The organism is Sphingomonas sp. ATCC 31555 (assembly GCF_000282895.1).
In the GTDB taxonomy this organism is placed as follows: Bacteria; Pseudomonadota; Alphaproteobacteria; order Sphingomonadales; family Sphingomonadaceae; genus Sphingomonas.
On sequence record NZ_ALBQ01000021.1, the window covers coordinates 1 to 56214 of the forward strand.

A 56214-nucleotide genomic window follows, 5' to 3' on the forward strand; every position below is an offset into this window, starting at 1 on the left:
CGCGCCGCGAGGCGCGGAACTCGTTCGAAGGGCAGGATCCCGCCGCGTGCCGCGGCGGCCCCTCCACCATGTGCTGCGCACATGGTCCCCCTCCCCGTACCGGGGAGGAATGAAGGTAGCAGTATGACCGCCCCCATCCTCCCCACCGCCGTCAACCCCGACAGCGACCAATTCCGCGCCCAGGCCGCGCACCACCGCGCGCTGGCCGAGAAGCTCCGCGCCGACGTGGCGCTTGCCGCGCTCGGCGGCAGCGAGTCCGCCCGCGCCAAGCATGTCGCGCGCGGCAAGCTGCTCCCGCGCGAGCGCGTGGAACGGCTGCTCGATCCGGGCAGCCCCTTCCTCGAGATCGGCCAGCTCGCGGCCTGCGACCTCTATGACGGCGAAGTCCCCGGCGCGGGGGTGATCGCCGGCATCGGCCGCGTCTCCGGCCGCATGGTCATGATCGTCTGCAACGACGCCACCGTTAAGGGCGGCACCTATTATCCGATGACGGTGAAGAAGCATCTCCGCGCGCAGGAGATCGCCGAGGCCAACCGCCTGCCCTGCATCTATCTGGTCGACAGCGGCGGCGCCAACCTGCCGCACCAGGCCGAGGTGTTCCCCGACAAGGACCATTTCGGCCGCATCTTCTTCAACCAGGCCAACATGTCCGCGCAGGGCATCCCGCAGATCGCCTGCGTGATGGGCAGTTGCACCGCGGGCGGCGCGTACGTGCCCGCCATGTCCGACGAGAGCGTGATCGTCCGCAACCAGGGCACGATCTTCCTCGCCGGCCCGCCGCTGGTGAAGGCGGCGACCGGCGAGGAAATCAGCGCCGAGGATCTGGGCGGCGGCGACCTCCATGCCCGCCGCTCGGGCGTGGTCGATCACCTGGCCGAGAATGACGAGCATGCGCTGACCATCGTCCGCGACATCGTCAGCCACCTCCCCGCCGACCGCATTCCCGATGTCGCGCTCAAGGATCCGCGCCCGCCGAAATATGCGGCCGAGGAGCTGTACGGCATCCTCCCCGCCGACGTCCGCGCACCGTACGATGTGCACGAGGTCATCGCCCGGCTGGTCGACGGCTCGGAATTCCACGAATTCAAGGCGCTGTACGGCAGCTCGCTGGTGTGCGGCTTTGCCCATATCTGGGGCATGCCGGTGGCGATCCTCGCCAATAACGGCGTGCTGTTCTCGGAGAGCGCGCAGAAGGGCGCGCATTTCATCGAACTCGCCTGCCAGCGCCGCATTCCCCTGCTCTTCCTCCAGAACATCTCCGGCTTCATGGTCGGCGGCAAGTACGAGGCGGAGGGCATCGCGAAGCACGGCGCCAAGCTGGTGACGGCGGTGGCGACGGCAAGCGTGCCGAAGCTCACCATCCTGATCGGCGGCAGCTTCGGCGCGGGCAATTACGGCATGTGCGGCCGCGCCTATTCGCCGCGCTTCCTGTTCAGCTGGCCGAACAGCCGGATCAGCGTGATGGGCGGCGAGCAGGCGGCGAGCGTGCTGGCGACGGTCCACCGCGATGCCGCGAGCTGGTCCCCGGAGGAAGCCGAGGCGTTCAAGGCGCCGATCCGCCAGAAATACGAGGATGAGGGCAATCCCTGGCACGCCACCGCGCGGCTGTGGGACGACGGCATCATCGATCCGGCGCAGACCCGCGACGTGCTCGGCCTGGCGCTGGCGGCAACGCTCAACGCGCCGATCCCTGAGCGGCCGCAGTTCGGCGTGTTCCGGATGTGAGCGAAGGTTCGCTTCCCTTCGTTGCACTGGTGCCTCGCGCCCGGCGTTCGCGCTTCGCGCGCCCCTCCACCATGCTGCGCATGGTCCCCCTCCCCCAGCAAGCTGGGGGAGGAATGCACTTCACCGAGATCCTCCCCCAGCCCTGCTGGGGGAGGGGGACCGCCGGCCGCAGGCCGGTGGTGGCGGGGCCGGCGCCGCAGGCGACGGAAAGCGCTCCGCCCGCCCTACGCGCCGTTTATCTTCCTGCGCCGCTCGGCCACGGCTTCGCCGATACCGACCAGAACACCCTCAAGGTTGTTCAACACCTCTGCTGCGGGCACGCGCAGCGTCACCACGCCCTGCGCCAAGAGCCAAGCATCCCGTCGCGCATCCGCTACGGGCGCATTGCCACGCGCATGCATTTCGCCATCGACTTCGACACACAGCCGTGCCGCATCGCAGTAGAAGTCGAGCACGTACGGCCCGGCAGGATGCTGCTTGCGCCACCGCTCGCAGGCCTGACCGCGCAGTTGCTGCCAAAGCAGCACCTCGGGCAACGACATTTCCCGCCGCAGGCGCCTCGCTCGACGATACGATCTGCCGTTGCCCTTGAGCATCGCTGTCCCCGTTCGCGCTTCGCGCGCCCCTCCACCATGCTACGCATGGTCCCCCTCCCCCAGCAAGCTGGGGGAGGATCTTATCGCTGAAGGCTGAATCATGCTCCTCACCCTCCTCGCCCTCACCCTGACCCCGCAGACCGCCGGCCTGCCGCCGCCTGCCGCCAACCCCACGCACAGCACGCCCTCTCCGACCAAGCTGCCGCCCGCCAACCCGCTCGCTCCGCCCGACGGCAGCGACGAGCGCGCCGTGCTCGCGACGGTCGACAGGCTGCTGGGCGGGATCAACACGCGCGACGCCGCGGCGATCGGCGCCGTCCTCCACCCGAGCGCAAGTGCAACGATCGTCACCGAAGCCGTCGGTGGACCCAGCACCGTCCGCACGCTGACGAACGCCGAGCTGCTCGCCCGCTTCCAGCCCGGCCCCGAGACGTTCGACGAGCGCATCTCCGGTCCCGCGGTCGAGATCGACGGCGATCTCGCGATGGTCTGGGCGCCCTATGTGTTCCGGCTGAACGGCAAGGTGCATCACTGCGGCACCGATCACTTCAGCCTGGTGCGCGAGAACGGCGCCTGGAAGATCGCCAGCCTAGCCTGGACCTCGCGCACCACGGGGTGCCCGGCATGAACCGCGACACGCTGTTCGTCCTCGACACCGACTGGGCCGACCCGGCCTATGGCGGCGCGCGCCGCTTCTACTGCAAGGACTGCATCACGGTGGAGGGGCTGCTCGCCGCCTTCCCCGAGCGCGCCGCGAACATCGAGGTCGTCCGCGTCGCCTGGCCCCGCCCGCGCGCGGCGGTGGTGGCGCGGCTCGGCGCGGACAACCAGAACCTCCCCGCGCTCGCCTTTGCCGAGGGCGGCTTCGCCAACGACATTGAGGGCGTGCTCGCCGCGCTCCACACCCGCCACGGCTTTCCGGAGCGCCACCCGTGATCCAGTCCCTGCTCATCGCCAATCGCGGCGAAATCGCCTGCCGCATCATCCGCACCGCCCGCGCGATGGGTTTGCGCACGATCGCGGTCTATTCGGACGCCGACTCGAACGCGCTGCACGTCCGCCAGGCCGATGAGGCCGTGCATATCGGCCCCTCCCCTGCGCGCGAAAGCTATCTGGTGGCTGAGAAGATCATCGCCGCGGCCAAGGCAACCGGCGCCGAGGCGATCCACCCCGGCTATGGCTTCCTCTCCGAGAATGCCGAGTTCGCCGAGGCGGTGCTCGCCGCCGGGCTGGTCTGGGTCGGGCCGAAGCCGGACAGCATCCGCGCGATGGGCCTCAAGGACGCCGCGAAGGCGCGGATGATCGCGGCGGGCGTGCCGGTCACCCCCGGCTATCTCGGCGAGGACCAGAGTCCCGAGCGGCTCCAGGCCGAGGCCGATGCGATCGGCTATCCGGTGCTGATCAAGGCGGTGGCGGGCGGCGGCGGCAAGGGCATGCGGCGGGTGGAAAGCGCCGCCCAGTTCGCCGATGCGCTCGCCAGCTGCAAGCGCGAGGCCGCCTCCTCGTTCGGCGACGACCGCGTGCTGCTGGAGAAGTACATCCTCTCGCCCCGCCACATCGAAGTGCAGGTGTTCGGCGACACGCATGGCAATGTCGTCCACCTGTTCGAGCGCGACTGCTCGCTCCAGCGGCGCCACCAGAAGGTGATCGAGGAAGCCCCGGCCCCCGGCATGGACGCTGAGACCCGCGAAGCGATCTGCGCAGCGGCCGTACGCGCGGCTAGGGCGGTCGACTATGTCGGCGCAGGCACCATCGAGTTCATCGCCGATGCGAGCGAAGGTCTGCGCGCAGACCGGATCTGGTTCATGGAAATGAACACCAGGCTCCAGGTGGAGCATCCGGTGACCGAGGAAATCACCGGGCAGGATCTGGTCGAATGGCAGCTGCGGGTGGCGAGCGGCGAGCCCCTGCCCAAGCGGCAGGACGAGTTGGCGATCAACGGCTGGGCGATGGAAGCACGGCTCTATGCGGAGGATCCGGCCAAGGGGTTCCTGCCGAGCGTGGGGCGGCTGGAGATTTTCCGCCCGTCGTCGGACGTCCGCTATGAAACGGGCGTGCACGAAGGTGCCGAGATCACCGGTTTTTACGATCCGATGATCGCCAAGATCGTGGTGCATGCCGACAGCCGCGTCGAAGCCTGCGAGGCGCTCGCCCAAGCCTGCGCCGCGACCGACATCTTCCCCGTCAAGACCAACGCGCCGTTCCTTTGGCGGGCGCTGGATGACGCGGATTTCCGAGCAGCGCGCATCAACACCGGCTTCATCGCCGAGAAAGGCGACGTCCTGCTGCCCCCGGCCGAGCCGACCGACGACATGATCACGCAGGCTGCCGCCGCGCTGGTCGTCCAGGAATATCGGGGCGAACCCACCATGCTGCACGGCTGGGACGACGATCTGCTGGAAGCGCCGCAGCCGAATCCGTGGCGCGGTGCCCTGGGATTCCGCTTGAATGCCGCACCGAACCGCCGTGTCGCGGTGGCTGTCGACGGAAAGGTCCATATTACCGAACTGCCGGCCAACTGGCGGACGGCCACGGTCATCGCCGAGCCGGTGACCGACGGGATCGCGGTGAACGATGACGGCCTATCGTTCCTCGCATCGCTGGCACGCGTCGGTCCGACGAGCGGAACCGCCCCCGCCGACGGCGCCCTGCTCGCCCCCATGCCGGGCCGTATCACGGCAGTGGATGTCGCTCCCGGCGCACAGGTCACCAAGGGTCAGCGGCTGGTCACGCTGGAGGCGATGAAGATGGAACATGCGCTCACCGCGCCCTTCGACGGCACCGTTGCCGAGCTTCCGGTCGAAGTCGGTGCGCAGGTGCAGGTGGATGCGCTTGTGGTGCGGATCGAGCCACGCGAATAAGCCGGATCGCCGTATGATCAAGGCCGTCACCGTTTGGGTGTGCCGCCATGCGGGCTTATGATGCAGGATTTTACCCCCCTAGGGGGGAAGTGGTGCCCAGAAGAGGACTCGAACCTCCACGACCTTGCGATCGCCAGCACCTGAAGCTGGTGCGTCTACCAATTCCGCCATCTGGGCACGGGGTAGGCCGGCGCCTCTAGGGGAGGTTTGCAGGGGCTGTCAACGACCTTTTGTGAAAAATGTTGGACTTCGTGCGGCGCTTGCCGTTTAGCCCTTCACACGGCATTGGGGCCGCAGGTTCGCGCATGCAGTGAGGCGATAGATGAAGGACAGGCTGGTAACCCTGATCGGCGGTGGGGGCTTTCTGGGCCGCTACGTGGCGCAGGAGCTGCTGAGCGCCGGCGCGCGCGTCCGTCTGGTCGAGCGCAAGCCACGCGACGCGTGGTTCCTCAGGACGCAGGGCGGGCTCGGCCAGACCCAGTTCGTCGTGGGTGACGTCACCAAGCCCGAAACGCTCGCCCGTGCGCTGCAGGGTAGCGATGCGGTGGTGAACTTCGTCGGCATTCTGTCGGGCGATTTCGACAAGGTCCACGTCCAGGGCGCGCGCAACGTGGCCGAAGCCGCAAAGGCAGCAGGGGCCAGCGCGCTGGTCCACATCTCGGCGCTCGGTGCCGATACCGGTTCGCCTTCCGCTTACGGGCGCAGCAAGGCCGCCGGCGAGCAGTCCGTGCTCGCCGCCTTCCCGGGTGCTACCATCCTGCGTCCCTCGATTGTGTTCGGCCGCGAGGACGCGTTCGTGAACCGCTTTGCCGGCATGATCGCGGGTGCGCCGCTGGGCGTGGTGCCCGTGGTGCGGGGTGAGACGCGGTTCCAGCCGGTCTTCGTAGCCGATGTCGCACAGGCCGTTGCCGCCGCCCTGGCGGATCCGGCCGCGCACGGCGGCAAGACCTATGCGCTGGGCGGCCCCGATGTGCTAAGCATGACCGCGCTGATGCGCTGGATCGCTGGTGCGATCGGGCGCAAGCCGCACTTCATCGAACTGCCGGATTCGCTCTCCGGGCTGATCGCGTCGCTGCCCGGCACCCCGATCACGCGCGATCAGTTCGCGATGCTGCAGGCGGATAATGTTGTGCCGGCGGGCGCCGAGGGCCTTGCGGCGCTGGGCATCACGCCCACGCCGATGGCGACGGTGGCGCCCACCTGGCTGGTGCGTTTCCGCCAGGCGGGTCGCTTCAGCCGCTTCCGCACCGCCGCCTGACCCCGCACTCCGGCCGGGCGGCGCCCTTCCCGGGGGCCGCGTGGCGCGAAACCCCCGAAGGAGCCTCCCCATGACCACGCTGCTGGTGGCGATCCTGCTCGGCATCGTCGAAGGCGTCACCGAATTCCTGCCCGTCTCCTCCACCGGGCATCTGATCCTCGCCAGCGAACTGATGGGCTATGATTCGGCACGGTGGGCGATGTTCAACGTCGTCATCCAGCTCGGCGCGATCCTGGCGGTGGTGGTGCTCTACTGGCGCACCTTCTGGGCGGTGATGGAGGGTCTTCTGAAGCTCAATCCGGTGTCGATCCGGTTCGTGCGCAATCTGCTGATCGCGTTCATTCCCGCGGCGGTGATCGGACTGGTGCTGCACCGGCATATCGAGGCGCTGCTGGGTGCGCCCAAGGTGGTGGCCTGGGCGCTGATCGTCGGCGGCGTGGCGATCCTCATCATCGAGCGGCTCGTCAAGTCCGCCACGATCCACGGCATTGCAGAGATCCCGCTGCTGCGGGTGATCGGGATCGGCTTTGTCCAGTGCCTGGCCATGGTACCGGGCGTCAGCCGCTCGGGTGCCACGATCATGGGTGCGCTGTCGCTGGGCGTCGAGCGGCGCACCGCAGCCGAGTTCAGCTTCTTCCTGGCCATCCCGACGATGCTGGGCGCTACTGCGCTTGAGCTGCTGAAGAATCATGAGATGCTGGTGACGAGCGGCGTAGGTTGGGGAGAGATCGGAATCGGCTTCGTGGTTTCGTTCGTCGTCGCGCTTGCCGTGATCAAGTGGTTCGTTGGCATCGTAAGCAAACATGGCTTCACGCCGTTCGCGTGGTATAGGATTGTTGCTGGCGCGACCGCGCTGATTTGGCTTTCCGTTCGATAGGACCGTTCCGGGCCTATTTGGCTGAAAATCTTTAGCCTGATTGAGCCTTTTTGATGTTCTAACGTCATATAGGTCAGCACTGCTGTCTTTATCGTTGCGCCGCTCTCCTGTACGGGGGCGGCATGGCTGACGATCCCATGCTCAAATTCGTCGGACGCCCCCAGGCGTATCCGGCCAAGCGCCCCGCCCAGCTGCGTGCGGAAGACTTTCGCGAGATCGCGGAGCGCTATGCGGTGCCGGATGCGGAGGCGCAGGCCGGCCGCTGCAGTCAGTGCGGCGTGCCCTATTGTTCGGTGCACTGCCCGCTGCACAATCATATCCCGGATTGGCTGCGCCTGACTGCAGAGGGGCGGTTGCGCGAGGCCTATCAGCTTTCCAACAGCACCTCGACCATGCCGGAGATTTGCGGTCGCATCTGCCCGCAGGATCGGCTGTGCGAAGGCAATTGCGTGATCGAATTCTCCGGCCACGGCTCGGTGACGATCGGCTCGGTCGAGAAGTTCATCACCGACACCGCTTGGGCCGAAGGCTGGGTGGAACCGGTGCAGGTCGGGCGTGATCGCGGCCAGTCGGTCGGCATCATCGGTGCGGGGCCCGCGGGTCTTGCTGCCGCCGAGTATCTGCGTGGCTATGGCTATGAGGTCCATGTCTACGATCGCTACGATCGCTCGGGCGGGCTGCTCACCTATGGCATTCCCGGCTTCAAGCTGGAGAAGGACGTGGTGATGCGCCGCGTCGCGCGGCTGGAGGAAGGCGGCATTGTCTTCCACCGCAATTTCGAAGTCGGCCGCGACGCGAGTCTCGGCGAGCTCCGCCAGCGCCACGATTCGATCCTGGTCGCCACCGGCGTGTACAAGGCGCGTGCGATCAAGGCGCCGGGCGTCGGCGCCAAGGGCGTGGTCGACGCGCTCGACTATCTGACCGCGTCCAACCGCAAGAATTTCGGCGACGCCGTGCAGGCCTATGACGATGGCAGCCTCAACGCGCTCGGCAAGCATGTCGTGGTCGTCGGTGGTGGCGACACCGCGATGGACTGCGTCCGCACCGCGATCCGCCAGGGTGCGGCCTCGGTGAAGTGCCTTTATCGCCGCGACCGGGCGAACATGCCGGGTTCGCAGCGCGAAGTAGCCAATGCCGAGGAAGAAGGCGTCGAGTTCGTCTGGCTCTCCGCGCCGGAAGCGTTCGAAGGCACCGAGCAGGTGACCGGCGTCCGCGCCTCCAAGATGCGCCTCGGCGCGCCGGATGCATCCGGCCGCCGCGCGCCGGAAGTCGATCCGGGCGGGGCGCTGCAGATGCCGGCCGATCTCGTCATCAAGGCGCTGGGTTTCGAGCCCGAGGACCTGCCCAAGCTGTTCGGCGCCGAGGAACTGGGCGTCACCCGCTGGGGCACGCTGCGCACCGACGGCAAGACGATGATGACCAGCATGGATGGCGTGTTCGCCGCCGGCGACATCGTCCGCGGCGCGAGCCTCGTCGTCTGGGCGATCCGTGACGGCCGCGACGTGGCGGCGCATATGCACGCGTGGATGAAGGCACGCGCCATGGCCCCTGCCGCCAAGGCAGCCATTCGCGAGGAGAGCCTGGCATGAAGATCCTCGTCAACGCACTGCTGCTCGCCGTCGCCAGCCCCGCACTGGCGCAGACCCAGTCTGCGCCGCCGGCACCCGCCGCCGCGCCAGATCCTGCCCGCCTCGCTGTCGCGCGGGAACTTGCCGACAAGCTGGTGCCGCAGGGCATGTACCAGCGGATGATGGGCGAAAATTTCAGCCGGATGATGGAATCGATGGTCGGTTCAGCCGGCGACATCCCCGTTCGCGACTTCGCGCAGATCGGCGGCCTTTCCGAGCAGGATGTGTCGCGGCTTGGCAAGACGACGCTGGGCGAAGTGATGGCGATTTACGATCCGCATTGGCAGGAGCGCCAGCAGCGGATGATGCGGGCCATGATGGGCGAGATGGGCAAGTTAATGTCCACGCTGGAGCCGAAGGTACGCGTGGCGCTCGCGCGTGCCTATGCGCGCGAATATAGCCTGCCCGAGCTGCAGGATCTGCAGCGCTTCTTCGCCACGCCGGCCGGCAGCCATTATGCGCGCAGTTCGATGGAACTGATGATGGGGCCGGACATGGCGCAGACGATGGGTGAAGCAATGCCGGAGATCATGAAGCAGATGCCGGCGCTTATCCAGACGGCGCAGACCAGCACCAAGGATCTGCCGCCGCCGCGTAAACCGGCCGACCTGACTCCGGACGAACGTGAGAAGATTGTGAAGCTGCTGGGCGCCAAGTCCGGCCAGCCCGCCAAGAAGTAAGCATCGCCGCCCGTTAGGGCCGCGCGCACGAAGATCGAGGAAGACCATGGACGACATCAAGCTGGCTGCCGAGCGCGAGCGCCTCGCCCGCGAGGGCATGTACCGCCCCGAATATGAAGGCGATGCCTGTGGCGTGGGCATGGTCGCGGCGACCGACGGCCAGTCGTCGCGCCGCGTTGTCCAGTCGGCGATCGATGCGCTGAAGGCGGTGTGGCACCGCGGCGCCGTGGATGCGGACGGCAAGACCGGCGACGGCGCCGGCATCCATGTCGATCTCCCCTTACGCTTTTTCGACGAGCAGATCGTCGGCAGCGGCCACCGCGTGCTGCCGAACCGACTCGCCGTCGGCATGATCTTCCTGCCGCGCACCGACTTGGGCGCGCAGGAGACCTGCCGCACCATCGTCGAGAGCGAGATCATCGAGGCGGGCTACACCATCTATGGCTGGCGCCAGGTGCCGGTCGACGTCTCGGTCATCGGCATGAAGGCGCAGGCGACGCGCCCCGAGATCGAGCAGATCATGATCGCCGGGCCGCAGCCCGACGCGATGGACGCGGCCGAGTTCGAGCGTCAGCTCTATCTGATCCGCCGCCGTATCGAAAAGCGGGTGATCGCGGCGCAGGTCGGCGGCTTCTACATCTGCTCGCTGTCGTGCCGCTCGATCATCTACAAGGGGCTGTTCCTCGCGGAGTCGCTGTCCGATTTCTATCCGGACCTCAAGGATACGCGCTTCGAGAGCCGCGTCGCGATCTTCCACCAGCGCTATTCCACCAACACTTTTCCGCAATGGTGGCTGGCGCAGCCGTTCCGCTGCCTGGCGCATAACGGCGAGATCAACACGATCCGCGGCAACCAGAACTGGATGCGCAGCCACGAGATCAAGATGGCGAGCATCGCGTTCGGCGAGCAGAGCGAGGACATCAAGCCGGTGATCCCGGCCGGCGCGTCGGACACCGCCGCGCTCGACGCCGTGTTCGAGGCGATCTGCCGCTCGGGCCGCGACGCGCCTACCGCCAAGCTGATGCTGGTGCCGGAGGCCTGGCAGCAGGACGAGGATACGCCGCCGGCGCACGCCGCGATGTACCAGTATCTCGCCTCGGTGATGGAGCCGTGGGACGGCCCCGCCGCGTTGGCGATGACCGATGGCCGATGGGCGGTGGCGGGCATGGACCGCAATGCGCTGCGTCCGCTGCGCTATACCCAGACCTCGGACGGGCTGCTGATCGTCGGCTCCGAAACCGGCATGGTGCCGGTGCCGGAGGCGAACGTCGTCGCCAAGGGCCGGCTGGGGCCGGGCGAGATGATCGCGGTAGACCTGGACGAGGGCAAGCTGCTCCACGACCGTGCGATCAAGGATCAGATCGCCGGCGAGGCAGACTATGCCTCGATGGTGAAGGGGTTCCTGTCGGTCGACGATCTGCCGGCCGCGCCTGCCGAGGCCTATTATGAGCGCGCCGAGCTGTCGCGTCGTCAGGTCGCCGCCGGGCAGACGCTGGAGGACATGGAACTGATCCTGGCGCCGATGGTCGAAAGCTCCAAGGAAGCGATCGGCTCGATGGGCGATGACACGCCGCTGGCGGTGATCTCGTTCAAGTCGCGGCTGATCAGCCAGTTCTTCCGGCAGAATTTCAGTCAGGTGACCAACCCACCGATCGACCCGTTGCGCGAGCGCTACGTGATGTCGCTCAAGACGCGGTTCGGCAACCTCGCCAACATCCTTGATACCGAGGGCGCGGGCAGTCCCGTACTGGTGCTGGAGAGCCCGGTGCTCACCAATGCCGATTGGCACCGCTTGCGCGCGCATTTCGGGGCGAACGCGGCGGAGATCGACTGCACCTTCGCGGCGGACGGCGATCCGGAATCGCTCAAGGCAGCGATCAAGCGTATCCGCCACGAGGCCGAGCAGGCGGTCCGCGCCGGCTGCACCGAATTGTTCCTCACCGACGAGCATAGCGGGCCCGACAAGGTCGCGATTGCCGGCGTCCTGGCCGCGGCGGCTGTGCACACGCACCTCGTCCGGCGCGGCCTGCGCTCCTATGCGAGCGTCAACGTTCGCACGGCGGAGTGCCTCGACACGCATTATTATGCGGTGCTGATCGGCGTCGGCGCGACCACGGTAAACGCCTATCTTGCCGAAGCTGCGATTGCAGATCGCCATGCGCGCGGCCTGTTCGGCGACCTCAGCCTGTCCGACTGCCTGAAGCGCCACCGCAAGGCGATCGACGAGGGGCTGCTCAAGATTCTGTCGAAGATGGGCATCGCGGTGATCAGTTCCTATCGCGGCGGCTACAATTTCGAAGCCGTGGGCCTCAGCCGCGCGCTGGTGAACGATCTGTTCCCCGGTATGCCCGCCAAGATCTCGGGCGAAGGCTATGCCTCGCTCCACCTCTCGGCGATGATGCGCCACGAGGCGGCCTATGATGCGGGCGTCGCGACGCTGCCGGTCGGCGGCTTCTACCGCCAGCGCGCGGGCGGCGAGGCGCATGCCTATTCGGCGCAGCTGATGCACCAGCTGCAGACCGCGGTGTCGAACGACAGCTATTCGAGCTACCTCGCCTTCTCGCGCGGGGTGCGCGATCTGCCGCCGGTCTATCTACGCGATCTGCTCGAGTTCAACTTCCCCGAAACGGGCGTGCCGATCGACCAAGTCGAGGCGATCACCGAGATCCGCAAGCGCTTCGTCACGCCCGGCATGTCACTCGGCGCGCTCAGCCCCGAGGCGCACGAGACGCTCGCCATCGCGATGAACCGGATCGGCGCCCGCGCCGTCTCGGGCGAGGGCGGCGAGGATTCGGCGCGCTACACGCCCTATGAGAATGGCGACAACGCCAACTCCTCGATCAAGCAGGTCGCCTCGGGTCGGTTCGGCGTGACGGCGGAATATCTCAACGCCTGCGACGAGATTGAGATCAAGGTCGCCCAGGGGGCGAAGCCCGGCGAGGGCGGGCAGCTGCCCGGCTTCAAGGTCACCGAGTTCATCGCCAAGCTGCGCCATGCAACGCCGGGCGTGACGCTGATCTCGCCGCCGCCGCACCACGACATCTATTCGATCGAGGATCTGGCGCAGCTGATCTACGATCTCAAGCAGATCAATCCGCGCGCGCGGGTGTGCGTGAAGCTGGTGAGTTCCGCCGGCATCGGCACGGTCGCGGCTGGCGTCGCGAAGGCGCATGCAGACGTGATCCTCGTCGCTGGTCACACCGGGGGTACTGGCGCGTCGCCGTTCACTTCGATCAAATATGCCGGCACCCCTTGGGAGATGGGCCTGTCGGAAGTGAACCAGACGCTGACGCTCAATGGTCTGCGCGGTCGCATCAAGCTGCGCACCGATGGCGGGCTCAAGACCGGGCGGGACATCGTCATCGCCGCGATCCTCGGCGCTGAGGAATTCGGCATCGGCACGCTGAGCCTGGTCGCGATGGGCTGCATCATGGTGCGCCAGTGCCATTCGAACACCTGCCCGGTGGGCGTCTGCACCCAGGACGAGAAGCTGCGCGCCAAGTTCGTCGGCACGCCGGAAAAGGTCATCAACCTGATGACCTTCATCGCCGAGGAAGTGCGCGAGATCCTCGCCAAGCTCGGCTTCAAGAGCCTGGACGAAGTGATCGGGCGTACCGAGTTGCTCCGCCAAGTCAGCCGCGGCGCCGAGCATCTCGACGATCTCGACCTCAACCCGATCCTCGCCAAGGTGGATGCGGACGATGCCGAGCGGCGCTTCAGCCTCAGCACCTTCCGCAACGCCGTGCCGGACAGCCTCGACGCACAGATGATCAAGGATGCCGCACCCGTGTTCGCACGCGGCGAGAAGATGCAGCTCACCTATTCGGTGCGTAATACGCACCGCGCGGTGGGCACGCGGCTCTCGTCCGAGGTGACCAACAAGTTCGGCATGTCGACGCTGCAGGATGGGCACGTCCATGTCCGGCTGCGCGGCTCGGCTGGCCAGTCGCTCGGGGCATTCCTGTGCAAGGGCATCACGCTCGAAGTTTTCGGCGACGCCAACGACTATGTGGGCAAGGGCCTCTCGGGCGGCGTGATCGTGGTGCGACCGATGGTCAGCTCGCCGATCGAATCGTGGAACAACACGATTATCGGCAACACCGTGCTCTACGGCGCGACCTCGGGCCGACTGTTCGCGGCCGGCCAGGCGGGCGAGCGCTTTGCGGTGCGCAACTCGGGCGCTGACGTGGTGGTCGAGGGCTGCGGCGCGAACGGGTGCGAATACATGACCGGCGGCACCGCCGTGGTGCTGGGCCGCGTCGGCATGAACTTCGGCGCGGGCATGACCGGCGGCATGGCGTTCGTCTATGATGTCGACGGCAGTTTCGAGCGCCACGCCAATCCGGAGAACATCACCTGGAACCGGCTGGCCTCCAGCCATTGGGAAACCAAGCTCCGGGCGCTGGTCGAGGCGCATGCCGAGGAGACCGACAGCAAATGGTCGAAGGGCCTGCTGGAGGACTGGGACCGCGAAGTCGGCAAGTTCTGGCAGGTGGTGCCGAAGGAAATGCTGACCCGGCTGCCGCATCCGCTCAACGATACCGTCGAGGCGGTGGCGGCAGAGTGATGGGATGGAGGTGGGGACCGTTCCCCACCTTCGTCATCCCGGCTTTCACCGCGATGATAGACGTAAGCAGGCTGCGCTAATCAAGGGCAGAGTCGATGTCGGTTTGGCGGAAGTCATTGCCTTTGAAGAGTAAAGGGCACTCAGCCAAGGCAGCCACGGCATAGGCCATGCAGTCGCCATAGTTCAGGCGCGCTGGCCGCCCGCTGAAGCGGCCCAGCGCGTTGGCGGCGAGAACGGCATGCGCCTGCGTCCATGGCACGACTTCAATTGTTGGCAGGTGCAGCAAGCGCCATGCGCTCGGCAGAAAATCCTCACCTTTCTGACGTGAGACTACCAGTTCGAACTCAAAAACAGTTGGAGCTCCGATTAGAACTCGATCGGGGCTTGCCATCGCGCGAAGAAACGCCTCGGCTTCGGCCTCCTCCTGCAGGATTGCCATCAGCGCGGAGGTATCGACCGCTATCACTTCGGCAGGCCGTTCTTATCGTAGAGGATCGCATCTGGGTCACGCATATCGAGCGTAGGCAGCGCAGCGTAAGCCTGGCGCACCTCGTTAACAACGGAACGATATACCGTCAGCCGCTGCTCCGCGTCCGGATCGGTGACCGGCTCGCCGCTGCGCCGAAGTGCCTCCGTAACCGCCATCCGGATCGCCGTGGTATAGCTCACCCCCTTGGCGCGCGCGTAGCGGCGGACCAGCCGGTCGGTCTCTTCGTCTTTGATGCTGAGCGCCATGGTGCGGCTCCGTTCTAGAATGCCGATCAAAATATAGAATTGCGACCCGCGCTACAACGAGTCTTCCCCGGCCCATTTCCGCTGCTTATGGCTTTGCCCATGTGGCAGCTCCTTCAATTCCCGCTCTGTCCCTTCTCGCGCAAGGTCCGGCTCCTGCTGGGCGAGAAGGGCATTGCCTATGAACCGGTACGCGAATCGCCCTGGCTGCGTCGCGACGAGTTTCTCGACCTCAATCCCACCGGCCAGACCCCGGTGATGATCGATGCCGAGCGCCATGTGACGCTGATCGACTCGACCGTGATCTGCGAATTCTTCGAAGAGACCGTCAGCAAGAACGCACTGCTCAACGGGTCTGCAGTCGACCGCGCCGAGATACGCCGGCTGGTCGTGTGGTTCGATAACAACTTCTACAGTGACATCACGGCGCCGCTTCTCCACGAGCGAATGATCAAGCGCATCGTCTATCGCCAGCCACCCGATGCGAAGGCCTTGCGCGATGCGATGAAGGCAGCGGTCGGCCATCTGGATTATATCGATTATCTGCTCGACCACCGCACCTGGCTGGCCGGGGCGACGATGAGCCTGGCCGACATTACCGCCGCAGCGCAGATTTCTGTCGCCGATTATCTGGGCGGGATCGATTGGAAGAGCCACGAACTCGCCAAGCGCTGGTATATCGGAATGAAGAGCCGCCCCAGCTTCCGTGTACTGCTCGCCGAACGCATGGAAGGGATCACGCCCCCCGCGGATTACGAAAAGCTTGACCTGTAACGCGGGATAATCGCGGGCGGCGGCGCGTTTGACGGACAAACGGGAGAGACCGCGATGCTCGAACATGTACCGCATTGGCTGGGAAGCGCACTGAAGGGGCTGCGCGCGGGGGCCGGCAAGCTGGCGATCGTCCAGCCCGAACTCGGCAGCTTTGACGTGCTGCATCTCGCCAGTCCTGCCTTTGCCAATGGCGCCCGCTTGCCGGAGCGATTCACTGCGGACGGCGAGGGCGTCTCGCCGCCTCTGTTTTGGAGCGATGTGCCCGAAGGCACCGCATGCCTCGCGCTGATCGTCGAGGATCCCGATGCGCCGGCGCCGCAGCCGCTGGTCCATGCCGTGGTCTGGGGCCTTCCGGTCGATGGAGACCTGAAGGAAGGCGCAATCCGGGCCGATGGCGCCGGCGACGCCGAGGGCAAGGATGTCGGCCGGAACAGCTATCTCGGCGAAGGCTGGCTGCCGCCCGATCCGCCGACCGGCCATGGCCCGCACAACTATGCCTTCCAGCTGTTTGCATTGGGGGCCGGCTGCGAGATCGGCGACAATCCCGGCCGCAGCGCGCTGCTGCGCGCCATGGCCGGGCATGTGATCGCCGCCGGGCTGCTGACCGGCGTTTATTCACGCGGGGAGCCAGCCCCGACCGGCCTGGTCGGGGAGATCGCGCCGGTCTGATCCAGACCGGCGCGGCGCATTCAGCCGTTCACGATGGTCCCGCCATTGGGATGGAGTACCTGACCGGACATGTAGCTCGAGTCCTCGCATGCGAGGAAAAGGAAGGCGGGCGCGACTTCGTTCGGCTGACCTGGGCGTCCCATAGGCACGCTTTCGCCGAAATGTTCGAGCTTCTCGGGCGAGGCGCCGCCGCTGGGATTCAGCGGTGTCCAAATCGGTCCAGGCGCGACGGCGTTCACGCGAATGCCCTTCTCGATGAGGTTCATCGAGAGGCTGCGCGTGAAGGCGGTAATCGCACCCTTTGTCGAGCTATAGTCGAGCAGTTCGGGTTCGCCCTGGTACATGGTGACCGACGTGCAGTTCACGATGGCAGCGCCCTGCTTCAGATGCGGTGCCGCGGCCTGCACCAGGAAGAACATGCCAAAAATATTCGTCTGGAAGGTGCGGCGAAGCTGCTCCTCGGTGATGTCGGTGATATCCTTGTCCGGATGCTGCTCGCCGGCATTGTTCACTAGGATGTCGATACGGCCGAACTCCTCGATCACCTGGCGCACGGCCTGGTCACAGAAGCTCTTGTCCCCGACATCGCCTGCGATCGTCAGCGCGCGGCGGCCTTCGGCGCGGACGATTTCGGCCGTGTCCTCCGCGTCGGCATGCTCGTTCAGGTAGACGATCGCGACATCGGCACCTTCCCGGGCGTATAGCGCGGCGACGGCACGGCCAATGCCGCTATCGGCGCCGGTGACGATGGCGACCTTGTCCTTCAGCCGGTTCGACCCCGGATAACGCGGCTGCCATTCGGGCTTGGGATCCAGCGTGCGCTCCTCGCCGGGCAGCGCATCTTCGTGGATTCGTTCTATGGTAAGATCGTCGGGCATCGGCACGGCTCCTGCAGCTTTATGGAGGGTGCCGGAAAAACCGGTGGGGCAGGGCAAGGGTTCCTGCGATGGGGCCGCCGGAGCGGCCACCGGGTTCAGCCGATGAGGCTGGAACCCTGGAGGCCGCTGCCCAGGATCAAAACGGCGGTGATCGCGAACGATATCATGCCGATCATGATGTCGCGTACCATGCGGAGCGTCTCCTGCTGTGCGAGCATCATGCGATCGGAAGGATCGGCGTGGATACCGCAAGCAGAACCGCGGTGAAAAGCAGCGCGCCCGTGGTGGCGAGGGTGCGGTGAAAGGCTTCGATACGAAACGTCATGGTAGTTACTCCCTGAAGGCGGCGTCCGGACCATCCAGTGCCAATGCCGCTATCTTTGCAGGGACCGTGCCAATTATCTAAGATATTGATTTGAATGCGATATCGCTTCGAGGCGATTTCTCAAATGGTATAATTCACTAGGCTTCTGCGTGAAAATTACCAACTATCGTGATTTTTCACGCATGTCCGCGCCGCCTACCTGCACCATATTCCTCCCAGCGCTTTTGGCGGCGTAGAGCAGGCGATCCGCACGATGAAAAGCGGTCTGGTGCATCTCGCCCGGCGTCACCAGCGTAAGTCCGGCCGAGAAGGTGATCTCCCCCAAGGGGGCGTCCGTATCGCGCAGCTTGTAGCGCTTCGCCTGCACCGTGCCGCGGGCGTGGTCCAGCGTCTGCCGGGCTCGATCCAGCGAGATGTTGGTGAACAGCACGGCGAATTCTTCGCCGCCATAGCGTGTCACCAGATGGCCGCGGCAGCTGTGGCGCAGCGCATCGGCAATGGCCTTGAGCACTCGATCGCCCACCGCATGGCCAAACCGATCGTTCACCGACTTGAAGTGATCGATGTCGCAAACCGCCAGACACATCCGGCCGCCTGCACCTTCCTGCGCGGCGAAGGCTTCTTCGAAGGCGCGGCGGTTGGGCAGCTGGGTCAGCGGATCGCGCCGCGCGTTTTCGCGCGCTTCTTCCAGCTTCTCGCGGAGATCCTTGGCCTCACGTGTCGTAGTTTCCAGCTTCTCTTCCGCAATCCGGATGCGCTCCAGCATCGCGGCGGTAATGCGGACGACGTCGTCGTTCTGCGAAGGCTCGCCCGCCGCTGCAGACATCGCTTCGGCGCTGGCCGCCAGATCCCGTCCGAAATCGGCGGTTTCGGCGCGCATCGCCGTGACCATGTCGGCAAAGCCTTCGACCTGCATCTGCGTTCGTGCGACTAGACCCTCGGCCCGTTCCTTCACGTCGACGGGTGCCTCGGCCGGTTGTGCTGTGTCTGCCGGCTGGAAGTCCGCATTCAGGGTCAGGATATCGCGTGGAGTAAGCCGCACGCCGCCTTCGGTGATCATCTCCACTGCACGGGCGAGCGGCCCTTCGGGATCCGTGAACAGGCGATGGACGAAGGCATAATGGGTCGGGCTCGGCGGCAGCCGCTGATCCATCAAGAACTCGCCGATGCGTTCGAACAGCCTCCGGCCGTCTTCCTGCTCTGCCTCCGAATGAACGGCACGCGCGATGCGCATACGCTCCAAATCCCCCGTGCGAAGTCACGGCATGTATGGCCGCTATATGGCCCGTGGTAAGTAGAGGAAGAGTGCTAAAATCTGGTTGTTGCGGGGATGCCTTGTTTCGGCGTCAGCGCCAGACGGCGCCGATCTGCTGAAACAAAGCCCCTGTTTTTCAACGCGCTGCTCGGCCAGCGCCTCCTCCCGCCGCATCCAATAATAATTGCGGCGGGAGTGGACAGGATCACCGGCCAAGCGCTGCGGCGATCAGTGGCGATGCGACTCGTGATATTTTTGGACCGCGGCGAGCGTCTGGCGGATGTGATCGGCGGGGTTCGGATCCGAATGGACGAACAGAACCTTCCCGTCGGGCGCGATCACATAGCTGGTGCGCTTCGTGTACTTGGCGTTCTGCATCAGCACGTCATAGCCCTTGGCGACTTCCGGCGTGGCGGCTGCGACGGCGAACTTGCCCGCACAATATTGGCTCGAGAATTTTTCCAGCTGATCGACGTTGCCGGCCGTCATCCCGATCACGGTGGCGCCTGCCTTGGTGAAATCGTCGAGCGATTCGGCAAAGGCATGGGCTTCGGCGTTGCAGCCCGAAGTGAAGGCGGCGGGGAAGAAGTACAGCACCACCGGGCCCTTCTTCAGCGCAGCCTTCAGGTCGACGGTGATCGGCTTGCCGGCAACCGCGCCCTTGGCGGTGAACATGGGTGCCTTGGCGGCGGGTGCCAGCTCGGCGCCGGCCGGCATGGCCAGCGGCAGGGCGAGGGCGGCGAGGGCGAGCTTCAGGCGCATGACATTCCTCCCATAAGTCGGTGTGGGTCGATCTCTACGCCGCCCTGCGCTGCACCGCTAGCGGGTGAAGGCGATCCCCAGCCGGGCATGCGTGGTGCGGACGTTATAGCGGTCTAGCGCCTCGCCATAACCGGTGAATGCCTGTCCGAAGAGGTAGATGCCAAGCCCCCCGCCGATGCGGGTGAGCGGATAGGAGACGAACAGCTCGCCCGCCCCGCGACCCGTACGAACATTGCCGCGCCCGGTCACGGCGATCTTGATCCCGTCCTTCTGCTGGATCGCGGCGGTGAGCGCGGTATAGCCGAAATAATCCTTCATGTCCTGGAAGGTGCCGCTGCTGCCGACATAGACCCAGGCCTGCGGCGCCAAGTCGATTCGCCAGTCCTCGCCCAGATCGAACCGCTTTTCGGCGCGCAGGAAGATGCGGTTGATGTCCACTGAGTCGGTTTCGCCACGCCCGTTCGAATCATGCCGCCAGCCGAGCGCCACGCGCGTCGTTTCGTCATAGGGGATGTCGGCATAAAGTTCGGGGCTGTAATTGGTCGAACGGAACGGACCGGAAGGCTCGCTGAGCGCCCAGAACATAGTCTGGGTATAGGCGAAGCGCAGATGGCCGAGCTGCAGCGGTGCATCTTCCGCGAAGGGGCGCACCGCAAAACTCACCTGCAGCTTGCCGCCGGCATCCTTCAGCCCGAAGGCGCCATAGACCGGCTCATGCGGTTCAAACCGCTCGAGAAAGCCCGCGGAGCTGCCCGTCGAACTTTGCACCACGGTTTCCTGTGGCGGAACCTCTGCGGCCTGGTGGCGGACAGCAGGGGGTAACGCAAGCCCGGCAATGCCTACCGGCACATAGCGGGCCTTTGCGAAGCCTCGCGCCGCAATCGTCGGCACCGGTCCGGGCGTTCGTTCCAGCACGAGCCGCGTACCGTCCGTCGCCGTCACTTCGATCTGGCGCGGCCCGGCATCGGCGATCGGCGCGTCGGTTTCGTTGACGAGGAACACGTCCACGCCGCGCAACGCCGCCTGTTCGGAAGCGGGCTGGGCCGGCACCGCCCGAATCTGCGCACGGGCAGCGGGAACGGCAATCAGGAATCCAAGCAGGGGAAGCGCGGCCATCAAACGCATGTCGTGCGAAGTGGCAGGCGTTTGTGACCTTGGCGAGTCAATTTCGGCCTTGTAGGGCACGGACATGCCCGTTTCCCAGCACGATATCGCCCTCGCTGCGCGCCTCGCCGATGCCGCCGGCGCCGCCATCCGCCCCTATTTCCGTGCCGAGCATGGCGTGGAGGCAAAGGAAGACCAGTCTCCCGTCACGCTGGCCGATCGCGCTGGCGAAGAGGCGATGCGCAAGCTGCTCATCGCAGAGCGTCCGATGGACGGGATCATTGGCGAGGAATTCGGCATCCGCGAAGGCACGAGCGGCCGGCAATGGGTACTCGATCCGATCGACGGCACCCGCGCTTTCATCGCCGGTCGGCCGGTGTTCGGCACGCTGATTGCCTTGGTGGAGGATGGCTGGCCGGTGTTGGGCATCATCGATCAGCCGATCATCGGCGAACGCTGGCTCGGCGTGACCGGGCGGCAGACGCTGTTCAACGGCAAGCCCGCCAGCACGCGCATCTGCCGCGAACTGAACCAGGCGATCCTCGGCACCACCTCGCCGGCGCTGTTCGACGATTCGCAACTCCACGCCTTCGAGCATCTCGATGCCAAGGTAATGAGCACGGTGCTCGGCGGCGATTGCTACAATTATGGCTGCGTCGCGAGCGGCTGGCTCGACATCGTCGTCGAAGCTGGGCTGAAGCTGCACGATTTCGCCGCGCTGGTACCGGTGATCGAAGGCGCGGGCGGGCGGATGTGCGATTGGCAGGGCGATCCGCTCCACGCCGGCAGCAAGGGCGAAGTGATCGCCGCCGGCGATCCGGCGCGGATCGACGACATTTTGGAGGCAATGGCCTGCGAGGGCCATTGAGCCGCGCTGCTGAAAGGCAGCGGGGAGGGCAGCGCTTCGCTGCTAGCGCCCCGCCCAGAATTCCGGATGCGCATCAATCTCGTGGATCAGCCAGGCGGCGATGCGGCGATGCTCCTCCAGCCCATAATGGCCGTGGCACGCCGTTGCCCGGAACGCGCCGGCCGGAAAAGGCAGGAACAGTACATCCCGTGCGCCGGCCGTTCGCGCGGCATCGCTGATACGGGCTTCGGCGGCGCGTAGCCGGGCCTGCTCCTCGGGCGGTGCGCTGCGGCCGTCGAACCACCACAGGAGGAACACTGCACCCGGGTAGCGGGCGTGGAGGCGGGCCAGGAAGCGCCCATATCGGGTCGCATAGTCGCCAAGCAGCGCGTCCATGCTGGGCCAGCGCGTGTCGGGGCGGAAGCCGATGAAATCCGCCTGCAGCTTCAGCATCACGATCTGCGGCTGCCATGTCGGGTCCGCATAGGGTTCGGGCTCGGCGGGCATCGACCTCGGCCAGATCCGTTCCATTCCGTCGCGCTGGTCTCCGGCGCCCAAGCCCCGCATGAGCCCCAGGCCGGACACCGCATTGACCTGATAATCCGCCCCGTAATGGCGTGCGGCCAGCGCAGCGAACGCATTGGGCGTATCGGTGGTGGCACGTACCTGTTCGGGCGAACAGGCGCGTCCGGGCGAGCGCGCGCCATAGCCGGTCATCGACGAGTCGCCGATGAACTCGATCTGGCGGCGGCGTGGCGGAGGTGCAGGTAGCACGCGGCCCGGCGCGACGAAGAAGCCGCCGAACCATGCCGGCTGCGCGCTTTCGGTTACCTTGTCCAGGCGGATCCGGTGTGCACCGCCGCCCAGACCGGCGAACGTAACACCGCGCGTGCCCGGGCGGTCGATCGTCTGTGGTGGGCTCCCGTCGATGGACGCGCGATAGGCATTGGTGGCGTCATCGAAGCGCAACGACACGCGGTCTCCGCGGAATGCGGCTTCGAAATAAACGCCAGGCCATTGGTGGCGAAAGCCGCCCAGCTTGCGCTCCACTCGGCCCCCCGCCTGCACCGGCAAGGCCGACATCCCGGCGAATGCAGCGGCATCGGCGACGGTGCGCTGCACCGGGCGGCTGTCGCTCGTCGCGGCAAGCGCAAGGGCAAGGACGGTCAGGCGCAGCATCGGCGCAAACTGTGCGCCGCGCTCTCGCACGGAGGCAAGGGCGGTCAGAAGATGCCGAGGAACTTCTTGCGCTGCCGCTTCACTTCGCCCGGATTGGCCTTGCCGCTTTCCGATTTGGCGGTGGTCCCGCCGCCGACATCGTCTCGTGGCCGGCCCTTGGCGTCGCGCTGACTCGCTGCGCTGGCGCCCGCCAATACCGGCCCGCAATCCGTCGCCTTGGCGTCGCCGAAGTCGACAAAGGTCAGCACTCCCGCGATCGGCGACGCCACCAGTGCCAGGCCAAGGCCGCCACCGGCACGCGCGAGCAGTTCGGGGCTGATGACGCTGATCGACGGTTTGGCGAAGCTGCCGCCGATGCCGACGGGGGACTGGCCGGAGAACAGGCTGAACCGCTTCGAATCGGCGCGGAAGGCGAGGTCGATCGTCTCGTTCTTGAAGCTGAAGCCGCCGCGGCCGAGCATTACATTCTTCTGCGTATCGATCAGGATCGGATCCGCCGCCGCGACCCCGTCGCGGACCGTGAAGCCGATCAGTCCGCAGTTGATCTGCACCGGCTCCTTCAACCGACGCTCGAACATCTTCTGGACAAAGGTGCCGAGGTCGAATTCGGCCAGTTCGGTGTTGCGCGTCCAGAATTCGCCCTTGGGCATGATCACGGCGATACGGCCATTGGCACTGGCCAGCGACTGGCGCACGCTGTCGCCGGTACCTTCCATCTGTACCCGCGCCTTCAGCATGCCCGTGGTGCCGGACTGATCGGCGCCGAAGCCGGCGAGCAGCACCCCCATGGGCGTAGGGGAAAGCCGAATATCATAGCGCGTGAACACCGGTGAACGGCGAGCGTCGATCCGGATGTCCGACGTGACCGTGCCGCGGGCGAGGCTGAAGTTCAGCGGGCTGAGCGTGAGCAGGCGATCTTCGAGTTCCAGGCCCAGTTCGATGTTCGACACCGGTAGGTTCGGAGCGCGCACCGCCCGCACCTGCCACTTCACCCGGGCATCGAAATTCTTCAGCGCCTCGGTCCGCAACGGCGCGTCGGGTAGGAGGCGCGGGGGGCCGGCCGTCTGCGTTACCGCTGCCTGCGCACCCTGGGTTGCGAGGGCATTCGGATTATAGCCGATGAACGGGCCCGCATCGATGATGTCGAGGATCTGGGTAGCAAGGTCTGCCGTCACCAGCATGCGCGGTTCGCGCAACTGCACCGTGAACTTGCCGGCAAGGTCGCTGTCGCCGAAACGGCCCTTCACGCCGGTGAAGCGCCATTCGTCACCCTGCTTGGCAACCACCGAGGTCAGCCGATACCCGCGCGTGTCCGGCACGGCGATGCCGGCGAGCATGAAGATATCGGCCAGATTCTGTCCACGCAGGTTCATGTGGAGCTTCGCACCGTCCAACACCGTTGCGCCGGGCAGCGTGCCGGCGATGTCGACCCGGCTGCGCACCCCCTCGGCATGCAGGCGCAGCCGGTTCTCGCCGCCCGCCAGCGTCTTGTTGGAGGAGAGCAGCGCCCCCGCCAGCGTGAAGCGGGCGCCGCGCGCGGTGCCGTTGCCGTCGAATCGGATCGTGTCGGCGAAGCGATTGTCCTCGGCTGCCACGGTGTCCACGCGAATCGCCGCATCGAGCCGGTGACGGGGGTCGAGATAGCGGAGCTGCGTGCCCGCGATCCGCGCGCGCTGGATCAGCGGCATCTCCAGCGGCTTGCCGCCGCCGCTGCCGAAAGTCCATGTATTCTGCTTGCCGTCGCGATCCCATTGCAGGTCGATTCGCCCGTCGGTGAGGCCCAGCCACTGGAACCGCTTCTGATGGGCGAGCAGCGAGAAGGTGGCGATTCGCGCATCGATGCGCGCGGCGCTGAAGAACGGGCTGGTGCCCGCCCAGTCGGGGTTCTCGACGCTGAGCCCTTCGGCGACGAACTTCAGGTTGAAGGGCGCGAAATAGAGCTGGAAATCGCCCGCCACCCGTACCCTGCGCTGGGCGCTGCTGCTCGCGATCGATTCGAACGTGCCTTTGAGGAACCGCCCCTTGGTGACGAACAGCACCGCCCAGGCCAGCACCACCAGCCCGATCAGGCTGGTGACGACGGCGATCGTGGCGGCGAGCGGCGTGCCCATCGAGCGGACGGGCCGGGGCGGCGGTGCCTGGTCGGCGGCGAGCAGCGGTGCGTCCAGGTGAGCCATGACTGTCAAAATCCCGGCCTCGCGCGGGGTTCCCGGGTGGTTGCAAAGCCGTGATCCATCGGCTAATGGGCCGCCTTTCCGCGATCGAGGGACCGTCCGGCCAATAGGGCTGCCGCGGCTGTCCGCAATCGTCGAACCAAAAGGAGACGAAAATGCCCAAGCTCAAGACCAAGAGCGGTGTGAAGAAGCGCTTCAAGTTCACCGCGACCGGCAAGATCAAGCACGGCGTCGCTGGCAAGCGTCACCGCCTGATCAGCCACAATGCAAAGTATATCCGCCAGAACCGCGGCACCTCTGTGCTCGCCGACGCCGACGTCGCACGCGTTGTCGCGTGGGCGCCGTACGGCCTGAAGTAAGGAGGGCCTGACACATGGCACGAGTAAAGCGTGGTACGACCACCAAGGCGAAGCATAAGCGGATTTTGGATCAGGCGAAGGGCTATTATGGCCGTCGCAAGAACACCATCCGCATCGCGCGCCAGGCCGTCGAAAAGGCCGGCCAGTACGCCTATCGCGACCGCAAGGTAAAGAAGCGCAGCTTCCGCGCCCTGTGGATCCAGCGCATCAACGCCGGTGTGCGCGCCGAAGGCCTGACCTATTCGCAGTTCATGCACGGCCTGAAGCTGGCGGGTATCGAACTCGACCGGAAGGTCCTGGCCGACATCGCGATGCACGAGGGTGAAGCCTTTACGGCCATCATCGCGCAGGCGAAGGCGGCTCTGCCCCAGGCCGCCTGAGCGGACCTGCGCGCAAGCTGAACAAGGGGCGTCGAGGCTGCGGCTTCGGCGCCCTTTTTCATTCCAACCGGGGGAGACGATCCCGTGGCGATGAAGACCTGGTGGCTCTATGTCACCGCCGTGTTTTTCGTGTCGATGACGCCGGGGCCGAACATGCTCCACGTGATGGTGCAGAGCATCCGCGAGGGCGCACGCAGCGTGCTGCCGACCACCGCCGGGCTGATGAGCGCGAACATGTTCTGCCTGGGCGCCTCGGCGGCGGGGCTTGGGGCGTTGCTCAAGGCATCGCCGGGACTGTACGACGCGCTGCGCTATGCGGGGGTCGCCTATCTCGTATGGCTGGGCATCAAGGCCTGGCGTGCGCCGGTGGCGGGGGCGCATGCCGATGCGCCGGTGCCGGCGCGGCAGTCGGTTCGCGCGCGCTATCTCACCGGGCTCGGCACGGGGCTGTCCAACCCCAAGCTGATCGTCTTCGCCGCCGCGCTGTTCCCGCAGTTCCTGGACGTCGGCCACCCGTTCCTGCCGCAGCTGGCGATCCTCATTGCCACCTTTGCGGTGATCGAGGCCTTCTGGTTCTCGGTCTATGCGCTGGGCGGCCGCTCGCTCGCGGCATGGCTGGCGCCTGCGCGCCGGCAGCGGATGTTCAACCGGGTGACGGGCGGCGTGTTCGTGGCGTTCGGCGCGGCGCTGTTCGGCAGCCGGGTGTAGCGTGCCCGCAAATACCTTGACCTGCGAGCCCGTCTGGGGTTCCAGCCACCTCGCACAGTGAACGGAAAACGATGACCACCGATCTCGATACCCTGCGCGGCGAGCTGCTTGCCGCGATCGATGCTGCCACCGCGCTCGATGCGCTGGAGGCGGTGCGCGTCCAGGCGCTCGGCAAGCAGGGCGCGATCACCGGCCTGCTCAAGACGCTCGGCAAGCTGAGCCCCGAGGAGCGGCAGGAACAGGGGCCGCGCATCCACGGCCTGCGCGAAGCCGTGACGGAGGCGCTCGCCACCGCCAAGGCGGCGATGGAACAGGCCGCGCTCGACGCGCGCCTCGCCAGCGAAACGGTGGACATGACGCTGCCGGTCGACGGCGTCGCGCCGGGCTCGGTCCACCCGGTAAGCCAGGTGATGGACGAGCTGGCCGAGATCTTCGCCGATCTGGGCTTCGCGGTCGCCACCGGCCCCGAGGTCGAGGACGACTGGCACAATTTCACCGCGCTCAACATCCCGGAGACGCATCCGGCACGTGCGATGCACGACACCTTCTATATCGCCGGCGAACATGAGCGGCCGATGGTGCTGCGCACGCACACAAGCCCCGTGCAGATCCGCACCATGACCAGCCAGAAGCCGCCGATCCGCATCATAGCGCCCGGCCGCGTCTATCGTTCGGATTCGGATGCGACGCATACGCCGATGTTCCACCAGATCGAAGGCCTGGTGATCGACAAGGGCATCACGCTCGGCCACCTCAAATGGACGCTGGAGACCTTCCTCAAGGCCTTCTTCGAGCGCGACGACATCGTGCTGCGCCTGCGCCCCAGCTATTTCCCCTTCACCGAGCCTTCGGCCGAAGTCGATGTCGGCTTCACCTGGAAGGACGGCAAGCGCGTGATCGGCGGCAGCGGCGACGCGCCCGGCGGCGGCTGGATGGAAGTGCTGGGCAGCGGCATGGTGCACCGGCGGGTGATCGAGGCCTGCGGGCTCGATCCCGATGAATGGCAGGGCTTCGCCTTCGGCACCGGCGTCGACCGGCTGGCGATGCTCAAATACGGGATGGACGATTTGCGCCCCTTCTTCGACGGCGATCTGCGCTGGCTCAAGCATTACGGCTTCTCGGCGCTCGACGTGCCCACGCTGAGCGGAGGAGTCGGCGCATGAAGTTCACCCTGAGCTGGCTCAAGGAGCATCTGGAGACCGAAGCCTCGCTGACCGAGATCCTCGAGGCGCTGACCCGTATCGGCCTTGAGGTTGAGGGCGTCGAGAACCCCGCCGAGCGGCTGACCGGCTTCCGTGTCGCCCGCGTGCTGACCGCCGAGCGGCACCCGCAGGCGGACAAGCTGCAGGTGCTGAGCGTCGATTTCGGCGAAGGCCCATTGCAGGTCGTCTGCGGTGCGCCGAACGCGCGTGCCGGGCTGGTCGGTGTGCTGGGGCTTCCCGGCGCGGTGGTGCCGGCCAACGGCATGACGCTCAAGGTCGCGGCGGTGCGCGGCATCGAATCGAACGGCATGATGTGCTCGACCCGCGAGCTGGAGCTCGGCGAGGACCATGACGGCATCATCGAGCTGCCGGAAGATGCGCCGGTCGGCACCGCCTTCGCCGACTATGCGGGGCTCGACGATCCGGTGATCGACGTGTCGATCACGCCGAACCGCCAGGATTGCATGGGCGTGCGCGGCATCGCCCGCGATCTCGCCGCGGCAGGCCTCGGCACGCTCAAGCCGCTCGACGCGGTGGTGGCAGACCTGCCGGCGATCGTACCGCAAGGTGCGGGCCCCGACGTGCGGACCGACGATGCGGCGGGTTGCCCGGCTTTCTATGGCCAGATCGTTCGCGGGGTGAAGAACGGGCCGTCGCCGGACTGGCTGCAGCAGCGACTGAAGGCGGTGGGACAGAAACCGATCTCGGCGCTGGTCGACATCACCAACTTCGTGATGTTCGGGCTGGGCCGTCCGCTCCATGTCTATGACATGGCGAAGCTCTCGGGCGGGCTGGTCGCGCGCAAGGCGAAGGACGGGGAGACCGTGCTGGCGCTGAACGGCAAGACCTACACGCTCACCGACTCGATGACCGTGATCGCCGACGATGCGGCGGTGCACGACATTGGCGGCATCATGGGCGGCGAGCATTCGGGCTGTGCGGACGACACCAAAGACGTGCTGATCGAATGCGCCTATTTCGATCCCGAGCACATTGCCCGCACCGGCCAGAAGCTGCTGCTGACCAGCGATGCGCGCACCCGCTTCGAGCGCGGCGTCGATCCCGAATTCCTCGACGAGGGGCTGGCGATCGCTACCCGGCTGGTACTGGCGCTGTGCGGCGGCACCCCGAGCGAGGTCACCCGTAGCGGCACGCCGCCCAAGGTAGGCGCGGTCGTCGGCTATGATCCGGCGCTGGCCGAGACACTGGGCGGCCTCGCCATTCCCGCAGAACAGCAGGTCGAAATCCTCGAAAGTCTCGGCTTCATCGTCCAGCCGCTCGACGGCAATGGGGATCCGGTCGAGTTCGGCGACGGCTTCGAGGCCCTCCGCGTCACCGCGCCGAGCTGGCGCCGCGACGTGGACGGCCCGGCCGACATCGTCGAGGAAGTGATCCGCATCGCCGGCATCGATAACGTGCCGTCCACGCCGCTGCCCCGCAACCCCGGCGTCGCGACGCCCACCGCCACGCCCGAGCAGAAGCTCGAGCGCCGGATGCGCCGCACGGCCGCTGCGCGCGGTCTCAACGAAGCGATCACCTGGAGCTTCCTCCCCGAAGCCCAGGCGGACGTCTTCGGCGGCGGCGCCTGGACGCTCGCAAACCCGATCAGCGAAGACATGAAGGTCATGCGCCCCTCGCTGCTGCCCGGCCTGCTCGCGGCGGCGGAGCGTAACCTCAAGCGCGGCGCGACCAGCGTCCGCCTGTTCGAGGTCGGCCGCCGCTATCTGGCGGACAAGGAGCGCCTCACGCTGGGCGTCGTGCTGGCCGGATCCAAGGCCGCGCGCGGATGGCAGGGCGGCAAGGCCCAGCCCTTCACCGCCTTCGATGCCAAGGCCGAGGCGCTGGCGCTGCTGGAGGCCGCCGGTGCGCCGGTCGCCAACCTCCAGGTGATGGGCGAGGCGGGCGCCGCCTACCATCCCGGTCAGTCGGCGACGCTGCGGCTGGGGCCGAAGAACGTGCTCGCCAGCTTCGGCATGGTGCACCCGAGCGTGCTCAAGGCATTCGACCTCGACGGCGCGGTCGCGGCAGTGGAGATCCATCTCGACGCACTGCCCGCAAAGAAGGCCGTAGGCTTCACCCGCCCGGCCTTCACGCCCCCGGCGCTGCAGGCGGTCACGCGCGATTTCGCCTTCCTGGTGCCGACCACCCTCGCGGCGGGCGATCTCGTCCGCGCCGTGAAGGGGGCTGACAAGGGCACGATCGTCGACGCGCGGCTGTTCGATCTGTTCACCGGCCAGGGCGTGCCGGAAGGGCAGAAGTCGTTGGCGGTCGAGGTCACGCTGCAACCGGGCGAGAAAAGCTTTACGGACGCAGACCTGAAAGCGGTAGCGGACAAGATCGTCGCGGCGGCGGCGAAGCTGGGCGCGATACTGCGCGGCTGACGCGCAGCAAAGGGGCATGGCGGACGTTTCGGCCGTGCCCCTTTGCGCCGGTCGGGAAAACGGCGCCCGTTTACCATCTACTGTGTCGAATCGACGCAGCAACGTGCTTTGCGAATCTAGTAAATCTAAATAAAACAGGAACTTGAGCGCGTTAGGCATGCCGCTTTACCGTATTGGTAACGGCTGTGATTCTCCCACGCCGCAACTATGCCGATGGGGCACCGGCGCGCTGGACAGAGCGCGCGGACGGCACGGTATCGGCGACGGCGTAACACGGGAGATGTATATGAAGCGTTTGAAGGTTCTGCTGGCGGGCGCGGCAGCGATGGCGGGCTCCATGGCTCTCGCGGGGAGCGCACAGGCGGCGACCTATGTCTGCACCACCGGCCCGGTCTGCTCGTTCGACGGCACCACCGGCGGCTTCACCGTCCGTCGCGCCGCACAGACGACTGCTGGCGACCTCTTCGAAATCGTCTTCGCGACGGCCGGCACGCTCAAGGTTACGCTCACCAGCGCGCAGGCGAACTTCACCCACCTCGCGTTTCTGGGGCAGAGCTTCACGCCGAGCAAGGGTACGCCCTACGCGTTCAACATTGCCAGCAGCGGCACCTATCTGCTCTCGCTCACCACGCAGAACGGCACGGCACGTCCGGCGGCGTTCAGCGGGACGTTCGATTTCGCGGCGGTTCCGGAGCCGGCTGCCTGGGGCATGATGATCGCTGGCGTGGCGATGGCCGGTGCGGCGCTGCGCCGCCGCCGGGCACCGCGTGTCGCGATCGCCTGAACCGAGCGCGTCCGGCGCTTCGCCGCGCTTAATCTGGGGGTGCGGTGCATGCATCGGCCCCATCTTACAAGAATGATGCAGAACCCCCTTGCGTCGCCGATCCGCTTGCGGTAGGCGCCGCCCCTCCAATGCGCCCGTAGCTCAGCTGGATAGAGCATCAGACTACGAATCTGAGGGTCGGACGTTCGAATCGTTCCGGGCGCGCCATTTTCTCCTTTATTGATCGGCATGGCGGCGGATGCTCCCGCTTCCCGCCTTCACGCTCCGGCGCTACAACCCCCTTGGCCATCGGCCAGGAGGAGGACGCCATGTGTGACGAAACGACCGCAGCGGACAACGATCGGCATCTGGCGGGGTTCAGCCGGCGCGACTTCGGCGTCGCTGCTGCTGCAGCGGGCGCGATGGCGCTGCTGCCCATCCCGGCCAATGCTGCAGCGGTGACGGGCCGTGACGTCACGATCCGGACGCCGGACGGCATTGCGGATGCCTACTTCGTCGCACCCACCCATGGCCGCCATCCTGCCGTGCTGGTGTGGCCGGACATCATGGGATTGCGCCCCGCCTTTCGGCAGATGGCGGATCGGCTGGCGCAATCCGGCTTCGCCGTCCTGACCGTCAACCAGTTCTACCGCTCCACCAAGGCGCCGTTCCTGAAACCCGGCCAGTCGTTTGACCAGCCGGAAGTTCGGGCGATGATCATGCCGTGGCGCGAGCCGCTGACGCCGGCGGCCATCACGGCCGATGCCAAGGCGTTCGGCACCTTTCTCGACGCCCAGCCAGAGGTAGATGCCAAGCGCGGCATGGGCAGTACCGGCTATTGTATGGGCGGTCCCTTCGTTTTCCGCACCGCCACTGCCTTGCCGGGGCGGGTGCGCGCCGGCGGCAGCTTCCACGGTGCTGCACTGGTCACCGATGCGGCGGACAGCCCCCACCGGCTGGTGCCTCAGATGCAAGGCCGCTACCTGATCGCCATCGCCGAAAATGATGATGCTCGCGCGCCCACCGATAAGGATGCGCTGCGCACGGCCTTCGCCGCCGCCAAGGTGCCGGCGGAGATCGAGGTCTATGCGGGCGCGATGCACGGCTGGTGCCCGCCGGACAGCCGTGTGTACAACGCGGCGCAGGCCCAGCGTGCATGGGATCGATTGCTCGCCACGCTCGCCATTCTGTAGCGGATTGACCGCAGTCCTGCTTCATGTTCTCTTATTGTTCCCACGCCGATGCGTCGTGGGTAAACAGGGGCTTCGAATCATGGCAGACGAACTGGTTCTCTATACCAACCCGCAGTCGCGCGGCCGCATCGCCCGGTGGATGCTCGAAGAGATTGGCGCGCCCTACCGCGCCGAGGTGCTCGAGTATGCAACGACGATGAAAGCGGCGGAATATCGCGCGATCAACCCGATGGCTAAGGTGCCGGCGCTTGTTCATAACGGCAAGGTCGTTACCGAGTGTGCGGCGATCTGCGTCTATTTGGCAGAAGCGTTTCCGCAAGCTGGCCTGGCGCCCCTGCCGGAAGAGCGGGCGGATTATTATCGCTGGCTCTTCTTTGGGGCGGGGCCCGTGGAGCAGGCGATGACGAACCACTATGCCGCCTTTCATGCCACTGAAGAGCAGGGCCAGATGTTCGGTTATGGCAGCTATGATCGGGTCGTCGACGTTTTGGACGAACTGTTGCTTTCGCGGGCCTATATCGCGGGCGATCGCTTCACCGCCGCCGACGTCTATGTCGGCGCGCAGCTCAGCTGGGGAACGATGTTCGGGCTGTTGCCGAAGCGGGATTCGTTCCTCGCCTATGTCGCGCGTATCGAAGCGCGGGAGGCGCACCAGCGGGCATCGGCGCTCGACGATGCGCTGATGGCGGAGCGGCAGACGGCGACGGAGTCGGCGTGATACCCGGAAGCTCGCCCGCGACACGCAGGCGATGAACTCTGGAGGCAGGAAGGCCGGTGCACGATGCGCCGGCCTTTCAGCAGGCGGGGCGCACCAGGATCGGCGCGCCTGCGCCGATCCTCACGACTCGATGACGTAGTTCAGGAAGTCGGGGATCGGGCCGTTCCAACCATCGTCGGGCCCGTCATCCTGATCGCGGCGGCGGCGGCGATCGTCGCGCGGCGGAAGAGCGGCGCGCGCTTCGGCCTGCACCTTGGCGGGCACTTCCTTGCGGCGACGCGGCGACGCTTCCTTCTGCGGCTCGGGTGCGGCTTCTGCGGCAATCGCATCCTCGCGGCGGGGCTCGCGCTTTTTCGTGTCGCGCTTGCGGCTGCGTTCGCGGGCCGGCGCGGCTTCCGTCGTGTCGGTCTCGACCGGGCTCGGCACCCGTTCGATCTTGTGGCCGGTCAGCTTTTCGATTTCGGCGATGTTCTCCGCGTCATCGGGCGCGACCAGCGTATAAGCAATGCCGGTGGCGCCGCCGCGGCCGGTGCGGCCGATGCGGTGGACATAATCGTCCGGGTGCCAGGGCGCATCGAAGTTGAAGACGTGGCTCACGCCCTTCACGTCCAGGCCGCGCGCCGCGACGTCGGACGCGACCAGAATGTTCACATCGCCATTCTTGAACCGGTCCAGCTCGGCGATCCGCGCCGGCTGATCCATGTCGCCATGGATTTCCGCCGAGCGGAAGCCGTGCTTCTTCAAGCTCTTGTTGAGATCGCGCACCGTCGTCTTGCGGTTGCAGAAGATGATCGCGGTGGACACCTCGTCCTGCCGCAGCAGTCCGCGCAGCACCTGGCGCTTCACATGCGCAGTGGCCGGCACTTCGACGATGCGCTGGGCGATATTGATGTTGGTGGTCGCCGGGCGAGCCACTTCGATCGTCTTGGGATCGGTCAGGAAGCGGTCGGCCAGCTTCTTGATCGGCGGTGGCATCGTTGCCGAAAACAGCAGCGTCTGGCGGTTCTTCGGCAGCTTGGTGCAGATTTCCTCGATGTCGGGGATGAACCCCATGTCGAGCATCCGATCCGCCTCGTCGATGACCAGCAGGCTGCAGCCGGTCAGGAGGATCTTGCCCCGGCCATAGAGGTCCATCAGCCGGCCCGGCGTCGCGATCAACACGTCGACGCCCTTTTCCAGCGCCTTCACCTGATCACCCATCTGCACGCCGCCGATCAGCAGCGCCATCGAGAGCTTGTGGTTGAGTCCGTATTTCTCGAAATTCTCGGCGACCTGCGCCGCCAGTTCGCGCGTCGGCTCCAGGATCAGCGATCGCGGCATCAGCGCGCGGGTGCGCCCTTCGCCGAGCACATCGATCATCGGTAGTACGAAGGCTGCCGTCTTGCCCGTACCCGTCTGGGCAATGCCGATCAGGTCCTTGCCCATCAGCACCGACGGGATCGCCTGGCGCTGGATCGGAGTCGGCTCGGTATAGCCGGCATCGGTGACCGCGCGGAGAAGTTCGTCGGATAGGCCGAGATCGGCAAAGCTCATGCAAATGTCCGGAAAACGGGCGCGTTCACTGCGCCTCAGAAGAGGCTAACGCGCTTGCGGATTCAAGCGCAAAAGTCAAGTCTTAGCGCGCGCGCACCAAGTTGCGGAATGCCTGGACCGGACAGGAGCGCCCGGAGCGGGAGCGTAGCGAATCACGGCCGGCGCACACTTTGTTGTCCTTGCTGGGTCGGAGATAGGCGCCGGAGTAGAAGCCGAGTGCGGGGCATTCCGATCCCAGCTTCGCGCGGAGCAGCGACCCGTCATCCAGGATCAGATCGACACTGTCGGCAGCGTTGACGGTGAAGCCTTCGATCCGGTCGACCTTCACGCAATCATTGGCGCGGCGCTCCACCAGCCGAGAGTCGGCTTCGCGGCGAACGATAATCGTCGTGGAGGTCACGGTCATGCGCGGCACGTGAATCGATACATGCTGCTGCACCGAGGCGTCGGCGGGATCGGCGCGCACCGCAGGCGTTGCCGCAGGTACGGCAAGCATCAGCAACAGACCGGTGGCGGCGATCGGCAGATTCGACATAACGGCTTCAAAGGCTATGCGCATGGGCTTGAACAGTGGATGAACTGCCCCAGCCCATGCTATCGCGCAATGGTGATGACACCCGAGCAGCAGCGCATCGTCCACTTCGCCGCCGAACGTTTCGGCCCGAAGACGGTCACCACCGATCCTTCCGATATCGAACCCTGGCTCACGGACTGGCGGCGTCGCTATCATGGCGTCTCCCCCGCGATCCTGTCGCCGGCGTCGACCGCAGAGGCGAGCGCGCTGGTTGCGCTCGCGAATACGTGCGGGGTGCCCTTGGTGCCGCAGGGCGGCAATAGCGGCATGGTCGGCGGCGCGGTTCCACCCCAGGATGGTTCGGCGCTGCTGCTTTCCACGCGGCGCATGAACCGCATCCGATCGATCAATCCGGAGGCGAATCTCGCGATTGCCGAGGCTGGCGTGATCCTGGCCACGTTCCGCGATGCGGCCGAAGCTGCGGGACGGCGCTTTCCGCTGGACCTGGGTGCGCGGGGCAGTGCGACGATCGGCGGCCTGGTCTCCACCAATGCGGGCGGCGTGCAGGTGCTGCGGTTCGGCACGATGCGGGCGCTGGTCGCGGGCGTGGAGGCCGTGCTGCCGGATGGATCGGTGCATGACGGGCTGTCGGCATTGAAGAAGGACAATCGCGGCTACGACCTCACGCAGTTGCTGATCGGCGCGGAAGGCACGCTGGGCATCGTCACTGCCGCAACGCTGCGGCTGGTGCCGGCGGCGGCGGCGCGCGCGGTGGCCTGGGTCGGCCTGGACAGCCCGGCCAAGGCGCTCACCCTGTTGCGCCGGCTGCAGGCTGCCACGGACATCGTCGAGAGTTTCGAGATCATGCCCGACGATACAGTGGCGCTGGTGCTGGAGCATGTGCCCGGCACGCGGATGCCGCTGCCCGGTCGGCATGGTTGGCACGTATTGGTGGAAGCCGTGTCAAGCGATGCGAACGGCGAGGCGCCCGGCGTCGTTCTCGAGCGGCTGCTTGCCGATGCCTTTGCCGCCGATCTTGCCGAAGATGCTGTCCTTGCCGCCAGCGAATCGCAGGCGGAGGCGTTCTGGCGCATCCGCCATTCGATCTCGGAAGCGGAGCGGGCGGCCGGCCCGGCGGTGCAGCACGATATCTCCGTGCCGGTGGAAGATATGCCCCGCTTCATGGTGGAAGGCGGGGCGGAAGCGGAGGCGCGCTTTCCTGGCACCCATGCGATCGCCTATGGCCATCTCGGCGACGGCAACGTCCATTTCCACGTGCGCGCGCCGCAGGGCGTGGATCGCGATCGCTGGTATGCCGAAGACGGGCCGCGCATCACCCGGCTGGTGCACGACATGGTGGTGGCTGCCGGCGGGTCGATATCCGCCGAGCACGGTATCGGCCAGATGAAGCGCGACGAACTCGCCCGGCTCTCGGCTCCTGCCCGGATCGCGGCGTTGCGCGCGATCAAGACCGCGCTCGATCCGAACCATATTCTCAATCCGGGAAAGCTGGTCGCGCTTGCGCCGGAAACGGGCAGGCCATAGACCCGCGACCCGTTGAAACCAGCGTTCGACCCAAATCTACGCCGTCAGGAGATCATCATGGCCAGCGCGCCGCAGTCGCTTCCCTTGTTCTACAACCAGATCGAGCCGCTTTCGAGCCAGGTCCATGCCGATTTCCGCTCGCGTTCGGTCGATCGCGCCGCGTTCCTTGCCAACCAGCATGCTGTGCCGGTCACCGTCGAGGAATTCCCGCTGGTGCAGCGTTTCATGCCGATCGTCTTCTCGGTCGGCGACGATCCCGTTCCGCTCGCGCTGATGGGGCTGAACGAAGGCGTGAACACCTTCTTCGATGCCGAAGGCAAGCTGGTGGAGCCGAACTTTTACGTGCCGGCCTATATCCGCCGCTACCCCTTCCTGCTGGCACGTCTGCGGCCGGACAGCGACGAGCTGTCGCTCTGCTTCGATCCGACGTCGGACGTGATCGGCAACTTCGAGGAAGGCGAGGCGCTGTTCGAGAATGGCGAGCCGAGCGAGGTCACCAAGAACATTCTGCAGTTCAACGAGCAGTTCGAACAGGCCGGCGCACGCACCAGTCAGTTCATGCGCGAGCTGAAGGATCTGGGCCTGCTGATGGACGGCGAAGTCTCGATCCAGCCCGAAGGCGCCGGCCAGCCCTTCATCTATCGCGGCTTCATGATGGTCGACGAAGCCAAGCTGAATGAGCTGCGCGGCGATCAGCTCCGCAAGATCGTCCAGAGCGGCATGCTGCCGCTGATCTACGCCCACCTCTTTTCGCTTGGGCAGATGCGCGAGCTGTTCGCGCGGCAGATGCGCTCGGGCTGGCAGCCGGAAGTCCAGCTGGTCGGCTGATCGGCTGCCACTGTCGCTGCAGGAAACGGGCCTCGCCGATACAATGTCGGCGGGGCCTTTTCTTTGCGCCGCCGATCAGCGGAGCAATTGTTGCGGCGAGCCGCCTTGAAGTCGGTTGTCCGGCCTCTATATTTGTTGTGTGCGGCTTCGTGTCCCCCCTTTCGCGAGGTCGTACGACGCGCCTCCGGGCGTGTCTCCTCCCTGAACCTTGGCCACCTCGTGGGAAACCGCGAGGTGGTTTTTTATGTGGCGCAGGCTGGCATTATTCCGCGGCTAGGGCGCGGGGGAGCGCCTCGTCGGCGATCGCGTCGATAATCCCGCGCAGCAGCGCCTTCGTCATCGCCGCCCCTGCGCCGGGCTGGTCCAGCGCTGCGTCCAGATAAAGCGCGCGGTCGAATTCGAGCTGGATGGCATGAATGCCGCCGCGTGGATCTCCGTGCCGCTCTAGGATGTACCCGCCGGCATAAGGCGTGTTCGCTGCTGAAGCGATGCCATGTTGCCGGGCTACCCCGGCAATCCGCGTGCCGAACCGCGCCGCCGCCGCCCGTCCAAACCGGTCGCCGATCACCAGTTGCGGCGCCGAAGCGGCGTGGCCCAGCGGCGGCATCGAATGGATGTCCAGCAGCACTGCGATTCCGAACCGCCGATGCGCTGCCCCCAGCGCTTCGGCGAGCGCAGCATGATAGGGGCGGTGGTCCTCCTCGATGCGCTCGACGATTTCCGCGTCGGTGAAGCGCCGGCACCAGAGTTGGCCAAGATTGCCCACGCGCCGCGGCACGATTCCCAGCCCGCTCCGCAGCTTGGCCGACGGCGGCCGCCCGATGCGCTGCGCGCCGTCGTCGATATGCGGATCGCGTTCCTGTTCGGAGCGATTGAGATCGATCCAGGCGCGGGCCCGCGTTGCCACGAACAACGTCTCTTCTCGCCTGGCATCACGGGCGAGCGCATCGACATGCCGATCCTCCAGCGCGCGCAGGGCCGGCAGCGGCACACGCAGCGCGGCTGCAAGCACTGCTGGATAGTCCCGTCCGGCATGTGGCGCAGACAAGACCACCGGGCTTTCCGGCAGCAGCGGTCCATACCGCTCGAAGCTGGGCGGGCTGTTCACGGCCGCCACCCTAGGCCGCCGCTCTGGCGACGGCAACGGCAGCCGGATCGCGCTGGAATTTCTTAATGGGTTTGCGCATAAGGGGTGGCCCGTTGACGCGCATTGGGGAAATGATGATCCGGATTCTGCTGGCCGAGGACGACCGCATCATGCGGGAATACCTCACCCGAGCGCTGGAGCGCGCGGGCTATGCGGTCAGCTCCGTCGATCGTGGTACGGCGGCGATCCCCCTGCTTGAAACCGAATCATTCGATCTGCTGCTCACCGATATCGTCATGCCAGAGATGGACGGGATCGAACTGGCGCAACGCGCCAGCGAAATGGCGCCCGAGATGCGGGTGATGTTCATCACCGGCTTTGCGGCCGTGACGCTGCGGGCCGGCCAGCAGGTGCCCCAGGCCCGTGTGCTCTCCAAGCCGTTCCACCTCCGCGATCTGGTGCTGGAGGTGGATCGGATGTTCGAATCGGAGAATGTCGGGCAGAACTGAAATCGGCGCTTGCGCGGGCGAATAAGCCTCGCTAAAGGGCCGCTTCCCGAGTTTCGGGCGCGTAGCTCAGTGGTAGAGCACTGTGTTGACATCGCAGGGGTCGCAAGTTCAATCCTTGCCGCGCCCACCATCCAAAAGGCCCGTCGGCGCACCGCGCTGGCGGGCTTTTTCGTTTCGAACTCCCCCGAACGAATATTTTCCGATCACGCATGTGCGGGTTCGGTGCCGCCATATCGTTATAGGTCCGTGATGATTTTCCGTTCTGCTAGCAAGGTAGACGCAAGAGAAATTTGAAGTTTTGCGGGCTGCCCTTACTATGGTCGTTTGATCATCGGTGACACGACAGGGCAAAACCACGTACCGATGCAGGGGAGTTGCGGTTGCGGCCACAGAATTCTAGCGGACGTATTCGCGTCATGACGTTCCTCCACAGCTTCGAACCGGGCGGAGTGGAGCGCGTTGCTTTGCGGCTGATCCGGCATTGGCGAGCTGCAGGGGTGGATGCGCCGCTGTTCGTCGGTCGGCCCACCGGGCCCATGCGTGCCGAGTTCGGCGATATCGGTTTCGAAACGCCCCCGCAGCCGCGCCGCAGCCAGGCCGGCTGGGAAACGCTGTGGATGATCCTCACGCTGCCGGCGGCAATACGGCGGGTGCGGCCCGACATCCTGTTCGTTGCCGGTTCCACCTATACCATTGTCGCGGTGATGATGCGCGTGCTGCTCGGGCGACGCTGTCCGCCGATCGTCGTCAAGATCAGCAACGATCTGGCGCGGCGCGATCTGCATGCGGTTCCCCGCTTCTTCTGGCGCCTCTGGTTGCGGATACAGGGCCGCAGCGCGCGCTTCTGGGTGGCGATGGACGAATCGATGCTGATCGAATTGCCGCCGCTGATGGCCCGGCGCAGCCGGGTGGTGCACGATCCGGCGATCGAGCTTGAGCGCATCGCGGCCCGTCCACGCGTCGCGAACGGCGCGCCCCGGCGGTTTGTCGCGGTCGGCCGGATGGTGCCGCAAAAGCATTTCGCACTGCTGCTTCGGGCCTTTGCCAAGGCGGCGCAGGCAGGCGAGACGCTCACCATCCTCGGCGACGGTGTCGAGCGGCCTGCACTGGAAGCGCTGGCGCGCCAGCTCGGCATTGTCGATCAGGTTCATTTCGCCGGCCATGTGCCCGATGCGGCCGCCCGGCTTGCGGATTTCGACGTGCTGCTGATGTCGTCGCGCTATGAAGGGATCCCCGCAGCGATCCTGGAGGCGCTTGCCGCCGGCCTGCCGGTGATCACCACCGATTGCGGGCGCGGCGTGCACGGGCTGTTGGGTGACGGGCGCTTCGGCGTCATCGTGCCGCAGGACGAAACGGCGCTTGCCGCGGCGATTCGGGCGCCCGCGCCGGTGCTCGATTGCACCGAGGTACGCGCGTTTCTGGAGCGGTTCACGATTGAGCGGTCGGCCCAGCTCTATCTCAACCTGTTCGCCGAAGCGGCCATCGAGCAGCGTGCGGCACCGCAGCCGGCGGAATGGGCCGCGCCGCTGGTCCGCTGATCGCGCACGACGCGCGCTGCACTCCACCATGGTTGAAATAGCCGCCGGGGCCGGGTTCGGCCTGGCAGCAAACATATATGTGCCCGGTGCGGCCAGCTTGCCGGCCGCACCGGGCGCAGGCGCGATCAGTGGTTGTCGCGCGGGATGCCGTGCACCTGGGCGATCCGCTGGAACTGCTCGGATCCTTCCAGAATTGCGCCGGTGTTCATCTGGCCCACCATCGAGCGATAGATTGCCTGCCACGGCGTCTGTGACGCAGGATGCGGATAGCCGCCGGCCTCGGCCAGCGCACGGCGGCGCTCGGCCAATTCCGCATCGGGAATCAGCACATCGGCGGTGCCGCGCTTCAGGTCGATTCGCACGCGGTCGCCGCTCTTGAGCAGCGCGAGCCCCCCCATCGCCGCCGCTTCGGGCGAGGCGTTGAGGATCGAAGGCGATGCCGAGGTACCAGACTGGCGGCCGTCGCCGATGCACGGCAGCGCATGCACGCCCTCGCGGATCAGATAGGACGGCGCGCGCATGTTCACCACTTCGGCAGCGCCCGGATAACCGATTGGCCCGGCGCCGCGCATCACCAGCAGCGTTTCCGCAGTGATGCCCACGGTGGGATCGTCGATGCGGTGGTGGTAATCCTCCGGCCCGTCGAACACGACCACCGGGCCTTCGAATGCGTCGGGATCGTCGGGATTGGAGAGATAGCGGTCGCGGAATTCGGGCCCGATCACGGATGTCTTCATGATCGCCGCGTCGAACAGGTTGCCGCGCAGCACGACGAAGCCGGCGGCTTCGACCAGCGGCTCCTCGAACCGGCGAATGACCTTCTCGTCCTCGATCTGCGCGCCGCGGCAATTCTCGCCGATGGTGCGGCCATTGGCGGTGATCGCATCCTCGCGGATCAGGCCCTGCTGCATCAGCTGGGCGACCACGGCGGGAACGCCGCCGGCGCGGTAATAATCCTCGCCCAAATACTCGCCGGCAGGCTGCAGGTTGACGAGCAGCGGCACCTGGTGGCCATGCGTCTGCCAGTCGTCCAGCGACAGCTCGGCGCCGACATGGCGCGCAATCGCGGCGAGGTGGATCGGCGCGTTGGTCGATCCGCCGATCGCCGAGTTGACGACGATCGCGTTGAGGAACGCGTCGCGCGTCATGATGTCGGAGGGCTTCAGATCCTCGTGCACCATCTCGACGATGCGCTTGCCGGTACGATAGGCGGATTCCTGCCGGTCGCGATAGGGTGCCGGGATCGCTGCCGATCCGGGCAGCATCATGCCCAGCGCTTCCGCCAGCGAGTTCATCGTCGTGGCCGTGCCCATCGTGTTGCAATAGCCGGTCGACGGCGCCGAGGAGCTAACCAGGCGGATAAAGCCTTCGTCGTCGATCTCGCCTGCGGCAAGCAGCTCGCGCGCCTTCCACACGATCGTGCCCGATCCGGTGCGCTCGCCACGGTGCCAGCCATTGAGCATCGGCCCCACCGAAAGCGCGATCGCCGGAATGTTCACGGTCGCCGCTGCCATCAGGCAGGCGGGCGTGGTCTTGTCGCAGCCGGTGGTCAGCACCACGCCGTCGATAGGATAGCCGTAGATCAGCTCGACCAGGCCCAGATAGGCGAGATTGCGATCGAGCGCAGCGGTGGGGCGCTTGCCGGTTTCCTGGATCGGGTGCACCGGAAACTCGATCGCGATCCCGCCCGCCTCGCGGATCCCTTCACGGATGCGCTCCGCCAGCACCAAGTGGTGGCGGTTGCACGGGCTCAGATCCGACCCCGTCTGGGCGATGCCGATGATCGGCTTGCCCGAGCGTAGCTCCTCCAGGCTCAGCCCATAGTTGAGGTACCGCTCGAGATAGAGGGCGGTCATGTCGACATTGTCGGGATTGTCGAACCACGCGCGGCTGCGCAGCTTCGGCGGAGTGTCGGTCATCGGAAAAGCCTTGCGGGAGGAAAGATCAGTTGGTGGTCGAGAAGCGGTAGACGATCACGTTGCGATAGGTTTGGCCGGGGTTCAGCCGCGCCGAGCCGAATGCCGGCTGGTTCGGCGTGTCGGGGAAGAGCTGGGGTTCGAGCGCAAGGCCGTCGCCCTGGCGATAAGCATGATTCGACTTGCCGATCGCAGTGCCGTCCAGGAAATTGCCGGTATAGAATTGCACGCCGGGCTGATTGGACAGGATCTCCATCACCCGCCCGCTCGACGGATCCTCCACGCGGGCGTGCAGGGTCGGCTGGGCGGCGGGCGCCTTGGCGATCACGAAATTCTCGTCATAGCCCTGGCCGAAAACGATCTGCGGATCGCGCCCGTCGCGAATGCGGGCACCGATCGCCATCGGCTTGCGGAAGTCGAACGGCGTGCCTTCCACCGGCCGCAGCTGGCCGTTGGGTATCAGCGTCGCGTCGACCGGCGTGGTGGTCTCGGCGGGGATCGTCACGACATGGTCGTAGATCGAACGCTGCGAGGCTTCGCCGGCGAGATTGAAGAAGCTGTGGTTGGTGATGTTGACGATCGTCGGCTTGGTCGTCGTCGCGGTATATTCGACCGACAGCTCGTTCTTCTCGTTCAGCGCATAGGTGGCGGTGACGGTGAGCTGGCCGGGATAGCCTTCTTCACCATCGGCGGAGACATAGCGCAGCGTCACGCTGGCGTTCTCGCCGCTGGTAACCTTTTCCACGGTCCACAGCTGCTTGTCGAAGCCCTTCGGCCCGCCATGCAGCGCGTTGGGGCCGTTATTCTTGGCCAGCGTGTAGGTCTTGCCGTCGATGGCGAAGGTGCCGCCCTTGATGCGGTTGGCATAGCGGCCGACGGTGGCGCCGAAATAGTTCGGGGCGACAAGATAGCCTTTCATGTCCGTATAGCCGAGCGTCACGTCTTCCGACTTGCCGTTGCGGTCCGGGGCCGAAAGCGCCTGGAGGATCGCGCCATAGGTGATGATCGTCGCGCGCACGCCATGCTGGTTGCTGAGCGTGATCGCTTCCACCTTGCGGCCGTCGGGCAGGGCACCGAAGCTGGCGCGAGTCGTTTCTCCCGCCTGCGCAGCCACCGGTATCATCGTCGCGGCGATCAGTGCGCCCCTGATAAGATAATTCATGCAAAACCTCTCCCTGTCGGCTATCGCTGTGTGGTGGGCGATGCCCGTTGACGCTGGACGTCGGCTTGAATACTCCGACTAGAAAGCGAAGAGCAACCCCGCCGCGTGATGAGCGTGGCAAAATCGAGAGGATCATACCAACATGGCGGTCGTGCCAACGTCAAAGGCTGCTCCGGCGGGGGCCGGGCAAGCCGCACCTCCCACCCAATATGGTCGTGCGCTGGCGCTGCTCGCCACGCTTTTCTTCATGTGGGGGTTCATTACCGTTATCAACGGTACGCTGCTGCCCCATCTGCGCAGCGTGTTCGACCTCAGCTATTTCCAGGCGGCGCTGATCGAAAGCGTCTGGTTCATCGCCTATTTTTTCGCCTCCATCCCGTCGGCGAAGCTGATTGAGCGGATCGGCTATCAGAAGTCGCTGGTGGTCGGCCTGCTGATCATGGCGGTCGGCGCGCTGGGGATGACGCTGGCGGCAAGCCTGCCGTCCTATGGCGTCACGCTGTTCATGCTGTTCGTGATCGCCAGCGGCATCACCCTGCTGCAGGTGGCGGCCAATCCCTATGTCGCGGTGATCGGCCCGTCCGAAACCGCTTCGTCGCGCCTCAATCTGGTGCAGGCGATGAACTCGATGGGAACGATGCTGGCGCCGCTGTTCGGTGCCTATCTGATCCTCGGTCGCTCGAAGGGCGGCACGGCGGAAGCCGGCGCAACCCTCACTCAGGCAGAGCGCCTGGCGGACGCGCATGCCGTGATCCTTCCCTATGTGCTGGTCGCGGCCGTGCTGTTCGTGCTCGCCGTGGTGATCGCGCGCTTCCCGCTTCCGGCGATGGGATCGGCCACCAGCCGCGTCGCCAAGGAAGAACGCAAGCATCACAGCCTATGGAACCATCGTAACCTGGTGTTCGGCATCGGTGCGATCTTCATTTACCTGATCGCCGAAATTGGCGTGGGCAATCTGTTCGTCAATTTCGTCAGCCGTCCCGAAATCGGCAACATGACGACCGAGCAGGCCGGTCGCTATCTCACGCTGCTCTGGGGTGGCATGATGGTCGGCCGGTTCATCGGCTCCGCGATCATGCAGAAGGTCGATGCGGCCCTTGTCCTCGCCGCCTTCTCGATCGGCGCGTTCGTGGTCATGATCGTCACCGTGTTCACTCAAGGTGAGGTGGCGATGTGGTCGCTCATCCTGGTGGGCCTGTTCCACTCGATCATGTTCCCGACGATCTTCACCCTGGGCATCAAGGGCCTCGGCCCGCTTACGGAAGAAGGTTCGGGCCTGCTGATCATGGCGATCGCCGGCGGCGCGCTGGTGGCGGTGCAGGGCTGGCTGGCCGACATGTACGGCCTGCAGAACTCGTTCCTGCTGACCGCGGTCTGCGAACTCTACATCCTGTTCTACGCGCTGTGGGGCGCCAAGCCCACCAACGCGATCGAAGACTGATCGAAGCGCCTCCCCGGGCTTCGGCCCGGGGAGCGTTGCCGCCTCACATCGAGAGGCGCGTATCCTCCAGCGCCAGGTCGACCAGGATGCGCATCGCCGCAGCCGCGGCCTCTGCATCGCCTGCCGCGATCGCATCGAACACGCGGATATGATCAGGCACCGGATCGCGCGGCAGCGCGCGGGCGCGCTGCTTGTACTTGGTGGTCCAGCTCACTGCCGCGCTGATGCTGGCGCTCAGCGCGATTAGTGCATTGTTGTGCGTCGCGGCGAGCAGTGCGTCGTGGAAGTCGCGGTCCGCTGCACGACCGGCCTCGGTGGCCAGCGTATGCCGGCGCATCTTGGTAAGCGCGTCGCGCATCGCCTTCACATCGTCCCGCTCGCGACGCTCTGCCGCAAGGCGCGCTGCGGCGGGCTCCACCATCGCGCGCAGCTCGAACAGGTCTCGGACGAAATCGGTATCCGGCTCGCCCGAGAATGCCCAGGCGAGCACTTGCGGGTCGAGCATGTTCCAGCGGGTGCGCGGTAGCACATGCGTGCCTGCCTTGGGGCGGCTTTCCACCAGTCCCTTGGCGGTGAGCACCTGCACTGCCTCGCGATAGGCGCTGCGCGATACATCGAGCGCCTCGGCATTGGCGACTTCGCCCGTCAGCTTCTCGCCGGGAGCGATCGCACCGGAGACGATCTGGGTGCCCAGATAATGGGCGATGGCGCCGCGCAGCCGCCGCCCCGACCCTTTGGGCGTCCGCGTGATCGGCTGCACGCCAGTTTCGTCCAGCGCCTCGGGCTGATCGTCCAATGCCATCCGGCTCGTCTCCTTTTCGCACCCGTGTAGCGCGATCGAACCGATTGCGCCAAACACTGCAAGATTGCCATTCGGGAACTCTGCTAATAAGTCGGACTAAACGGAGCCAAGGAGTGGAGCGAATGGCGTTACGGTTGATGCAGTATCGGGGAGCGGCGGGTGAGCGCCGGGTGATCGCGGCGGACGAGGCGGGCGCCGGGTTCGTGCGCGGATTCGCCGATGTGCGCAGCCTTGCGCTGCACGCGATCGAAACCGGCCAGTCGCTGTCGGCGGCAGTGGCCGCGGCGGGGCGTGAGGGCAGCGTCGATCCTGCCGAGGCGCTGGCGGCGGGCCAGCTGCTCGCGCCGATCGATCATCCCGATGCGGCGCATCTGGTGCTCACCGGCACCGGCCTGACCCATCTCGGCTCTGCCGAAGGGCGCGACAAGATGCATCGTGACGCTGCGGCCGCCGAGCACAAGACCGATTCGATGCGCATGTTCCTGGAAGGCGTCGAGGGCGGCAAGCCGGGCGCAGGCGCGATCGGCCAGCAGCCCGAATGGTTCTACAAGGGCAATGGCCATCATCTCGCCGGCCCCGGCGATGCGCTGGAAATGCCGGGCTTTGCGCAGGATGGTGGCGAGGAGCCCGAACTGGCCGGCATCTACCTGATCGGTCCCGACGGCACGCCGTGGCGCATCGGCCTGTGCCTCGCCAACGAATTCAGCGACCATGTGACCGAGCGGCACAATTATCTGTGGCTCGCCCATTCCAAGCTGCGCCAGGCGTCGCTCGGGCCAGAACTGCTGGTCGGCGAGGTACCCGCCGACGTGCGTGGTACCAGCCGGATCGTGCGCGACGGCGAGACCTTGTGGGAAAAACCGTTCCTCTCCGGTGAGACGAACATGTCGCACAGCCTCGCCAATCTCGAGCATCACCACTTCAAATACGGGCTGTTCCGCCAGCCGGGCGACGTGCACGTCCATTTCTTCGGCACCGCCACGCTGTCGTTCAGCGACGGGGTGAAGACGGAAGTGGGCGACACGTTCGAAATCGAAGCGGCGCCCTTCACCCTGCCGTTGCGCAACCCGCTGGCGCAGGTGGAAGATACCGGGCTCACGGCGGTGAAGGCGCTGTAAATCAGGGCGAACCCAAGTCCCCCTCCCGCTTGCGGGAGGGGCTAGGGGAGGGTGCGACGTGGAGGTTCTTTCTGAACCGCGTCGCCCGCTTCTCTCACACACCCTCCCCCGTCCCCTCCCGCAAGCGGGAGGGGTGCGAAAGAGCCGGGGCGTCAGCCTTCGATCGCCACCACCGCGACCGACTTCGCCGGCAGCTCCAGCGTCACCGCGTCCTTGGCTACGCTGCCGCGGATCGGCTTGGGCACCACCGTGCTCGGTGCCTCGAAGCTGTTGACCGCGTCGACCTTCGCCGCCGTCAGTACCTCGCCCGCGGCGCTCTTCGCGGTCACGCCGGCGAACCTCACCGCGATCCGCGCCGGCTTGTTCGGATCCAGATTGGTCACCGCCAGCCACAGCTTGCCGTCCTTGCCCCGCGCCGCGATCGCATCGACGCGCGGCATGGTCACGCCTTCATGGGTGTAGGTCCCGGCGTCGAACGACACCGGCACTGCGCGCGCATCCTGGAACGGCACGTACATGCGGAACACGTGATAGGTTGGCGTCAGGACCATCTTTTCCTTGTCGGTCAGGATCATCGCCTGCAGCACGTTGATCATCTGGGCGATGTTGGTCATCCGCACCCGGTCCGCATGGCGGGCGAAGATGTTGACATGGAGTGCGGCGATGATCGCGTCGCGCAGCGAGTTCTGCTGGTAGAGGAAGCCGGGGTTGGTACCGGGCAGCGGCGCGAGCCACACGCCCCATTCGTCGACGATCAGCGGCACCTTCTTGTCGGGATCGTACTTGTCCATGATCGCCGAATGCTTGGCGATCATCCCGTCCATCGCCAGTGCGGCCTTCACCAGCTTGGCATAGCCGGTCTCGCCGAAGCCTACGCTGGGATAAGAGGGCGGCCAGCCCCCCGTCGTATAGGCGTGCATCGACAGGCCTTCGATGTTCCACGCCCAGTCATGGCCCTTCCAGGCCGCCATTACCGCTTCGGTATAGCTGGTATCATTGTCGTTGGGGCCGACGGCGATGCGCTGCATCGGCTCGGGGCCCTTCTCGCCCTGCTTGGGATCCAGATTATGGGTGAAGCGGGCGAAGCGCTTCATGAGGTCGACATAATGGTCCGGCCGCATCGATCCGCCGCAGCCCCAGCTTTCGTTGCCGAGGCCGAGATACTTCACCTTATAGGGGGCTGGATGGCCGTTCGCCGCCCGCTCCTTGCCGGCGGTGGTGGAAGGATCGGCCGTCATATAGGCCAGCCAGTCGGCCGCCTCCTGGATGGTGCCCGAACCTACATTGACCGAGACATAGGCGTCCGCACCCACCTGGTCGGCAAAGTCCATGAACTCGTCGGTGCCGAAGCTGTTCGGTTCGCCCGCGCCGCCCCAGTTGGTGTTGACGCTGCTCTTGCGCTTCTCCTGCGGGCCGATGCCGTCACGCCAGTGATATTCGTCGGCGAAGCAGCCGCCCGGCCAGCGCACCACCGGCACGCGGATCGCGCGGAGCGCCGCCACCACGTCCTTGCGGATGCCGCGCACGTTCGGGATCGGCGAATCCTTGCCCACCCAGATGCCGCCATAGATGCCGGTGCCGAGATGCTCGGCGAACTGCCCGAAGATGTTGCGATCGATCGTCGCGCCCGGCTTGCCGGCGTCGACGGTTACCGTGACGGGCGCGTCCTTGCCTTGCGCCGCCGCAGGCACCGGGGCAAGCAACAGCGCCGCGCCGGCGAGCAATGTCCTTCGAAGCATGAATCCTCCCTTTGGCATCTTTTCAGCGGGCTGGATGCCATAGATTCTACTCCGACAATAGGGGGGTGAAACTTAGATCGGCGGCAGAGCAGGGGGAAGAATCGACCGCGCCACGACAACGATCGCCGCGACGACTGCAACGCCTGCCAGAACGGCAAGCACGCGACGCGGCGAAACGCGCGCGCCCGCAGCCGCGAGCACCGCCAGGCCCGTCGCCAACATGCTCCAGCAATGATAGCGATAGTCGGACGCGACACCGACCACGCCGAACGCCAGCTCGGCGAGCAATGCGGATAGCGCCAGGCTCACGGCGACGCCGCCCGGTCCGCTGCGCGCCGGCCAGGTGCAGAACAGCACCCCCAGCGCGATCGCAAACCACAGGATGGGGGCCCCGGCCGCGCTTTCCGCAAGCGTCGCTCCCAGCTTCTGGAAGCCCGTGATGCGCTTGGCAGGGGAGGCGAGGCCCAGACGGTTGGGCTCGCTGCCGCTCAGCGGCCCGGTGCCCGGCATGATAGCGGGCGTCCACAGCCGCATCTCGCTGTTCCAATGGGCGATGCGATGCTGGGCATAGGCCAGCGGATGCGCGGCGATCGCGGCCAGCCAGGCGTCGCGCAATTCGCCTCGCGGCGCAGTGCGCTGCAGCGTCGTGAGGATGTAGCCGCACGCTTCGTCATCCCCCAGCGGATCCCAGAGGATGGGCGTCAGGCACCCGCGGACCTCCGCGCGTCGCCACAGGCGGGCCGGCACCTGTGGCACCGCCGTTGGGCCGGCGTGATGGACGATGCCGCCCAGGTCGAACAGCGGCAGCGATCGCTCCACCCCGCTGGGCCGGGCTTCGAGCAGACGGTGGTTGATCGGTGCCAGCAGGAAGAGCACGGCCGCCGTCGCGGCGAGCACCACGGCCCCTTGCAGCCAGGGCCGCTCCCAGCGCCATCCGCCCAGCAGCCCGAACGCCAGCGGGATGGTGGCGAAGGCGGCATTGAACCGCACGAGCGTGGCATAGCCCAACAGGATCAGCACCAGCGCAGCCGCCCAGATCGGCAGGCGGCGATCGCCGAGCCGCCACCAGCTCGCGACGCCCAGCGCCGCAACCAGCGCGCCGACCATCTGGCCGTCCTTCAATACGGCGATTTGCCAGCCGAGCACCGGTGGCCACAGCCCGAACAGCAGCACGGCCAGCGCCGCCAGCGAACGTCCAGCGCGCGCCAACGCACCTGCAAACAACGCAAGGCCGCTCCAATAGAGCAGCAGTTGCAGCGCGAACATCGGCGCCTGCCCCTGCCATCCGGCGCCATGGAACAGCGCCCAGAGCCGCGCCATCGCCGGCGGGTGCCAGTCGTCATAGCGGCCGTCCAACAGCTGCCGATATTGAACCAGGCTGTCATAGCTCGCCACGCCCGGCCAGAAGAAGAACAGGGTGATCGCGGCGAGCAACGCGGCGATCACCATCGCCGATACTGCCTTGCGCCGTGGCCCGATCGGTACGCGGCGCAACGCTCGCCCGCCGCGGCCGCGCGGAGATCCGCCAAAGGCCGAGGAACGCGAACGATACATGGTCATCAGTCGATTTCCCGAGGGCAGGTGCTGGGCGCGCGAACCTTAGGCAGGATCGCCGCGCCGCGCCAGCACGCCCCGCACGGGATGGCGCGCACAATGGTGCGGACACCGCGATGTTCGGCAAGAGCCGCCGCTGCGAAGTTCACGCAAGTAAACCTGGAGTAGCTTGCAGAAGCGCATAATTAGAGTAGGATAAAGATGTAGATGCGAGTCGTCGCATTTGCCGGGTGGCAGCTAACCATAAAAGAACCAATTTGAACATGCTTGGCTATATCGGCCGAGTGTGCTTTTATTTGTCCAAACGACGGCTAACCTCGTCGAATATGTTGGTGCGTCCAAAATGGCAGGAGAGATGCAATGACGGTCTATGCGATCCAGAATCAATGGGGCGGAAGCAACGCGCCCTGGCATGAAGGTGGTATCTTCAATATCGGCAATCGTGCCGATCAGCGGCCCGTGGCGTTGGCAATTCAGTCGGGTGATGGCGGCAACAGCTTTTCCGGGACGATGACGTACCAGGGGGAAGGGCCGATCGGCGTGCGGGCCACGCTGGTCACCACGAATTGCTATCGTGTCGAAAACCAGTGGGGCGGCAGCAGCGCGCCCTGGCACGATGCCGGCCTGTTCCTGCTGGGCGCGCGCAACGGCCAGAACGCCGTCGCCTTCGATCTCCGCTCCGACGATCAGGGGCAGACGCTCACCGGCACCATGACCTACCAAGGTGAAGGCCCGATCGGCGTGAAGGCCGCGGTGTCGGATGGCGTCGCGTTCGATGCGCAGAACCAATGGGGCGGCAGCAGCGCGCCCTGGCATCCCGGCGGCCAATGGGTGATCGGCTGCCGGCCGGATCAGCCGGTGGTGGCGATCGACGTCACCAGCGGCGACGCGGGCAAGACGCTGGCGGGCACCATCACCTACAAGGGCGAAGGCCCGATCGGTTTCCGCGGAACCTTGATCATGGCCAACACCTATAGCGTGGTGAACCAATGGGGCGGCAACGATGCGCCCTGGCACCCGGGCGGCACCTGGGTGCTGGGCTGCCGAACCAATCAAGGCGTCGTGGCGATCAAGACGACCGGCAACGGCAGTCAGATCGACGGCACGATGACCTATCAGGGCGAAGGCCCGATCGGTTTGGAACTGCAGCGTTCGTCGCAGCAGGCGCTCGCCGACGCCTGATTATCGCAAGACCGGAAATGGCTCCCGCCCGGGGACCGCCCGGGCCGGAGTTTTTCTGCGTAGCTGGCAGCGTCGGAGGACGCCGCCGCCGGATCAGATATGCAGCGCCTTGCCGTATGCGCCCAGCACGGCCTCGTGCATCGTCTCGCTGATCGTCGGGTGCGGGAACACCGTTTCCATCAGCTCGGCCTCGGTCAGCTCGCCGGTCTTGCCGATCGTGTAGCCCTGGATCATCTCGGTCACTTCCGCGCCGATCATGTGCGCGCCGAGCAGCTCGCCGGTCTTGGCGTCGAACACGGTCTTCACGAAGCCTTCCGGCTCGCCGAGCGCGATCGCCTTGCCGTTGCCGATGAACGGGAAGTTGCCGACCTTGACCTCGTAGCCCGCCTCCTTGGCCTTGGCTTCGGTAAGGCCGACGCTGGCGATCTGCGGGTGGCAATAGGTGCAGCCAGGAATGTTGCGCGGGTCCATCGCGTGCGGGTGGCCGCCGTTGATGGCTTCCACCGCGATCACGCCCTCATGGCTGGCCTTGTGCGCGAGCCAGGGCGGCGCGGTGACGTCGCCGATGGCCCACAGGCCGTCGACATTGGTGCGGCAGGCGCCGTCGGTGACGATATGGCCGCGCTCGGTCTTCACGCCCAGCGTCTCGAGCCCGATATTCTCGGTGTTCGGCACGATGCCGATCGCGACGATGACGTGGCTGAATTCCTCGACGGTGACCTTGCCGTCCTTGTCCTTGATCGACGCCTTCACGCCGGTCGCCGTCACGTCGAGCTTGTCCACGCCGGTCTGAGTGAGGATGGTCATTCCCTGCTTCTTGAACGCCTTTTCCAGGTGTGCGGAGACGTCCTTGTCCTCCACCGGCACGATCCGGTCGAGCATCTCGACGATCGTCACCTTGGCGCCCATGTCGTTGTAGAAGCTGGCGAACTCCACGCCGATCGCGCCCGAGCCGATGACCAGCAGCTTGGTCGGCATCTCGGTCGGCGTCATCGCGTGGCGATAGGTCCAGATGCGCTTGCCGTCGGCCTTGGCAAAGGGCAGGTCGCGGGCGCGCGCGCCAGTGGCGACGATGATGTTCTTCGCCTCCAGGTCGGTCTTCTTGCCGTCGGCGGCGGTGACGGTCAGCTTGCCCTTCGCGGTCAGCACGCCGGTGCCCATGTGCACGGCGATCTTGTTCTTCTTCATCAGGTGCGTGACGCCCTGATTCAGCTGCTTGGCAACGCCGCGCGAGCGCTTCACCACCGCGTCCAGATCGGCGCTGATCTGATTCGCGATCAGGCCGTAATCCTCAGCGTGCTGCATATAGTGGAAGATTTCCGCCGAGCGCAGCAGCGCCTTGGTGGGGATGCAGCCCCAGTTGAGGCAGATGCCGCCGAGCAGCTCGCGCTCGACAATGGCGGTCTTCAGGCCCAGCTGGGCCGCCCGGATCGCCGCGACATAGCCGCCGGGGCCCGAGCCGAGAACGATGACGTCGTAGGATTCAGCCAAGGTTTGCTTCCTTCTGCTCCCTTCCCATCGGCAGGGGAGGGCTGGGGAGTACATAATGCGGAGCCGGCGAATTGCATGGGCCGCCCGGCTTCCGCGGGTGCGTTACGCGATCTGTTCCACCGGTCGCGGGCGCTTGTTCTCGTCGACGGCGACGAACACGAACTGCGCCTGGGTGACGAGGCAGCTTTCCTCGACATGCCGGCCGCGCCGCCACGCCTGGATCTCGATCGTCATCGAGGTGCGGCCGACCTTGACCAGCTCGGCATAGACCGAGACCTCGTCGCCCACCGCGACGGGGGAGTGAAATTTCATCCCCTCCACCGCCACCGTCACGGCGCGACCGCGCGAATAGCGCGAGGCGAAGAGGCCCGCCGCCATGTCCATCTGGCTCATCAACCAGCCGCCGAAGATATCGCCATAGGGATTGGTATCCGCCGGCATGGTTGTCACCCGGATCGCCGGCTGGCGATCGGGCGGGCCGCCCTGTTGATCAATCATCGCGAGCCTCCTGATTGCCGTGCAAGCGGGCACGATCCTCGGCATAGGCGCGCCGCAGCGGGCCGATGCCCATCGCTACCACCGCCACCATCGCGACATAGGCGACCAGCCAGATGTCGTGGGTGGCGCGGCGATAGGACCAGGCGGCGAGCGACGCGATCAGCACCGCCGCGAGCAGGCCCGCGACGATGTGTAGAACCTCGATCAGCACGCGCACCGCCCGGCTCCGATCAGGCAATCATGCCCATCGGGGCTTCGACGAGTTCCTTGAAGATCTTCATCATCTCGGCCCCGTCGGCACCGTCGATGGCGCGATGGTCGAAGCTGCCGGTGGCGCTCATCACCGTCGCCACGCCCAGCGCGTCGTCGATGATGTACGGGCGCTTCTCGCCCGCGCCGATCGCCATGATCATGCCCTGCGGCGGATTGATCACCGCCTCGAACTGCTTGATGCCGTACATGCCCATGTTGGACAGGCTGGCGGTGCCGCCCTGATATTCGTGCGGCTGCAGCTTGCCCTCGCGGGCGCGGGCGGCGAGGTCCTTCATCTCGGTCGCGATCGCCGAGACGCTCTTGTTCGCCGCATCCTTGACGATCGGGGTGATCAGGCCGGTGGGCGTCGACACCGCAACCGACACGTCGGCGCGATTGTACTTGATCAGCTTGTCGCCGGTGAAGGTGACGTTGCACTTCGGCGTGCGCGCAAGCGCGACACCCAGTGCCTTGATCAGCAGATCGTTGACCGACAGCTTCACGCCGCGCGCTTCAAGCGCCTTGTTGAGCTCACCGCGCAGCTTGAGCAGCGCGTCGAGGCGGATGTCGACGGTGAGGTAGATGTGCGGGACGGTCTGCTTCGATTCGGTGAGGCGACGCGCGATCGTCTTGCGGATGTTCGAGAGCTTCTCTTCCTCGTGGGGGATCGAGTCGTCGAACCAGACGGCCTTGGTCTCGGTGCTCGCGGCCGGCGCGGCAGCCGGTGCGGCGCTGGCGGCCGGAGCGGTGGCGGCGGGGGCGGCGGCCGGAGCGGCGCCGGGCTTGGCGCCTTCGACGTCGGCCTTGACGATGCGGCCGTTCGGGCCCGAGCCGCTCACGCCGGCGAGGTCGACGCCCTTGTCGGCGGCGATGCGGCGGGCGAGCGGGCTCGCCTTGACGCGCGAACCCGAAGCGGCGGCGGGCTGCGCCGTCGCCGCAGGTGCCGGAGTCGGCGTGGGCGCCGGTGCGCTCGCGGCCGGTGCCGGGGCGGGCGCAGGGGTCTGGCTCGGCGCGGGGGCGGCGCTGGCGGACGACACGTCCTCGCCTTCGCCGGCGATCACCGCGATCACGGTGCCGACCTTCACATTATCGGTCCCTTCGGCGACCAGGATCTTCCCGATCACACCTTCGTCGACCGCTTCGAATTCCATCGTCGCCTTGTCGGTTTCGATCTCGGCAAGCAGGTCGCCGGATTTCACCGTGTCGCCTTCCTTGACGAGCCACTTGGCAAGCGTGCCCTCCTCCATGGTGGGAGAAAGTGCCGGCATCTTGATTTCGATTCCCATGAAGGTTCCCGTCGTTGGTCCTGGGGTGGCTGGCATCTCCTTTGCCGCCGTAAACCCTAGGGTCAAGCCCCGGTCTTGCGCTGTGGCCCGCGGCGGTCCACCTAACGCGGGATTGCGAGGAAGGCCCCCATGCGCACCTATCTGGTGGTGATCGATGATTCGCCCGAGGCCGAAATCGCGCTGCGATTCGCGGCGCGGCGCGCTGTAAAGACCGGCGGCAACGTCGAAATCCTGGCCCTTATTCCCCCCGCAGAATTCGTCCAGTGGGGCGGGGTGATGGCGACGATCGAGGAGGAAGCGCGCGAACGCGCCGAGGCGCTGGTGATGCGCGCGGCCGGCACGCTGTTCACCGAATCCGGGCTCACGCCGTCGATCACCGTACGCGAAGGCGATGGTCCGAAGGTGGTGCGCGAGATGCTGGCGGCCAATCCGGACGTGGCGGCGCTGGTGCTCGGCGCGGCGCCCAGCGGTGCGCCGGGCAAGCTCGTCGCGCACTTCACCGGCGCCGATGCCGGCAAGCTCACCGTGCCCGTGATGATCATCCCGGGTTCGCTGGACATGGATGCGATCGATCGGTTGAGCTGAACCGATTGACCGAAGCGCCCGGCCGCGCCAGCATAAGCCCATGCGCATCCTCGCTCTTTTGCCGCTCGCCCTGCTCGCCAACCCCGCTGCGGCACAGGATCGCCCCGATCCCGCGCGCCTGAAAGCGACGGTGGAAAAGCTGGTCAGCTTCGGCACTCGACACACGCTTTCGGATCCGGATCATCCCACGCGCGGCATTGGCGCGGCGCGGCGGTGGTTCGGCGGCGAACTGGCGAAGATCGGCACCGCCTGTGGCGGCTGCATCGAAACGAGCGAGGTCGCGCGCGCGTTCAAGGGGCCGCGTGCGCCGAACGGTGTGCGGATCGTCGATGTGCTCGGCATCCAGCGCGGCAGCGAGCCGAACCGCGTCGTGATCGTCATGGGCCATATCGACAGCCGCGTGACCGACGTGATGAACGCCACCGCCGATGCACCGGGCGCCAATGACGATGCCTCGGGCGTCGCGCTGGTGCTGGAGGCGGCGCGGATCCTGTCGAAGCACAAGTTCAAGGCGACGATCGTCTATGCGGCGCTCTCGGGCGAGGAGCAGGGGCTCTATGGCGGGCAATTGCTCGCCGAAACCGCCAAGGAACGCGGCTGGACCGTATCGGCGGTGCTCAACAACGACATCGTCGGCAACACCATCGGCCAGGACGGCCGTCGCGTGGCGGACCGCGTTCGCGTCTTCTCCGAAGGTGCGCGGGATTCGGAGACGCTCGCGGAGGCGAAGTCGCGCCGCGCCGATGGCGGTGAGGATGACGGCCCCAGCCGCGCGCTGGCCAAGGCGATCCGCGGCGTCGCTGCCGCCGATGCCAAGGGATTGAAGGTGCTGATGGTCCGCCGCCCGGATCGCTTCGGGCGCGGCGGCGATCATTCGCCGTTCCTCGCGCTCGGCTATCCGGCGGTGCGCTTCTCGGTCGGTGTCGAAAATTACGATGCGCAGCATCAGGATCTCCGCACCGAGTCCGGCAAGGTCTATGGTGACACGGTCGACCGGATGGACTTCCCTTATCTCGCCAAGGTGACGGCGCTCAACATC

General features: G+C 66.2%; 51 protein-coding genes and 3 tRNA genes (1 of these 54 only partly in view). 31 read left to right on the forward strand and 23 right to left on the reverse strand.

All coding sequences use genetic code 11. The annotated features are described in order from the left end of the window. The first annotated feature begins 123 nt into the window (after nt 1-123). The gene (locus B215_RS0110970) at nt 124-1725 is read left to right on the forward strand and encodes a carboxyl transferase domain-containing protein (protein WP_019369694.1); all 1602 of its coding nucleotides are present in this window, start codon (nt 124-126) and stop codon (nt 1723-1725) included. A gap of 224 nt (nt 1726-1949) precedes the next feature. On the opposite strand, the gene B215_RS20020 is transcribed toward B215_RS0110970, so the two are convergent. Continuing rightward, nucleotides 1950-2321 (reverse strand): endonuclease domain-containing protein, encoded by a 372-nt coding sequence (locus B215_RS20020; protein ID WP_050990171.1) that lies wholly within the window; start codon nt 2319-2321, stop codon nt 1950-1952. 100 nt (nt 2322-2421) lie between these two features. On the opposite strand from B215_RS20020, the gene B215_RS0110980 reads away from it, so the two are divergent. The 3 genes from B215_RS0110980 to B215_RS0110990 are packed head-to-tail and all read left to right on the forward strand — an operon-like array spanning nt 2422 to nt 5182. Next, nucleotides 2422-2949, forward strand: a complete 528-nt coding sequence (locus B215_RS0110980) for a nuclear transport factor 2 family protein (RefSeq protein ID WP_019369696.1) — start codon at nt 2422-2424, stop codon at nt 2947-2949. Continuing rightward, a complete protein-coding gene (locus B215_RS0110985) occupies nt 2946-3257 on the forward strand; it encodes a DUF3088 family protein (protein WP_026009167.1) in 312 nt (103 codons plus the stop codon). The genes B215_RS0110980 and B215_RS0110985 overlap by 4 nt, the downstream gene beginning before the upstream one ends. Next, nucleotides 3254-5182, forward strand: a complete 1929-nt coding sequence (locus B215_RS0110990) for an acetyl-CoA carboxylase biotin carboxylase subunit (protein ID WP_019369698.1) — start codon at nt 3254-3256, stop codon at nt 5180-5182. Before B215_RS0110985 ends, B215_RS0110990 begins: the two co-directional genes overlap by 4 nt. Before the next feature lie 90 nt (nt 5183-5272). Here the strand turns inward: B215_RS0110990 and B215_RS0110995 are convergent. Further along, nucleotides 5273-5359, reverse strand: a tRNA-Leu gene (locus tag B215_RS0110995). A gap of 145 nt (nt 5360-5504) precedes the next feature. Here B215_RS0110995 and B215_RS0111000 point away from each other — a divergent pair. From B215_RS0111000 to gltB, 5 genes are all read left to right on the forward strand, one after another. Further along, nucleotides 5505-6440 (forward strand): complex I NDUFA9 subunit family protein, encoded by a 936-nt coding sequence (locus tag B215_RS0111000; RefSeq protein WP_019369699.1) that lies wholly within the window; start codon nt 5505-5507, stop codon nt 6438-6440. 70 nt (nt 6441-6510) lie between these two features. Beyond that, nucleotides 6511-7317 (forward strand): undecaprenyl-diphosphate phosphatase, encoded by an 807-nt coding sequence (locus B215_RS0111005; protein ID WP_019369700.1) that lies wholly within the window; start codon nt 6511-6513, stop codon nt 7315-7317. Nucleotides 7318-7439: 122 nt separating this feature from the next. Continuing rightward, complete coding sequence (locus B215_RS0111010; protein WP_019369701.1) at nt 7440-8906, forward strand: NAD(P)-dependent oxidoreductase; 1467 nt, start codon at nt 7440-7442, stop codon at nt 8904-8906. After that, a complete protein-coding gene (locus B215_RS0111015) occupies nt 8903-9625 on the forward strand; it encodes a DUF2059 domain-containing protein (protein WP_019369702.1) in 723 nt (240 codons plus the stop codon). The genes B215_RS0111010 and B215_RS0111015 overlap by 4 nt, the downstream gene beginning before the upstream one ends. A 46-nt stretch (nt 9626-9671) precedes the next feature. Next, the gene (gltB, locus tag B215_RS0111020) at nt 9672-14192 is read left to right on the forward strand and encodes a glutamate synthase large subunit (RefSeq protein ID WP_019369703.1); all 4521 of its coding nucleotides are present in this window, start codon (nt 9672-9674) and stop codon (nt 14190-14192) included. Nucleotides 14193-14268: 76 nt separating this feature from the next. Here gltB and B215_RS0111025 read toward each other — a convergent pair whose 3' ends face one another. Both B215_RS0111025 and B215_RS0111030 read right to left on the reverse strand, forming a co-directional pair. Continuing rightward, complete coding sequence (locus tag B215_RS0111025) at nt 14269-14658, reverse strand: type II toxin-antitoxin system VapC family toxin (protein WP_019369704.1); 390 nt, start codon at nt 14656-14658, stop codon at nt 14269-14271. Next, nucleotides 14655-14927: a type II toxin-antitoxin system VapB family antitoxin gene (locus B215_RS0111030; protein WP_019369705.1), complete on the reverse strand. Its 273-nt coding sequence runs from the start codon at nt 14925-14927 to the stop codon at nt 14655-14657. The genes B215_RS0111025 and B215_RS0111030 overlap by 4 nt, the downstream gene beginning before the upstream one ends. 99 nt (nt 14928-15026) lie before the next feature. On the opposite strand from B215_RS0111030, the gene B215_RS0111035 reads away from it, so the two are divergent. Together B215_RS0111035 and B215_RS0111040 are read left to right on the forward strand one after the other, a co-directional pair. Beyond that, nucleotides 15027-15698 carry a glutathione S-transferase family protein gene (locus B215_RS0111035; protein WP_019369706.1) on the forward strand — a complete coding sequence of 224 codons (672 nt, stop codon included), beginning with the start codon at nt 15027-15029 and terminating at the stop codon, nt 15696-15698. 54 nt (nt 15699-15752) lie between these two features. Then, a complete protein-coding gene (locus B215_RS0111040; protein ID WP_019369707.1) occupies nt 15753-16367 on the forward strand; it encodes a YbhB/YbcL family Raf kinase inhibitor-like protein in 615 nt (204 codons plus the stop codon). Nucleotides 16368-16387: 20 nt separating this feature from the next. On the opposite strand, the gene B215_RS0111045 is transcribed toward B215_RS0111040, so the two are convergent. From B215_RS0111045 to B215_RS0111070, 5 genes are all read right to left on the reverse strand, one after another. Continuing rightward, entirely contained in the window at nt 16388-17245 is an 858-nt protein-coding gene (locus B215_RS0111045) for a glucose 1-dehydrogenase (RefSeq protein WP_026009168.1), read from the reverse strand. A 95-nt stretch (nt 17246-17340) separates the two neighbouring features. After that, nucleotides 17341-17463, reverse strand: coding sequence for a hypothetical protein (locus B215_RS22000; RefSeq protein ID WP_269083850.1), 123 nt, complete (start codon nt 17461-17463; stop codon nt 17341-17343). A gap of 270 nt (nt 17464-17733) precedes the next feature. Further along, a complete protein-coding gene (locus tag B215_RS0111060) occupies nt 17734-18804 on the reverse strand; it encodes a sensor domain-containing diguanylate cyclase (RefSeq protein ID WP_019369711.1) in 1071 nt (356 codons plus the stop codon). A 249-nt stretch (nt 18805-19053) separates the two neighbouring features. Further along, entirely contained in the window at nt 19054-19587 is a 534-nt protein-coding gene (locus B215_RS0111065; protein ID WP_019369712.1) for a peroxiredoxin, read from the reverse strand. Between the two features lie 57 nt (nt 19588-19644). Continuing rightward, entirely contained in the window at nt 19645-20712 is a 1068-nt protein-coding gene (locus B215_RS0111070) for a phospholipase A (protein ID WP_236704563.1), read from the reverse strand. Nucleotides 20713-20776: 64 nt separating this feature from the next. On the opposite strand from B215_RS0111070, the gene hisN reads away from it, so the two are divergent. Further along, nucleotides 20777-21559, forward strand: a complete 783-nt coding sequence (gene hisN / locus B215_RS0111075) for a histidinol-phosphatase (protein ID WP_019369714.1) — start codon at nt 20777-20779, stop codon at nt 21557-21559. Nucleotides 21560-21601: 42 nt separating this feature from the next. Here hisN and B215_RS0111080 read toward each other — a convergent pair whose 3' ends face one another. After that, nucleotides 21602-22717, reverse strand: a complete 1116-nt coding sequence (locus B215_RS0111080) for a GDSL-type esterase/lipase family protein (RefSeq protein ID WP_019369715.1) — start codon at nt 22715-22717, stop codon at nt 21602-21604. Between the two features lie 44 nt (nt 22718-22761). Next, nucleotides 22762-24894: an AsmA family protein gene (locus tag B215_RS0111085; RefSeq protein WP_019369716.1), complete on the reverse strand. Its 2133-nt coding sequence runs from the start codon at nt 24892-24894 to the stop codon at nt 22762-22764. Nucleotides 24895-25046: 152 nt separating this feature from the next. Between B215_RS0111085 and rpmI the strand changes: the two genes are divergently transcribed. The 9 genes from rpmI to B215_RS0111130 all read left to right on the forward strand — a co-directional run bounded on the left by rpmI (nt 25047) and on the right by B215_RS0111130 (nt 32595). Next, nucleotides 25047-25250 carry a 50S ribosomal protein L35 gene (rpmI, locus tag B215_RS0111090; protein WP_019369717.1) on the forward strand — a complete coding sequence of 68 codons (204 nt, stop codon included), beginning with the start codon at nt 25047-25049 and terminating at the stop codon, nt 25248-25250. 14 nt (nt 25251-25264) lie between these two features. After that, nucleotides 25265-25630 carry a 50S ribosomal protein L20 gene (gene rplT, locus B215_RS0111095; RefSeq protein WP_010543146.1) on the forward strand — a complete coding sequence of 122 codons (366 nt, stop codon included), beginning with the start codon at nt 25265-25267 and terminating at the stop codon, nt 25628-25630. Nucleotides 25631-25720: 90 nt separating this feature from the next. Next, nucleotides 25721-26338 (forward strand): LysE family translocator, encoded by a 618-nt coding sequence (locus B215_RS0111100; protein WP_019369718.1) that lies wholly within the window; start codon nt 25721-25723, stop codon nt 26336-26338. 71 nt (nt 26339-26409) lie between these two features. After that, nucleotides 26410-27501: a phenylalanine--tRNA ligase subunit alpha gene (gene pheS, locus B215_RS0111105; RefSeq protein WP_019369719.1), complete on the forward strand. Its 1092-nt coding sequence runs from the start codon at nt 26410-26412 to the stop codon at nt 27499-27501. Then, complete coding sequence (pheT, locus tag B215_RS0111110) at nt 27498-29921, forward strand: phenylalanine--tRNA ligase subunit beta (RefSeq protein WP_019369720.1); 2424 nt, start codon at nt 27498-27500, stop codon at nt 29919-29921. The genes pheS and pheT overlap by 4 nt, the downstream gene beginning before the upstream one ends. Nucleotides 29922-30207: 286 nt before the next feature. Further along, the gene (locus B215_RS0111115) at nt 30208-30705 is read left to right on the forward strand and encodes an FxDxF family PEP-CTERM protein (RefSeq protein ID WP_152997967.1); all 498 of its coding nucleotides are present in this window, start codon (nt 30208-30210) and stop codon (nt 30703-30705) included. 130 nt (nt 30706-30835) lie between these two features. Continuing rightward, nucleotides 30836-30912, forward strand: a tRNA-Arg gene (locus B215_RS0111120). Between the two features lie 101 nt (nt 30913-31013). Next, a complete protein-coding gene (locus B215_RS0111125) occupies nt 31014-31877 on the forward strand; it encodes a dienelactone hydrolase family protein (RefSeq protein ID WP_026009170.1) in 864 nt (287 codons plus the stop codon). 79 nt (nt 31878-31956) lie between these two features. Then, nucleotides 31957-32595, forward strand: coding sequence for a glutathione S-transferase family protein (locus B215_RS0111130; RefSeq protein ID WP_019369723.1), 639 nt, complete (start codon nt 31957-31959; stop codon nt 32593-32595). Between the two features lie 120 nt (nt 32596-32715). On the opposite strand, the gene B215_RS0111135 is transcribed toward B215_RS0111130, so the two are convergent. Next, complete coding sequence (locus B215_RS0111135; protein WP_019369724.1) at nt 32716-34128, reverse strand: DEAD/DEAH box helicase; 1413 nt, start codon at nt 34126-34128, stop codon at nt 32716-32718. Nucleotides 34129-34210: 82 nt separating this feature from the next. Then, a complete protein-coding gene (locus B215_RS0111140; RefSeq protein ID WP_019369725.1) occupies nt 34211-34663 on the reverse strand; it encodes a hypothetical protein in 453 nt (150 codons plus the stop codon). 69 nt (nt 34664-34732) lie between these two features. Between B215_RS0111140 and B215_RS0111145 the strand changes: the two genes are divergently transcribed. Further along, the gene (locus tag B215_RS0111145) at nt 34733-36187 is read left to right on the forward strand and encodes an FAD-binding oxidoreductase (RefSeq protein ID WP_019369726.1); all 1455 of its coding nucleotides are present in this window, start codon (nt 34733-34735) and stop codon (nt 36185-36187) included. 57 nt (nt 36188-36244) lie between these two features. Then, nucleotides 36245-37015, forward strand: coding sequence for a SapC family protein (locus tag B215_RS0111150; RefSeq protein ID WP_019369727.1), 771 nt, complete (start codon nt 36245-36247; stop codon nt 37013-37015). A gap of 262 nt (nt 37016-37277) precedes the next feature. Here the strand turns inward: B215_RS0111150 and B215_RS0111155 are convergent, their stop codons facing one another. Continuing rightward, on the reverse strand, nt 37278-38132 hold the full coding sequence (locus tag B215_RS0111155) for an N-formylglutamate amidohydrolase (protein ID WP_019369728.1): 855 nt from the start codon (nt 38130-38132) through the stop codon (nt 37278-37280). Between the two features lie 104 nt (nt 38133-38236). Between B215_RS0111155 and cpdR the strand changes: the two genes are divergently transcribed. From cpdR to B215_RS20025, 3 genes are all read left to right on the forward strand, one after another. Then, nucleotides 38237-38611 carry a cell cycle two-component system response regulator CpdR gene (cpdR, locus tag B215_RS0111160; protein WP_026009172.1) on the forward strand — a complete coding sequence of 125 codons (375 nt, stop codon included), beginning with the start codon at nt 38237-38239 and terminating at the stop codon, nt 38609-38611. Nucleotides 38612-38666: 55 nt separating this feature from the next. Further along, nucleotides 38667-38741, forward strand: a tRNA-Val gene (locus B215_RS0111165). A 286-nt stretch (nt 38742-39027) separates the two neighbouring features. After that, the gene (locus B215_RS20025) at nt 39028-40149 is read left to right on the forward strand and encodes a glycosyltransferase (protein ID WP_019369730.1); all 1122 of its coding nucleotides are present in this window, start codon (nt 39028-39030) and stop codon (nt 40147-40149) included. Nucleotides 40150-40274: 125 nt separating this feature from the next. On the opposite strand, the gene B215_RS0111175 is transcribed toward B215_RS20025, so the two are convergent. Then, nucleotides 40275-42068 (reverse strand): IlvD/Edd family dehydratase, encoded by a 1794-nt coding sequence (locus B215_RS0111175; RefSeq protein ID WP_019369731.1) that lies wholly within the window; start codon nt 42066-42068, stop codon nt 40275-40277. A gap of 25 nt (nt 42069-42093) precedes the next feature. Continuing rightward, nucleotides 42094-43227, reverse strand: coding sequence for an aldose epimerase family protein (locus tag B215_RS0111180; RefSeq protein ID WP_019369732.1), 1134 nt, complete (start codon nt 43225-43227; stop codon nt 42094-42096). A gap of 142 nt (nt 43228-43369) precedes the next feature. Between B215_RS0111180 and B215_RS0111185 the strand changes: the two genes are divergently transcribed. After that, complete coding sequence (locus tag B215_RS0111185) at nt 43370-44668, forward strand: sugar MFS transporter (protein WP_026009174.1); 1299 nt, start codon at nt 43370-43372, stop codon at nt 44666-44668. Nucleotides 44669-44711: 43 nt separating this feature from the next. On the opposite strand, the gene B215_RS0111190 is transcribed toward B215_RS0111185, so the two are convergent. Continuing rightward, entirely contained in the window at nt 44712-45470 is a 759-nt protein-coding gene (locus B215_RS0111190; protein ID WP_019369734.1) for a FadR/GntR family transcriptional regulator, read from the reverse strand. 122 nt (nt 45471-45592) lie between these two features. On the opposite strand from B215_RS0111190, the gene araD1 reads away from it, so the two are divergent. Then, entirely contained in the window at nt 45593-46588 is a 996-nt protein-coding gene (gene araD1, locus B215_RS0111195; RefSeq protein WP_026009175.1) for an AraD1 family protein, read from the forward strand. Nucleotides 46589-46740: 152 nt separating this feature from the next. On the opposite strand, the gene B215_RS0111200 is transcribed toward araD1, so the two are convergent. Beyond that, nucleotides 46741-48327, reverse strand: coding sequence for an alpha-N-arabinofuranosidase (locus B215_RS0111200; RefSeq protein ID WP_026009176.1), 1587 nt, complete (start codon nt 48325-48327; stop codon nt 46741-46743). A 72-nt stretch (nt 48328-48399) separates the two neighbouring features. Then, on the reverse strand, nt 48400-49887 hold the full coding sequence (locus tag B215_RS0111205; RefSeq protein WP_236704420.1) for a hypothetical protein: 1488 nt from the start codon (nt 49885-49887) through the stop codon (nt 48400-48402). 354 nt (nt 49888-50241) lie between these two features. On the opposite strand from B215_RS0111205, the gene B215_RS0111210 reads away from it, so the two are divergent. Then, on the forward strand, nt 50242-51063 hold the full coding sequence (locus B215_RS0111210; RefSeq protein WP_019369738.1) for a lectin OAA family protein: 822 nt from the start codon (nt 50242-50244) through the stop codon (nt 51061-51063). Nucleotides 51064-51156: 93 nt separating this feature from the next. On the opposite strand, the gene lpdA is transcribed toward B215_RS0111210, so the two are convergent. From lpdA to B215_RS0111230, 4 genes are all read right to left on the reverse strand, one after another. Continuing rightward, nucleotides 51157-52554 (reverse strand): dihydrolipoyl dehydrogenase, encoded by a 1398-nt coding sequence (gene lpdA, locus B215_RS0111215; RefSeq protein ID WP_019369739.1) that lies wholly within the window; start codon nt 52552-52554, stop codon nt 51157-51159. 102 nt (nt 52555-52656) lie between these two features. Then, the gene (locus B215_RS0111220) at nt 52657-53052 is read right to left on the reverse strand and encodes an acyl-CoA thioesterase (RefSeq protein ID WP_010544042.1); all 396 of its coding nucleotides are present in this window, start codon (nt 53050-53052) and stop codon (nt 52657-52659) included. Further along, nucleotides 53045-53290, reverse strand: coding sequence for a hypothetical protein (locus B215_RS20030; RefSeq protein ID WP_236704419.1), 246 nt, complete (start codon nt 53288-53290; stop codon nt 53045-53047). The genes B215_RS0111220 and B215_RS20030 overlap by 8 nt, the downstream gene beginning before the upstream one ends. Next, entirely contained in the window at nt 53283-54590 is a 1308-nt protein-coding gene (locus B215_RS0111230; RefSeq protein ID WP_019369741.1) for a pyruvate dehydrogenase complex dihydrolipoamide acetyltransferase, read from the reverse strand. Before B215_RS0111230 ends, B215_RS20030 begins: the two co-directional genes overlap by 8 nt. Before the next feature lie 129 nt (nt 54591-54719). On the opposite strand from B215_RS0111230, the gene B215_RS0111235 reads away from it, so the two are divergent. Together B215_RS0111235 and B215_RS0111240 are read left to right on the forward strand one after the other, a co-directional pair. Then, nucleotides 54720-55175, forward strand: a complete 456-nt coding sequence (locus B215_RS0111235) for a universal stress protein (protein WP_019369742.1) — start codon at nt 54720-54722, stop codon at nt 55173-55175. Nucleotides 55176-55215: 40 nt separating this feature from the next. After that, nucleotides 55216-56214, forward strand: the 5' portion of a protein-coding gene (locus B215_RS0111240) for a M20/M25/M40 family metallo-hydrolase (protein ID WP_019369743.1). It continues 300 nt past the right edge of the window; only the first 999 of its 1299 coding nucleotides appear in the window; its start codon is at nt 55216-55218; its stop codon lies off the right edge, out of view.

Coding starts and splice junctions, on each gene's coding strand:
- B215_RS0111040 (WP_019369707.1), top strand. CDS start 15,753: ATGCTCGAACATGTACCGCATTGGCTGGGAAGCGCACTGAAGGGGCTG.
- B215_RS22000 (WP_269083850.1), bottom strand. CDS start 17,463: ATGCTCGCACAGCAGGAGACGCTCCGCATGGTACGCGACATCATGATC.
- B215_RS0111175 (WP_019369731.1), bottom strand. CDS start 42,068: ATGACCGACACTCCGCCGAAGCTGCGCAGCCGCGCGTGGTTCGACAAT.
- B215_RS0111065 (WP_019369712.1), bottom strand. CDS start 19,587: ATGCGCCTGAAGCTCGCCCTCGCCGCCCTCGCCCTGCCGCTGGCCATG.
- gltB (WP_019369703.1), top strand. CDS start 9,672: ATGGACGACATCAAGCTGGCTGCCGAGCGCGAGCGCCTCGCCCGCGAG.
- B215_RS0111140 (WP_019369725.1), bottom strand. CDS start 34,663: ATGTCGAATCTGCCGATCGCCGCCACCGGTCTGTTGCTGATGCTTGCC.
- B215_RS0111205 (WP_236704420.1), bottom strand. CDS start 49,887: ATGACCATGTATCGTTCGCGTTCCTCGGCCTTTGGCGGATCTCCGCGC.
- B215_RS0111125 (WP_026009170.1), top strand. CDS start 31,014: ATGTGTGACGAAACGACCGCAGCGGACAACGATCGGCATCTGGCGGGG.
- B215_RS0111060 (WP_019369711.1), bottom strand. CDS start 18,804: ATGCGCATCGCGCGTGCCGTTCATTCGGAGGCAGAGCAGGAAGACGGC.
- cpdR (WP_026009172.1), top strand. CDS start 38,237: ATGATCCGGATTCTGCTGGCCGAGGACGACCGCATCATGCGGGAATAC.
- B215_RS0111180 (WP_019369732.1), bottom strand. CDS start 43,227: ATGAATTATCTTATCAGGGGCGCACTGATCGCCGCGACGATGATACCG.
- B215_RS0111130 (WP_019369723.1), top strand. CDS start 31,957: ATGGCAGACGAACTGGTTCTCTATACCAACCCGCAGTCGCGCGGCCGC.
- B215_RS0110970 (WP_019369694.1), top strand. CDS start 124: ATGACCGCCCCCATCCTCCCCACCGCCGTCAACCCCGACAGCGACCAA.
- B215_RS0111100 (WP_019369718.1), top strand. CDS start 25,721: ATGAAGACCTGGTGGCTCTATGTCACCGCCGTGTTTTTCGTGTCGATG.
- B215_RS0111150 (WP_019369727.1), top strand. CDS start 36,245: ATGGCCAGCGCGCCGCAGTCGCTTCCCTTGTTCTACAACCAGATCGAG.
- B215_RS0111230 (WP_019369741.1), bottom strand. CDS start 54,590: ATGGGAATCGAAATCAAGATGCCGGCACTTTCTCCCACCATGGAGGAG.
- B215_RS0110980 (WP_019369696.1), top strand. CDS start 2,422: ATGCTCCTCACCCTCCTCGCCCTCACCCTGACCCCGCAGACCGCCGGC.
- B215_RS0110985 (WP_026009167.1), top strand. CDS start 2,946: ATGAACCGCGACACGCTGTTCGTCCTCGACACCGACTGGGCCGACCCG.
- B215_RS0111115 (WP_152997967.1), top strand. CDS start 30,208: ATGAAGCGTTTGAAGGTTCTGCTGGCGGGCGCGGCAGCGATGGCGGGC.
- B215_RS0111190 (WP_019369734.1), bottom strand. CDS start 45,470: ATGGCATTGGACGATCAGCCCGAGGCGCTGGACGAAACTGGCGTGCAG.
- B215_RS0111145 (WP_019369726.1), top strand. CDS start 34,733: ATGGTGATGACACCCGAGCAGCAGCGCATCGTCCACTTCGCCGCCGAA.
- B215_RS0111030 (WP_019369705.1), bottom strand. CDS start 14,927: ATGGCGCTCAGCATCAAAGACGAAGAGACCGACCGGCTGGTCCGCCGC.
- B215_RS0111080 (WP_019369715.1), bottom strand. CDS start 22,717: ATGCTGCGCCTGACCGTCCTTGCCCTTGCGCTTGCCGCGACGAGCGAC.
- rplT (WP_010543146.1), top strand. CDS start 25,265: ATGGCACGAGTAAAGCGTGGTACGACCACCAAGGCGAAGCATAAGCGG.
- araD1 (WP_026009175.1), top strand. CDS start 45,593: ATGGCGTTACGGTTGATGCAGTATCGGGGAGCGGCGGGTGAGCGCCGG.
- B215_RS0111005 (WP_019369700.1), top strand. CDS start 6,511: ATGACCACGCTGCTGGTGGCGATCCTGCTCGGCATCGTCGAAGGCGTC.
- B215_RS0111235 (WP_019369742.1), top strand. CDS start 54,720: ATGCGCACCTATCTGGTGGTGATCGATGATTCGCCCGAGGCCGAAATC.
- B215_RS0111015 (WP_019369702.1), top strand. CDS start 8,903: ATGAAGATCCTCGTCAACGCACTGCTGCTCGCCGTCGCCAGCCCCGCA.
- B215_RS20025 (WP_019369730.1), top strand. CDS start 39,028: ATGACGTTCCTCCACAGCTTCGAACCGGGCGGAGTGGAGCGCGTTGCT.
- B215_RS0111185 (WP_026009174.1), top strand. CDS start 43,370: ATGGCGGTCGTGCCAACGTCAAAGGCTGCTCCGGCGGGGGCCGGGCAA.
- B215_RS0111045 (WP_026009168.1), bottom strand. CDS start 17,245: ATGCCCGACGATCTTACCATAGAACGAATCCACGAAGATGCGCTGCCC.
- rpmI (WP_019369717.1), top strand. CDS start 25,047: ATGCCCAAGCTCAAGACCAAGAGCGGTGTGAAGAAGCGCTTCAAGTTC.
- B215_RS0111010 (WP_019369701.1), top strand. CDS start 7,440: ATGGCTGACGATCCCATGCTCAAATTCGTCGGACGCCCCCAGGCGTAT.
- B215_RS0111000 (WP_019369699.1), top strand. CDS start 5,505: ATGAAGGACAGGCTGGTAACCCTGATCGGCGGTGGGGGCTTTCTGGGC.
- B215_RS0111220 (WP_010544042.1), bottom strand. CDS start 53,052: ATGATTGATCAACAGGGCGGCCCGCCCGATCGCCAGCCGGCGATCCGG.
- B215_RS0111035 (WP_019369706.1), top strand. CDS start 15,027: ATGTGGCAGCTCCTTCAATTCCCGCTCTGTCCCTTCTCGCGCAAGGTC.
- pheS (WP_019369719.1), top strand. CDS start 26,410: ATGACCACCGATCTCGATACCCTGCGCGGCGAGCTGCTTGCCGCGATC.
- B215_RS20020 (WP_050990171.1), bottom strand. CDS start 2,321: ATGCTCAAGGGCAACGGCAGATCGTATCGTCGAGCGAGGCGCCTGCGG.
- B215_RS0111210 (WP_019369738.1), top strand. CDS start 50,242: ATGACGGTCTATGCGATCCAGAATCAATGGGGCGGAAGCAACGCGCCC.
- B215_RS0111085 (WP_019369716.1), bottom strand. CDS start 24,894: ATGGCTCACCTGGACGCACCGCTGCTCGCCGCCGACCAGGCACCGCCG.
- B215_RS0111070 (WP_236704563.1), bottom strand. CDS start 20,712: ATGCGTTTGATGGCCGCGCTTCCCCTGCTTGGATTCCTGATTGCCGTT.
- B215_RS0111135 (WP_019369724.1), bottom strand. CDS start 34,128: ATGAGCTTTGCCGATCTCGGCCTATCCGACGAACTTCTCCGCGCGGTC.
- pheT (WP_019369720.1), top strand. CDS start 27,498: ATGAAGTTCACCCTGAGCTGGCTCAAGGAGCATCTGGAGACCGAAGCC.
- B215_RS0111200 (WP_026009176.1), bottom strand. CDS start 48,327: ATGCTTCGAAGGACATTGCTCGCCGGCGCGGCGCTGTTGCTTGCCCCG.
- hisN (WP_019369714.1), top strand. CDS start 20,777: ATGCCCGTTTCCCAGCACGATATCGCCCTCGCTGCGCGCCTCGCCGAT.